The organism is Collinsella sp. LCP19S3_B7 (genome assembly GCF_052121795.1).
Taxonomy (GTDB): Bacteria; Actinomycetota; Coriobacteriia; order Coriobacteriales; family Coriobacteriaceae; genus Collinsella.
Window position 1 is genome coordinate 1 of record NZ_JBQKDO010000012.1, and the last position, 56,180, is coordinate 56,180.

Annotated in this window: 44 protein-coding genes; 8 read left to right on the plus strand and 36 right to left on the minus strand. The window is 60.2% G+C overall.

Going from position 1 to position 56,180, the window contains the following annotated elements; all coding sequences use genetic code 11:
• Positions 1–193: 193 nt before the first annotated feature.
• From xdh to ACTQW0_RS06250, 5 genes are all read right to left on the minus strand, one after another.
• Positions 194–2,971 (minus strand): selenium-dependent xanthine dehydrogenase, encoded by a 2,778-nt coding sequence (gene xdh / locus ACTQW0_RS06230; RefSeq protein WP_441033065.1) that lies wholly within the window; start codon positions 2,969–2,971, stop codon positions 194–196.
• 12 nt (positions 2,972–2,983) lie between these two features.
• The gene (locus tag ACTQW0_RS06235) at positions 2,984–3,463 is read right to left on the minus strand and encodes a 4Fe-4S binding protein (RefSeq protein ID WP_035137469.1); all 480 of its coding nucleotides are present in this window, start codon (positions 3,461–3,463) and stop codon (positions 2,984–2,986) included.
• Between the two features lie 11 nt (positions 3,464–3,474).
• Positions 3,475–6,474 carry a putative selenate reductase subunit YgfK gene (gene ygfK, locus ACTQW0_RS06240; protein WP_441033069.1) on the minus strand — a complete coding sequence of 1,000 codons (3,000 nt, stop codon included), beginning with the start codon at positions 6,472–6,474 and terminating at the stop codon, positions 3,475–3,477.
• A 148-nt stretch (positions 6,475–6,622) separates the two neighbouring features.
• A complete protein-coding gene (gene ssnA / locus ACTQW0_RS06245) occupies positions 6,623–7,978 on the minus strand; it encodes a putative aminohydrolase SsnA (RefSeq protein ID WP_441567382.1) in 1,356 nt (451 codons plus the stop codon).
• Between the two features lie 196 nt (positions 7,979–8,174).
• Positions 8,175–9,569 (minus strand): uracil-xanthine permease family protein, encoded by a 1,395-nt coding sequence (locus ACTQW0_RS06250; RefSeq protein WP_441567384.1) that lies wholly within the window; start codon positions 9,567–9,569, stop codon positions 8,175–8,177.
• Positions 9,570–9,920: 351 nt separating this feature from the next.
• Here ACTQW0_RS06250 and ACTQW0_RS06255 point away from each other — a divergent pair, with 351 nt between their 5' ends.
• Positions 9,921–10,577: a helix-turn-helix transcriptional regulator gene (locus tag ACTQW0_RS06255; RefSeq protein WP_441042043.1), complete on the plus strand. Its 657-nt coding sequence runs from the start codon at positions 9,921–9,923 to the stop codon at positions 10,575–10,577.
• A gap of 244 nt (positions 10,578–10,821) precedes the next feature.
• Here the strand turns inward: ACTQW0_RS06255 and ACTQW0_RS06260 are convergent, their stop codons facing one another.
• Positions 10,822–11,199 (minus strand): RidA family protein, encoded by a 378-nt coding sequence (locus ACTQW0_RS06260; RefSeq protein ID WP_441564439.1) that lies wholly within the window; start codon positions 11,197–11,199, stop codon positions 10,822–10,824.
• 299 nt (positions 11,200–11,498) lie between these two features.
• On the opposite strand from ACTQW0_RS06260, the gene ACTQW0_RS06265 reads away from it, so the two are divergent.
• The gene (locus ACTQW0_RS06265; RefSeq protein ID WP_441564440.1) at positions 11,499–13,994 is read left to right on the plus strand and encodes a DUF3656 domain-containing U32 family peptidase; all 2,496 of its coding nucleotides are present in this window, start codon (positions 11,499–11,501) and stop codon (positions 13,992–13,994) included.
• A gap of 15 nt (positions 13,995–14,009) precedes the next feature.
• Positions 14,010–14,669: an RluA family pseudouridine synthase gene (locus tag ACTQW0_RS06270; RefSeq protein ID WP_233508892.1), complete on the plus strand. Its 660-nt coding sequence runs from the start codon at positions 14,010–14,012 to the stop codon at positions 14,667–14,669.
• A gap of 444 nt (positions 14,670–15,113) precedes the next feature.
• On the opposite strand, the gene ACTQW0_RS06275 is transcribed toward ACTQW0_RS06270, so the two are convergent.
• The 26 genes from ACTQW0_RS06275 to ACTQW0_RS06400 all read right to left on the minus strand — a co-directional run bounded on the left by ACTQW0_RS06275 (position 15,114) and on the right by ACTQW0_RS06400 (position 41,784).
• Positions 15,114–15,860 (minus strand): DeoR/GlpR family DNA-binding transcription regulator, encoded by a 747-nt coding sequence (locus ACTQW0_RS06275; protein ID WP_427717633.1) that lies wholly within the window; start codon positions 15,858–15,860, stop codon positions 15,114–15,116.
• 3 nt (positions 15,861–15,863) lie between these two features.
• Positions 15,864–16,943 (minus strand): Gfo/Idh/MocA family protein, encoded by a 1,080-nt coding sequence (locus tag ACTQW0_RS06280; protein ID WP_441567387.1) that lies wholly within the window; start codon positions 16,941–16,943, stop codon positions 15,864–15,866.
• Between the two features lie 515 nt (positions 16,944–17,458).
• Entirely contained in the window at positions 17,459–17,764 is a 306-nt protein-coding gene (gene rplX, locus ACTQW0_RS06285; RefSeq protein ID WP_006235043.1) for a 50S ribosomal protein L24, read from the minus strand.
• 13 nt (positions 17,765–17,777) lie between these two features.
• The gene (gene rplN / locus ACTQW0_RS06290) at positions 17,778–18,146 is read right to left on the minus strand and encodes a 50S ribosomal protein L14 (protein ID WP_117734331.1); all 369 of its coding nucleotides are present in this window, start codon (positions 18,144–18,146) and stop codon (positions 17,778–17,780) included.
• Between the two features lie 118 nt (positions 18,147–18,264).
• Positions 18,265–18,525, minus strand: a complete 261-nt coding sequence (rpsQ, locus tag ACTQW0_RS06295; protein ID WP_006235040.1) for a 30S ribosomal protein S17 — start codon at positions 18,523–18,525, stop codon at positions 18,265–18,267.
• 16 nt (positions 18,526–18,541) lie between these two features.
• Positions 18,542–18,757 (minus strand): 50S ribosomal protein L29, encoded by a 216-nt coding sequence (rpmC, locus tag ACTQW0_RS06300; protein ID WP_006235039.1) that lies wholly within the window; start codon positions 18,755–18,757, stop codon positions 18,542–18,544.
• Positions 18,757–19,194, minus strand: a complete 438-nt coding sequence (rplP, locus tag ACTQW0_RS06305; RefSeq protein WP_427727118.1) for a 50S ribosomal protein L16 — start codon at positions 19,192–19,194, stop codon at positions 18,757–18,759. The genes rpmC and rplP overlap by 1 nt, the downstream gene beginning before the upstream one ends.
• Complete coding sequence (gene rpsC / locus ACTQW0_RS06310) at positions 19,194–19,904, minus strand: 30S ribosomal protein S3 (protein ID WP_154514689.1); 711 nt, start codon at positions 19,902–19,904, stop codon at positions 19,194–19,196. Before rpsC ends, rplP begins: the two co-directional genes overlap by 1 nt.
• Positions 19,905–19,910: 6 nt before the next feature.
• On the minus strand, positions 19,911–20,282 hold the full coding sequence (gene rplV / locus ACTQW0_RS06315; protein ID WP_006235036.1) for a 50S ribosomal protein L22: 372 nt from the start codon (positions 20,280–20,282) through the stop codon (positions 19,911–19,913).
• Between the two features lie 14 nt (positions 20,283–20,296).
• Entirely contained in the window at positions 20,297–20,557 is a 261-nt protein-coding gene (gene rpsS, locus ACTQW0_RS06320; RefSeq protein ID WP_006235035.1) for a 30S ribosomal protein S19, read from the minus strand.
• Positions 20,558–20,589: 32 nt separating this feature from the next.
• Positions 20,590–21,420: a 50S ribosomal protein L2 gene (gene rplB, locus ACTQW0_RS06325; protein WP_117583062.1), complete on the minus strand. Its 831-nt coding sequence runs from the start codon at positions 21,418–21,420 to the stop codon at positions 20,590–20,592.
• A 179-nt stretch (positions 21,421–21,599) separates the two neighbouring features.
• On the minus strand, positions 21,600–21,887 hold the full coding sequence (rplW, locus tag ACTQW0_RS06330; RefSeq protein WP_006235033.1) for a 50S ribosomal protein L23: 288 nt from the start codon (positions 21,885–21,887) through the stop codon (positions 21,600–21,602).
• The gene (gene rplD, locus ACTQW0_RS06335) at positions 21,888–22,514 is read right to left on the minus strand and encodes a 50S ribosomal protein L4 (protein WP_441567389.1); all 627 of its coding nucleotides are present in this window, start codon (positions 22,512–22,514) and stop codon (positions 21,888–21,890) included. It lies immediately after the preceding gene.
• Between the two features lie 46 nt (positions 22,515–22,560).
• Positions 22,561–23,181, minus strand: coding sequence for a 50S ribosomal protein L3 (gene rplC, locus ACTQW0_RS06340; protein ID WP_089572481.1), 621 nt, complete (start codon positions 23,179–23,181; stop codon positions 22,561–22,563).
• A 458-nt stretch (positions 23,182–23,639) separates the two neighbouring features.
• Positions 23,640–24,260 carry a histidine phosphatase family protein gene (locus ACTQW0_RS06345; protein ID WP_427727116.1) on the minus strand — a complete coding sequence of 207 codons (621 nt, stop codon included), beginning with the start codon at positions 24,258–24,260 and terminating at the stop codon, positions 23,640–23,642.
• A gap of 39 nt (positions 24,261–24,299) precedes the next feature.
• Positions 24,300–25,454, minus strand: a complete 1,155-nt coding sequence (locus ACTQW0_RS06350) for a cation diffusion facilitator family transporter (protein ID WP_427793410.1) — start codon at positions 25,452–25,454, stop codon at positions 24,300–24,302.
• 140 nt (positions 25,455–25,594) lie between these two features.
• Positions 25,595–25,903 carry a 30S ribosomal protein S10 gene (gene rpsJ, locus ACTQW0_RS06355; RefSeq protein WP_427717612.1) on the minus strand — a complete coding sequence of 103 codons (309 nt, stop codon included), beginning with the start codon at positions 25,901–25,903 and terminating at the stop codon, positions 25,595–25,597.
• 60 nt (positions 25,904–25,963) lie between these two features.
• Positions 25,964–28,063 (minus strand): elongation factor G, encoded by a 2,100-nt coding sequence (gene fusA, locus ACTQW0_RS06360; protein WP_154514697.1) that lies wholly within the window; start codon positions 28,061–28,063, stop codon positions 25,964–25,966.
• Positions 28,064–28,082: 19 nt separating this feature from the next.
• A complete protein-coding gene (gene rpsG, locus ACTQW0_RS06365; protein WP_006235013.1) occupies positions 28,083–28,556 on the minus strand; it encodes a 30S ribosomal protein S7 in 474 nt (157 codons plus the stop codon).
• 73 nt (positions 28,557–28,629) lie between these two features.
• The gene (gene rpsL / locus ACTQW0_RS06370; protein ID WP_154514699.1) at positions 28,630–29,007 is read right to left on the minus strand and encodes a 30S ribosomal protein S12; all 378 of its coding nucleotides are present in this window, start codon (positions 29,005–29,007) and stop codon (positions 28,630–28,632) included.
• Positions 29,008–29,445: 438 nt separating this feature from the next.
• On the minus strand, positions 29,446–33,921 hold the full coding sequence (locus tag ACTQW0_RS06375; RefSeq protein WP_427793414.1) for a DNA-directed RNA polymerase subunit beta': 4,476 nt from the start codon (positions 33,919–33,921) through the stop codon (positions 29,446–29,448).
• Between the two features lie 6 nt (positions 33,922–33,927).
• Positions 33,928–37,356, minus strand: coding sequence for a DNA-directed RNA polymerase subunit beta (gene rpoB / locus ACTQW0_RS06380; protein ID WP_229770619.1), 3,429 nt, complete (start codon positions 37,354–37,356; stop codon positions 33,928–33,930).
• 559 nt (positions 37,357–37,915) lie between these two features.
• Positions 37,916–38,824: a UTP--glucose-1-phosphate uridylyltransferase gene (locus ACTQW0_RS06385; RefSeq protein ID WP_368136490.1), complete on the minus strand. Its 909-nt coding sequence runs from the start codon at positions 38,822–38,824 to the stop codon at positions 37,916–37,918.
• Positions 38,825–39,137: 313 nt separating this feature from the next.
• Positions 39,138–39,515 (minus strand): 50S ribosomal protein L7/L12, encoded by a 378-nt coding sequence (gene rplL, locus ACTQW0_RS06390; protein WP_154514707.1) that lies wholly within the window; start codon positions 39,513–39,515, stop codon positions 39,138–39,140.
• 102 nt (positions 39,516–39,617) lie between these two features.
• Positions 39,618–40,139: a 50S ribosomal protein L10 gene (rplJ, locus tag ACTQW0_RS06395; RefSeq protein ID WP_117646079.1), complete on the minus strand. Its 522-nt coding sequence runs from the start codon at positions 40,137–40,139 to the stop codon at positions 39,618–39,620.
• Between the two features lie 508 nt (positions 40,140–40,647).
• Positions 40,648–41,784 carry a pyridoxal phosphate-dependent aminotransferase gene (locus ACTQW0_RS06400; RefSeq protein ID WP_441567392.1) on the minus strand — a complete coding sequence of 379 codons (1,137 nt, stop codon included), beginning with the start codon at positions 41,782–41,784 and terminating at the stop codon, positions 40,648–40,650.
• Between the two features lie 93 nt (positions 41,785–41,877).
• On the opposite strand from ACTQW0_RS06400, the gene ACTQW0_RS06405 reads away from it, so the two are divergent.
• Positions 41,878–42,537: a hypothetical protein gene (locus ACTQW0_RS06405; RefSeq protein WP_441567394.1), complete on the plus strand. Its 660-nt coding sequence runs from the start codon at positions 41,878–41,880 to the stop codon at positions 42,535–42,537.
• A gap of 1 nt (position 42,538) precedes the next feature.
• On the opposite strand, the gene ACTQW0_RS06410 is transcribed toward ACTQW0_RS06405, so the two are convergent.
• Entirely contained in the window at positions 42,539–43,102 is a 564-nt protein-coding gene (locus ACTQW0_RS06410) for a uracil-DNA glycosylase family protein (RefSeq protein ID WP_427795339.1), read from the minus strand.
• 3 nt (positions 43,103–43,105) lie between these two features.
• Positions 43,106–44,482, minus strand: coding sequence for an alpha-amylase family glycosyl hydrolase (locus ACTQW0_RS06415; RefSeq protein WP_441567396.1), 1,377 nt, complete (start codon positions 44,480–44,482; stop codon positions 43,106–43,108).
• A gap of 237 nt (positions 44,483–44,719) precedes the next feature.
• On the opposite strand from ACTQW0_RS06415, the gene ACTQW0_RS06420 reads away from it, so the two are divergent.
• The 4 genes from ACTQW0_RS06420 to ACTQW0_RS06435 are packed head-to-tail and all read left to right on the plus strand — an operon-like array spanning position 44,720 to position 51,844.
• Positions 44,720–47,302: a dynamin family protein gene (locus ACTQW0_RS06420; RefSeq protein WP_441567398.1), complete on the plus strand. Its 2,583-nt coding sequence runs from the start codon at positions 44,720–44,722 to the stop codon at positions 47,300–47,302.
• 9 nt (positions 47,303–47,311) lie between these two features.
• Positions 47,312–50,779: an ATP-binding protein gene (locus ACTQW0_RS06425; protein WP_441567400.1), complete on the plus strand. Its 3,468-nt coding sequence runs from the start codon at positions 47,312–47,314 to the stop codon at positions 50,777–50,779.
• A gap of 29 nt (positions 50,780–50,808) precedes the next feature.
• Entirely contained in the window at positions 50,809–51,483 is a 675-nt protein-coding gene (locus ACTQW0_RS06430; RefSeq protein WP_441567401.1) for an HNH endonuclease signature motif containing protein, read from the plus strand.
• On the plus strand, positions 51,476–51,844 hold the full coding sequence (locus ACTQW0_RS06435; RefSeq protein WP_441567403.1) for a DUF6985 domain-containing protein: 369 nt from the start codon (positions 51,476–51,478) through the stop codon (positions 51,842–51,844). Before ACTQW0_RS06430 ends, ACTQW0_RS06435 begins: the two co-directional genes overlap by 8 nt.
• Positions 51,845–52,064: 220 nt before the next feature.
• Here ACTQW0_RS06435 and ACTQW0_RS06440 read toward each other — a convergent pair whose 3' ends face one another.
• Together ACTQW0_RS06440 and feoB are read right to left on the minus strand one after the other, a co-directional pair.
• On the minus strand, positions 52,065–53,261 hold the full coding sequence (locus ACTQW0_RS06440) for an MFS transporter (RefSeq protein ID WP_441057208.1): 1,197 nt from the start codon (positions 53,259–53,261) through the stop codon (positions 52,065–52,067).
• Between the two features lie 123 nt (positions 53,262–53,384).
• Positions 53,385–55,796 carry a ferrous iron transport protein B gene (gene feoB / locus ACTQW0_RS06445; RefSeq protein ID WP_441567405.1) on the minus strand — a complete coding sequence of 804 codons (2,412 nt, stop codon included), beginning with the start codon at positions 55,794–55,796 and terminating at the stop codon, positions 53,385–53,387.
• Positions 55,797–56,180: the final 384 nt, after the last annotated feature.

Genomic DNA, 56,180 nt, shown 5'->3' on the forward strand with positions numbered 1-56,180 from the left:
GAAGAGCCCGATCGCCGCCTTCCTGGCCACGATGTCGTGCTTCACCCTCAAGTCGACACGCATAAAAAGCCTCCCATTTCTCATGTCCAAGAAATGGGAGGCAGTTCACGATGGAGCCGGGGCCAATGGCGCAGCATACGCAGTTGGCGTTGAGCGCGAACAGCTCGTCAGCAATAACTGTCCGCGCCCTACCCTAGCCGCGGTGACGGGCGCGGCTGTAGGGCGTATCCACCATGGGCAGATCGGGACGCAGCTTGCCGTCAAATGCGCGATAGGCGTTCTGCACGGCGGGCGCCGTGGGGATCGTTGCGATCTCGCCGATGCCCTTGCCGCCATATGCCACGGGCAACAGCTCGTCCTTCTCCACGTAGATGGCGTGGATATCCGGAATCTCGGGCGCACGGAACAGCCCGAGCGTACCGTACCTTGCCTGGGGTACGCAGTCCTTGAGCGGCCAATCCTCGGTAAGCGCATAGCCCATACCCATGAGCACGCCGCCTTCGATCTGACCCTGAATGGAGATGGGGTTGACCACCTTGCCGGAATCGTGCGCGGCATAGACCTCGCTCACGCGGCCGTCATCATCCAGAATGACCACATGTGTGGCGAAGCCGTAGCAGATGTGGCTCTTGGGGTTGGGCACGTCGGCGCCCAGCTTGTCGGTCGGCTCCAGGTACACGTAGCTAAACTCGCATCCCTCGAGCGCCTTGATGGCGGCCGCGGGATCCTGAGGATGCATACCCTGGCCGGCGACGAGTTCCTGTGTGCGCAGCTGATAGGCACGGCCGTCGTCGTACTCGATCTTGACGCCGTCGCCATGTGCGCTCACCGGAGCGGCGGGTGCAGGCTTGCCGGCCTCGATGCCAAGCATAGCATCGCGCAGCAGGAAGGCGGCACCGCGCACGGCCTCGCCGGTCACGACCGTCTGACGCGAGCCGGACGTGGTGCCGGAGTCCGGGGCGTTCTCGGTGGAGCACTCGCCGTTGGCAATGCAGCGAAGCGGCAGGCCGCATGCCTCGGCAACGTCCTGCAAAAAGACGGTGTTGCAGCCCTGGCCGATGTCGGACGTGGCGGCATAAACGACGGCGCGGCCATCCTCGACGCGAATCTTGCAGCGGCCGGCATCGGGCAGGCCCACGCCCACGCCGGCATTCTTCATGGCACAGGCGATACCGGCGTGTCCGGGATGCGCATAGTAGGCATCTTTGACCTCGAGCAGCGTCTCCTTAAGCGCCGTGGAGCAATCGGCGATCTGGCCGTTGGGCAAAACCTCGCCCGGCTCGATGGCATTACGGTAACGAATCTCCCACGGATCCAAGCCGACCTTCTCGGCAAGCAGGTCGATCAAGCTCTCGAGCGCAAACTCGGACTGGCAAACGCCAAAGCCGCGGTATGCGCCGGCGGGCGGGTTGTTGGTGTAGTAGCCAAAGCCGCGAATGTCGGTGTTCTGGTACTTGTAGGGGCCGACGGCGTGCGTGCAGGCACGCTCGAGCACCGGACCGCACAGCGACGCGTAGGCGCCGGTATCAAAGTTGATCTCGCAATCCAGGCCGGTAAAGTTGCCCTCGGCATCGCAGCCCAGCGTAAAGGTGCCGTCCATGGCGTGGCGCTTGGGATGGAACGCAAGCGACTCGGCGCGCGTGAGCTTGCACTTCACAGGACGCTGGAACTTATAGGCAGCAAGCGCGGCCAGGTGCTGGACCGAAACGTCCTCCTTGCCGCCAAAGCCGCCGCCCACGAGCATGGTCTCGACGACCACGCGCTCGGGCTCGCTATCCCAGCCAAACATGTGGGCGCACTCTTTGCGCGTATCGTAGGCGCCCTGGTCGGTCGACTGCACCTTGACGCCGTTCTTGTACGGAAAGGCGACGGCGCACTCGGGCTCCAAGAAGGCATGCTCGGTAAAGGGCGTGGTAAAGCGCTGCGTCACGGTAAACGCGCTCTCTGCCAGCGCCTTGGCGGCGTCGCCGCGCGTCACATGGCGGCTCTGGCACACGTTGTCCTTGAGCTCCACCGTGTTGCCAAAGGCAAAGAAACTGTCATGCAGGCGCGGAGCGTCGGCAGCCTTGGCCTCGGCGATGTTGCGCACGGGCTCCAGCGGCTCGTAATCGATCTTTACGAGCTTCTTGGCCTTCTCGAGCGTCGCCTCGTCCTCGGCGACCACCAGCACAATGGCGTCACCCACGCAGCGGGTGATATCGCCCGCCGCGATCATGACGTCCCAGTCCTGGATAAGGTGGCCGACCTGATTGACCGGCACGTCCTCGGCGCGCAGGATGCCCACCACGCCGGGCAGGACCTCGGCCTTGGAGGTATCGATGGAGAGCACACGGGCGCGCGGGTACTTGGAGCGCACGGCGCTGGCGTAGGTCAGACCCGGCTGATCGAGCTCGTCGATGTCGTCGGGATACTTGCCCTCGCCGAGCACCTTCTTGCGCACGTCGATACGAAAGGCGCGCTTGCCCACGCCGTAGTCGTCGCCGCGCTCCAAATCCTCGTCGATCTGCTTTTCACCGCGGAGCACCGCAGCGGCCAGCGAGATGCCCTCGATAATCTTTTTGTAGCCAGTGCAACGGCAGACGTTGCCGCGAATGGCGTACTTGATCTGCTCCTCGGTGGGCTCGGGGTCCTCGGCGATGAGCGCTGCGCCCGCCATGACCATGCCGGGGATGCAAAAGCCGCACTGTACGGCGCCCACGGCGCCAAAGGCGTACACAAAGGCCTCGCGCACGTCCTGGGGCAGGCCCTCGACGGTCACAATGTTACGGCCGGCGGCAAGGGCGGTGGTCAGCACGCAAGCCTTCACAGCCGCGCCGTCCACATGGATGGTGCAGGTGCCGCAGGCGCCCTCGGAGCAGCCGTCCTTGGCGGAGTGAATGTGCAGGTCGTCGCGCAGATAACGCAGCAGCGGCTTGTTCTGAGTCGTCGTGCGCTCCACGCCGTTAACGGTAAAAGTGAATTCCTGTGCCATGGTGATTCCCTTCTACACGCCGGCGGCGATGCCGGTGCGGTCGTGAATGGCGCCATGCGGGCACACAACCGCGCACATGCCGCACGACAGGCAGTCCGCGCCGTCGATATGGGCGCAGTTGTCCTCGATGCGGATTGCGCCGGCAGGGCACTTTTTGGCACACATGCCGCAACCGATGCAGCTGGTGTCGCAGATCTTGCGCGCAATGGCACCCTTATCGGTATTGTTGCACCGCACCAGGATGTTCTGGTAGCCGGGAACGAAGGCAATCACGCGCTGCGGGCACGCCATGCCGCACAGGCCACAGCCCGTGCACTTGGAGCGGTCCACGCGGGCGACGCCGTCGACCAGTGCGATGGCACCGTGGGGGCAGGCCGTAACGCAGGCGCCACAGCCAATGCAGCCTTCGCTGCAGCGGGCGTCGCCGCCTGCGGAGGCGCAACCGCTTCCGCAGGCAACGTAGGCCACGTTATGTTGAATGGATTTGGCCATAAGAGACTCGCCTATTTCTTAAGAAGGTACGAATAGTTGTCGCGCACGGCCCTAATGGTCAGGCGGACGGCCTCGGGCAGACCGGTGTTGACGGCATCGACCGAGACGGTGCGGACCGTGCCGGCGACGCGGACCTTAAAGTGATCCTCATCCACGGCCAGGAAGCCCTCGTTCTCGGAGTTCTCCATGTCCTCCTCGCTCCAGAACAGGGTGAGCTTGTCCTTGTAGGGACGACCCTCCTGGTAGGGGCAGAACACGGCGCAGTTGCCGCACTCGTTGCACATGCCGTCGACATGGACGACCTGATGCTTGGCCAGACCCGGCACCTTAATGGCAACGTTGGCGCGGTTGGGACACACGTCGCAGCAGACCTCGCACACCGAGCCGCAGCCCAGGCAGCGGGTCTTGGTGCAGTTGCGCTTGTCGCGGCACAGCGACCCCTTGCGCTCGTAGCAGGTATCCTCGCGGCCTGCCTGCTCGTTGCAGCCGGCGTACTTGTTAAAGTCCACGCCGGCGATGGCGCGGGCGACTTCGGCGGCGTCGGCGATGGCCTCGACCACGGTGGCAGGACCGCGACGGCAGTCGCCCGCAGCCCAGACGCCCTCGACGCCGGTGGAGGTGGCGGCAAGGCGGCCGCGACGGTCGTGCTCGACGCCCGCGGCATCGTACAGGCTGGCATCGATGCCCTCGCCCACGGCGCAAATCACCGTGGTGGCAGGAAGCTCGACGGTCTCACCCGTGGCGACGGGGCTACGACGGCCGCTTGCATCCGGCTCGCCAAGCTCCATAACATCGCAGGTCAGTACGGTGCCGTTGAGCGCCTTGGGAGCCAGCAGCTCGCAGAACTCAACGCCGTCGGCAAGAGCAAGATCGAGCTCTTCCTCGTCGGCGGGCATCTGCTTCTTGGTGCGGCGATACACCAGGCGCACGTTCTTCACACCAGCCAGGCGCTTGGCCACACGCGCCGCGTCCATGGCGGTGTTGCCGGCGCCAATGACCACGACGTCCTCGCCCAGCTCGAGTTTATCGCCCTTCTTGGCGGCCTCGAGGAACTCCAGCACGTCGAGCTCGGCATCCTCGCCCAAGCCCACAGAGCCGGGCATCCAGGCACCGGTGGCCACGACCACGTCGGTAAAGCCCTGGGCCTTGAGCTCGTCGATGGACTCCACGCGAGCGTTGAGCTGCACCTTGGCGCCAAAGGCCAGGCAGAGCTCGGCGTCGTGCGAGATATCGTCGCTCGCAATGCGGAACTCGGGAATCACGTGACGGACCACGCCGCCGAGAGAATCACGGGCCTCAAAGATGGTGACGGGCACGCCGGCACGCGTCAGGAAGAACGCCGTCGCCAGGCCGGCCGGGCCGCCACCGATAACGGCAACGTTGCGCTCGCCGTCGTTGGCGATAGCCTGGGCGCGCAGCTTGGGCAGCACGGCGGTCATGGCCTCGCGGGCGGCCTTGAGCTTGCTGGCGCGAATCTGGGCGCCCTCGGGCTCGTAGAACGCACGCTCGCAGGCGCGGCCGCAGGGATGCGGGCAGATGGTGCCGGTAATGAACGGCAGGGCGTTGCGCTCGATGATGATGTTGAGCGCGTCCTCGTAGCGGCCCTCATCCACTGCCGCCAGATAGGCGGGAATATCCTGCTGGATGGGGCAGCTCGTGCGGCACGGCGTGGTAAAGCAGTCGGAAAGCGGGCTCTTGCCGGCGACCTTGCGGTCAGGCAGCGGGCGCAGCGGCTTCTTGTAGAGCGGGTTGGTGAGCGAGTCGGTCTGGATCGCGGTCACGGCCTCGAGCGAGACGCCCGCGAACGGCTTGCCGTCCAGATCGGTAAACTCGCCAGCCATCTGGCTAAAGCGCTCGTAGCCACCGGGCTTGAGCACGTCGGTCGCCAGGGTGACGGGCCAAATACCGGCATCGTACAGGGCGCGGATGTTGTAGACCGTGGCACCGCCGGAGTAGCTGATACGCAACTTGCCATCGAACTGCTCGGTAATGCGACGGGCGGCCTCGATGGTCAGCGAGAACAGCGAACGGCCCGACATGTACATCTCGGTGGAGGGCAGCTCGTTCCTCGTCACGTCGACGGGGAAGGTATTGGTGAGCTTGACGCCAAACTCAAGACCGCGCTCGGCGCACAGGGCAATCAGGCGCTCAAACATGGGCACGGCGTCGGCCCACTGCAGGTCCTCGCGGAAGTGCGTATCGTCGAAAACGATGTAGTCAAAGCCCAGCTCGTTCAGACGCTGGCGGGCAAACTCATAGCCCAGCAGCGTGGGGTTGCACTTGATGTAGGTGTTGAGGCCCTTCTCGGTGATCAGATAGGTCGCGATGCGCTCGATCTCGGCGGGCGGGCAGCCATGCAGGGTGGACTCGGTGATGGAGTTTGAGACGCGCGCCGGGATGGACTCGACAAATGCGGCGTCGACATGCTCAAACTTGTCCAGGTTAGCGAGCGCCCACGTGCGACACTCGTTCCAAACCTCGGAGCCGCTGGCGTCCTTCATGCCCTCAATGTACGCATCGACCTTGGGGCTCTTGATGCCCTCCAAGTCATAACCCACGGACATGTTGAAGACGAAGCCGTCCGGGCTGCCCAGACCGTACTCGCGAGCGATCAGGTGGCAGGCAAACCATGCCTTCACGTACTCGGCAAATGCCTGCGGAACCTCGAGCTCGGTCGACCACTCGCAGTTGTAGCACTCGTCCTGTGCCACGATGCAGGGCTTGTTCACACACTTGGAGAGCTCCTCGCCGTCCATAACCTGAACGGTCTTGAGCTCAAAGAAGCGCGCACCGGCCACGTAGGATGCCACGATGTTCTGGGCAAGCTGCGTGTTGGGGCCGGCGGCCGGGCCAAACGGAGTCTCGATGCGCTCGTCAAAAATGGGAAGTGCGCTCTCCTGGTTGGTCGTGACCATCTTGCGCACGCCAAAGATGGCGTCCTGGGTCTTGTGCTCCTCGATGATCCAGTTCATCAGCTGCGAAAACGGGATCGGCCTCATGATGTCGCTCATAGTGAGCTCCTCTCTGTAACGCCCGGCGAGACCGCGCGACGGGCGCAAATACGGTGTAGCGCTAGCACAGCGCCGGCGACCCCGCGGAGGCCGCCTATGCGCGCGTCGGATGCGGCGAAACATCCGGCGCGCGTGAATCTACTTGTAATTAGTACACGCGATCGTTGAGCGTGCTCCAGAGCTTCTTGGACTCGGCCATGGTCCACGCGTTGATCTTGTCCTCATCAATGCCAACGAACTCGCGATCCTTGTACAGGACACGGCCGTTGATGATGGTGGTGCGGCAGTTTTTGCCCATCATGCCAAAGAGCATGTGGCCGTCGATGTTCTCCTCGCTCAGCGGCGTAAAAGGCTTGTAGTCCATAACGATGACATCGGCAGCGGCGCCGGCCTCGAGCACGCCGAGCTTGCGATCGAAGTACTTGCTCGCCATCTTGGCGTTGTTCTCGAACAGCATCGTCATGGCCTCGCACCAGCCCACGTTGGGCATGGCGGCGTTGTGGCGCTGAATGATCAGGAAGACCTTAAGGCTCTCGAGCATATCGTGGGTGTAGGCGTCGGTACCCATGCACACGGGGATGCCGCGGCGGAAGAACTCGAGCACGGGGGCACAGCCCACGGCGTTACCCATATTGGATTCGGGGTTGTTGACCAGCCAGGTGCCGGACTCCTTGACGATATCCATCTCGGCAGGCGTCACGTGGATGCAGTGGCCCAGCATGGTGTCGGGACCAAGCAGGTTGTGCTGCAGCAGGCGCTCGACGGGACTGATGCCGCCGCGGTTGAGGCGGGAATCCCACACGTCGTTCATGCCCTCACACACGTGGATGTGGAAGCCGGTCAGGCCGTTGTTGGCCTCGGCCATCTTGTCCATGGTCTCGTCCGACAGTGTAAAGGTGGCATGGCCGCCAAACATGGCGGCGATCATGTGGTTGTCGTTATCGCGACGCTCCTTGGCGGCCCACTGGGCAAATTCGGCGTTCTCGGCAATGGCCTGGTCGCATTTTTCCTGGCCGCGGCGATCGGAGACCTCGTAGCACAGGCACGAACGCATGCCCAGCTCCTGAGCTGCATCCTTAATGGTAAAGAGGCTGCCCGGGATCTCGCAGAAGCTCGCATGGTGATCGAAGATCGTGGTGACGCCATCGCGGATGGAGTCAAGAATCGTGGCATAGGCGCTGGCCTTGGTGCCGTCGAGCGTCAGGTTGTCGTCGATCTTCCACCACTGCTGCTCAAGATTCTCCAGGAAGTTGGTGGGGTTGCAGCCCTTAATGGCAAGGCCGCGGGCCAGACCCGAGTAGATGTGGGTGTGGCAGTTGATAAGTCCGGGCATGATGAGGTTGCCCTGGGCGTCGACGAACTCGGCATCCGGGTACTTGGCCTTGAGCTCGCGCTCGGGGCCCACTTCGACGATCGTATCTCCGTCAATGGCGACCGCACCGTTGGGAATGAACGGAGTCTGAGCGTTGCGGGTAAAGACGGAACCGTTAGCGACCAGAAGCATAAATGCTCCCTTCAACATCAGAGGCGGGGTTTGACACCTCTGACATGGCGGAAGTGCGAAGCGCCGGCCTACACCGGAAACGGGCCCTCTCCCGTCAACGCTTCACCAAAGGGACAAGCCCTTTGAAGTGCGGCTTGGCGCCGCATGACGTCGGCGGACGAGGCGATGTGTCCGCCGACGAATAGCACCGAATTGGTTACTTCTTGCTCTCGGGCAAGACCAGATCCACGACAGCGTCCTTGGCGGCATCGATGTGCTGAGCCACGACCGGCGTCTGCGGAAGGATCAGGTTGAGCACGATGGCCATGATGGCGGTGGGGGTTACGGCATTGGAGCCGATGACGGTGGACACCCAGGTGGGCATGCCCTCGCCGGCAAGGCAACCGCTGGCCATCCAGATACCCAGGCCAAAGACGACGGAGGTACCGACGATGGTGGTAGTGCGCTGCGTAAGGCCCTCGCGGGTGAACATGCGCACGCCGTTCATGGTGATGGTGCCAAAGACGCCGACGGTCGCGCCGCCGATGACAGGCTGCGGGATGGCGGAGAGCACGGCAGAAAGCTGCGGGAACAGGCCGGCGATGGCAAAGACGGACGCGATGATCACAAAGACCCACTTGTTGACGACCTTATTGGAGCAGATGATGCCCACGTTCTGGCCAAGGGCGCTGGTGGGAAGACCGCCCAGCAGGCCGCCGGCCATAGAAGTGAGGCCCTGAGACACGATGGCGCCGGAGAGCTCGCGCTCGGTGGGCATACGGTCGATGGAGCCCAGGCAGGCGGCGGAGACATCGCCGATAACCTGGATGGCAACCATGGGGAACACGACGGCGAGGGTAATGCAGACCTCGGGATCAAACTCGAGTGCGTAGGGCATGAGCTTGGGAAGGGCGAAGACCTGAGCGGTGGCGACGCTGGAGAAGTCGATCATGCCAAAGGGGATGGAGACGATCATGCCAACGATCATGCCAAAGAACACAGATCCCAGCTTGAACGTACCCTTGCCAAAGTTGGCGAGCGCGAAGACCACGGCGAAGGTGATAAGAGCGACGCACCAGGCCTGCGGGGTGCCCCACAGCGGCGTGCCCATACCGCCGGCCATATACTTGACGGCCGTGGGATACAGGGAGACGCCGATGGAGAAGATGACCGTACCGGTCACGACGGGCGGGAACAGCCACTTAATCTTGCTGTAGGCCAGACCAAAGAGGACCGCGACGGCACCGCCGACAATCTCGCCGCCCAGCAGCGCACCAAAGCTAAAGCCCGAGGCACCCATGGCCTGCAGGGCCGGCAGGAACGCGAACGAGACGCCCATGACGATGGGCAGGCCGCCGCCGATGCGGCGGAAGGGAGCGAAGGCCTGAAGGGCCGTGTCGATTGCCGAAAGAATGAGCGCCACCTGAATGATGTCGGTGCTCTGCTGGCTGTTAAAGCCGTAAACGCCGGCCATGATGACCGCCGGGGTAATGATGCCGGCAAACGATGCCAGCACGTGCTGAAGGGCACACGGAATCATTTCCTTAACGGGCGGCATGCCTTCGCGAGTGAACAGGGCTTCAGTGCCGTTCGTAACCGTCTCCTGGGCCATTTGACCACCAATCCTCGAAGTAGTTGTTTTCGCATCTAGCGCTCTATTGTGACGCAGTGCGGGGTTGAGGTTGTGCCTTCGGTGAATATCGTATTAAAGAATTTTCTCATTCTCAATAATAATTTTTTGTTATCAGACTATTTTTCAGCTGAGACAACGCATTTCCGCAGGTCAGGAAAGTGTCTGGTCAAAATAACATCTAACTTTTCTTTTGGTCGACCGCTTACCGCCAAAATCCTACCGTTCGTCTGTATTACGCAAGGTACCTGCGAATATACGAGTCAATAGACACCGTGTTACCATGAGAAAAAATTGTTATGAAACTTCCGATTTCATCCAAAGGAGTTGCCCGTGAACGAGACTGTACGTCGCTTTTTGCCGATGGTCGATTTCCTGGAGCAGATACTCGGCAAAAACAGCGAAATCGTGCTGCACGATTTCTCGGATCCCGACCACGCCATCGTCGATATCCGCAACGGCATCGTGAGCGGCCGCAAGGTCGGCGGTCCCGCCACCGATCTGGCACTCAAGATCATGCACGATCCCAAGTATCGCGACCTGCCGTTTATTACGGGCTACGAGGGGCGTGGTGCCGGTGGCAAGACGTTGGAATCCGCAACGTACTTTATTCGCGAGGATAACGAGATCGTCGGCATGCTCTGCGTCAACACCGATCTTTCCACGGTGCGCTCCATCAACGCCATGGCTCAGCAGCTCATGGCCTGCTTCGACGCTGCGCCAAGGCAGGCGGAGCCCGCGTCTATCGAGGTCGAAATTCTTTCGGAGTCTACACAGGAGCTCATCGACCACAGCATTTCCGAATTGCTCGAAAGCCGCGGCCAGGATGTCGCCTCGCTTGGGCAGGCCGATCGCGTGGACGTTATTCGCCACCTTAACGGCAACGGCGTATTTATGCTCAAGGGCGCTGTTGCCTGCGCTGCCACCTCGCTGGGCATCTCGGAGCCCAGCGTCTACCGCTACCTGCAAAAAGTTCGCAAGGAGGGCTAACGAGCAAAATGGAGCGCGGGCAGTCTTTTTGGGACGGGGCTATTTTAGCTACCCTCCCTCTGCCCACGATTTCGATGAGCCGCAAGTAAAATCAATCCTGCATATAGGGGTAGCTAAAATGGCCCCGTCCCAAAAAGACTGCCCTTGGTGGCTCCGCAAGCGATCCGTCACCTGACAAAAGACCCTGCAGCTCACACGCGCTGCAGGGTCTTTTTGCATGTCATGTTTAGTTGTTGCCAACGCCTTAGAGAGCGGCGACGACCTCGATCTCGACCAGACCGCCAGCCGGAAGAGCGGCAACCTGGAAAGCGCTGCGCGCGGGGAACGGGGCCTCAAACTTGGAGGCATAGATCTCGTTCACGGCGGCAAAGTCGGCGATGTTAGCCAGGTAGACCGTGGTCTTGACGACATCGGCAAACGTAGCGCCGGCAGCGGTCAGCAGGGCTTCGACGTTGGCGAGGGACTGCTTGGCCTGGGCCTCGATGCCCTCGGGCAGCTTACCGGTCTCGGGATCGATGCCCAGCTGGCCGGACAGGAACACCATGTTGCCGGTCTGGATACCGGGAGAATACGGGCCGATGGCTGCGGGCGCGTTATCGGAAGACACGACGGTCTTGCTCATGTTTTTCTCCTTACGATCAAATAGAGAGCGTGAGCGCGGCGTTCGCACCGGGAGGCACAGTTCGGTCTGAACACCGCGCTTGATTGGGATAGTAGGGGATGATTTTGCCAGATGCAAGATAATTATCAGATTGCGATAATATTTTATCGCCCAGCGGTTTCCCCGAACCGCTGAACGGTTCTCCACGGGGTCAGCCAGCCCAGGCTGCTGAAGACTTTGTCCTGCTTAGGCTGCGGGCATCGCCCATCGCGACGGCGCCACTATACTTTTGTGTATCTGAGCATTTTGAAAGGCAGGATATGACCGCAACCGCCAGCCGAACCACCAACCGCAGGCCCGAGCTTCTGGCCCCCGCCGGAGGCCCGGAGCCCTTTGCCGCCGCGCTCGCCGCCGGGGCAGACGCCATCTACTGCGGCATGGGCAGCTTCAACGCCCGCCGCAAGGCCACCAACTTTACCGATGAGGCTTTTGAGCAGGCCTGCCGTGCTGCGCACCTGGCCGGGTCGCGCGTCTACGTCACGGTCAACATCGTCATCAAGCAGTCCGAGATGAGCGATGCACTGCAGCTCATCCACCGCTGCTCCACGCTGGGCGCCGACGCCTTCATCATCCAGGACTGGGGCCTGTTCTTTGAGGTCAAGCGCACCATGCCCGGCATCGAGACCCATATCTCGACCCAGGCGAACATCCACGATGACCGTGGAACCATCTGGTGCCACGAGCAGGGCGCCGACCGCGTGACCCTCTCGCGCGAGCTTTCCATCGACGAGATCGCCGCCATCCACGACGCCGCGCCCGACGTTGACCTGGAGGTCTTTAGCCACGGCGCCATCTGCTTTTGCTACTCGGGCCTGTGCCTGCTCTCGAGCTTTGCCATGGCGGGCCGCTCGGCCAACCGCGGCATGTGCGCCCAGCCCTGTCGCCTGCCTTACGAGCTAATTGACGAGAACGGCCACTCGCTCTCCCCTGCCGGTCGCGAGCGCGCGCTATGCCCGCGCGATACCAACACTTCACAGCTTGTTCGCCGCCTGTATGACGCCGGCGCCGCATCGCTCAAGCTCGAGGGCCGTATGAAGGCGCCCGATTACGTGTACTCCATCGTCGATGTGTATCGTCATCAGATCGATGACATGCTGGCCGGGGCCGTCGTAGATAAGGACGAGGACGCCGCTCGCCAGCGCCAACTCAAGCGCTGCTTTAACCGCGACTTTACGCACGCCTATCAGGACGGCACCTCGGGCGACGAGATGATGAGCTACGAGCGCTCCAACAACCGCGGCCAGATTGTGGGCACGGTGCTGGGCAGCCGTATGGCCAACCGCGACGTGCGCGGGCTCAAACCCGACGACCGTCGTCGCCGCGCCGCCATCGCCCGCATTGAGCTGTTTGAGCCCGTGGGCAAGGGCGACTTGTTGGAACTTCGCCACGACGACGAGTTCGATCAGTTCCTGACTACCATCGCCGCCGATGATGCCGCCGCCGGCGACATCATCGAGTGCCACGTGCCCCGCAGCATGCCCGAGGGCTGCCGCGTTCGTGTGATTCGCAGCCAGCGCGCCATTGACGCTGCCGGCGCCGCGCTCAAGCGCGATGTGCTACGCCGCCGCGCCGTAGACGTGTCCGTCGCGGCGCGTCTGGGCGAGCCGTTTACCGTCACGCTCACCTGCTGCGACGACCCCACGCTCACCGCCACCGCCACCGGCTTTACCGTCGAGGCCGCCAAGACCCGCGCCGTCGAGGCATCCGATCTGGTGGAGCACGTGGGCCGCATGGGCTCCTCGCCCTTTGAGGCCGCGAGCTTTGACGTGGCGCTCGATGAGGGCTGTGGCATGGGCTTCTCCGCTGTGCACAAAGTGCGCGCCGCCGCTTGCAAGGCGCTCGAGGAGGCCATTCTGGCGCCTTACGAGGAGCGCGCCCACACGCTCGAGCTGCCGGCGATTGTCACCAGTGATTCCCGCCCCGCGCCCGAGCACTACCGCGATGAGCCGCAGATCTGCGCCACCGTCACCTCACTCGAGGCCGCCGAGGCAGCGCGCGCGGAGGGAGCCGCGCGCATCTACATGACCACCGACGCGCTCGATGCGGCCGAGCTCTCCCCCGCCGATGCGTTTGAGCAGGGTATTGTTCCCGTGCTCGATGAGGTCTGCCGCGCCGTCGACCACGCGCGCGTCGACCCGTGGGTCGTTGCCGGTGCCACGGTCGCTATTGGCAACATCTCTGAGCTTGCCCTGGCCGCCCAGGTTGGTGCCACGGCCGAGATTCGCTCTTGCCTGCCCGTGCACAACACGCCTTGCATGGAGGCACTCGCCGAGCGCGGAGCCGGGGCGTTTTGGCTCTCGCCCGAGATCACGCTCGACGAGATTATCTCGCTTGGTACCTCCGCGCCCGCGGCCCTGGGCATCACCGTTTTCGGCCGCCCGCGCGTTATGACGAGCGAGCACTGCATCCTGCAGGTGGCCAATGGCTGCATCCACGATTGTGCCCACTGCCGCCTGCGCGCCCGCAAGCTGTCGCTCAAGAATATCGACGGCAAGGTCATGCCGGTGCGTACCGACATCCACGGCCGCTCGCGCCTGTACGACGCCTACCCCATCGACCTCACACCGCAGGTTCCACAGCTGCTCGACGCCGGCGTGCGCCGTCTCATGGTCGACGGAACCCTGCTCGAGGCCGATGAGATTGGCCGCGCCGTCGCACGCGTCCGTCGCGCCGTCGAGGCCGCGCAGGCCGGCCGTAAGCCCGCCGCCCGCCTGCGCGGCGCCACTTCGGGCTGCATGTTTGTGGGAATTAGCTAACCGAAAGGCTTACACGTGAACGAAGAACCCCAAGTCCTCTACTGCGACGCCTGGCTCATGGCCATCGATAAGCCCGCCGGCATGATCGTCCACGGCGACGGCACCGGCGAGCGCACGCTTACCGACTATGCCAGCGACCTTTTGCTGGCGATGGGCGACGGCTTTGCCGCGACCGACATGCAGCCGCTCAACCGCTTGGACCGCAACACTACCGGCGTAGTGTTGTTCTCGCTCGACAAGCAGACGCAGCCCGCCTTTGACCAGATGGTCATCGACCACGCCTTCGAAAAGCACTATCTGGCGCTCGCCGAGGGCAAGATCGACTGGAACGAAAAACTCATCGACAAGCCCATCGCCCGCGACCGCCACGATAGCCGCAAGATGCGCGTCGGCGCCAGCGGCAAGCCGTCGCAGACGCGCGTCAAGGTGCTCAAGCGCCTTAAGAGCCGTCGAGGCCTGCCCACCCGTTCGTATATCGATGTTGAGCTGCTCACCGGCCGCAAACACCAGATCCGCGTGCACCTGGCAAGCGAGCATCATCCCCTGGTTGGCGACGACCTGTACGGAACGCCGCGCCCCTGTGGCCTCATGCTCCACGCCCACAGCGTATCCTTTACCCATCCCGTAACCGGCGAGCACATCCACATCGAAGCCCCCTGCCCCTGGGAGCCCTAAAACCTGCCAAAAAGGGACAGGTTTATTTTGGCAGGTTTTATCTGGGCAAACGTCAAGCCGCCACGATGGCTCAGCCGCGACCCCAAAACATCTCGATCTGTAACAGTTAGAACCCATTTTCCGGTCTATCTGTTACAGATCGAGACATTCAAATCCCCCTCAAGGGAAAATCTCGATCTGTAACAATAACTCGGCAAAATCGGTCCCAGATGTTACAGATTGAGACAAAGGAATGGTGCGGTTCGGAAGTATCTCAATCTGTAACATCTAACCCACTTTTAACGGTCCAGTTGTTACAGACTTAGACAAACCGGCGGACAACGAAAGCGGCAACGCCTGTGATGGACGTTGCCGCTTTTCTATTGAGAAAACTACTCGGTTTTCGTTACTAACTACCACAATGGGGACAGGCACCTTTGTGATGGTTTTGGCCTTGTCCCGTCGCTAGACCGTGATGACGTTGTCCATTGCCCGATACTTGGCGGGCACCTCGCCCGCGGTAATAATCGTTGCGTCGCGAAAGTCCGCGAACTTGACAGGCGCCACCATGCCAAATTTACTGGCGTCAGAGATTACAAAGCGTTTGGCCGTATGGCGCATCGAGATGCGCTTTACTTGCGCCTCCTCGATATCGGGCGCCGTGAAGCCCTGCTCGGCGGCAATGCCGTTAGAACCCCAAAAGCCACAGTTGAAGTTGTAGCGGTCTAAGGTTGCCAAGGCATCGGGGCCAACGAGTGCTTCGGTCTCGGGCTTGAGCTCGCCGCCTAGTACCACGGTACGCATGCCGCGCAAAGCGAGGTGCTGAGCATGGAGCACGGAATCGGTCACATAGGTGACATCTTCAAGGTGTGGAAGATGCTCGATGAGCTTGAGCGTCGTCGAGCCCGAGTCGATGTATACAAAGCTCTCGGGCTCCACCAGCGCCGCGGCGCGGGCGCAGATACGCTCCTTATCGTCGTTATGGAGGTCGCTGCGCTCATTGAGCGTTAGGTCGCGCGTCACGTGTGCGCGCTCAAGACTCGTCGCTCCGCCGTGGACCTTGGCGATGCGGTGCGCTCGATCGAGCGTCTGCAGGTCGCGCCGAATGGTAGACGCCGTTACGCCCAGGGTATCGGCAAGCTCTTGCACAGTAACCGAGCCAGCCTGCTGGACCATCGACACGATCGCGTTGAGCCTATCCTCCGCAAGCATCGCTTACTCCTCCTCGGGGTACACGACTCCCCAGTCGGCGCGGAGCTTGGTCATAAGCTCCATAACATCAGAAGCGTAATCCAGAAGCTCGCGCTTCGAATCATCGCCGGCAACGGCCTTCTCCAGGTCGGCCATCTCGTAGCACAGAGCGTATGCCTCGGTGCCGGTGTGGACCTCCTCACGGTGCCCGTCCGCAGTCCACACGATGGTCGCGTGATCGGCACGCGGATACTCGTTGACCTCGATATAGCACTTGTCAAAGCTGATGACCGAGCGCTTGGGCTGCTTGGAGTGAAGTGTAAGGCTCACCACGCCCAGCTGCTGCTCGGCATTACGGCAGACGATGCCGCCCGCAACGTCAACGCCGGTCTCACAGGTGTTGCCGAGCGAAACGACCTCAACAGGCTGGCTTGCCATAAAGAGGCGCATGACGGACAGGGCATACACGCCAATATCGAGCATGGCACCGCCAGCAAGGTTGCGATTGTAGAAACGGTTGGTCAGGTCGCCGTATTCCTTGTAGCTGCCAAAGTTGAGCTGAACGAGGTTCATGCGACCAAACTCGCCGGCATCCATGCGGCGGCACAGCTCCCGATACAAGGGCATGTGGAGCACCGTGGTGGCGTCCATAAGGACCACGTTATGCTCGTCGGCAATGGCACGTGCCTCGTCGAGCTCGGCGGAGTTGAGGGTGATGGCCTTCTCGCAGAGCACGTGCTTGCCAGCTGCCAGAGCGGCGCGCAGGTAGGTGATATGCGTGTTATGCGGCGTGGTGATATAAACGGCGTCGATGTCGGGATCGGCGTAGAGGTCCTCAACCGTCTCGTACACCTTCTCGACGCCATACTGCTCGGCAAAAGCCTGGGCCTTGGAAAGCGTACGGTTGGCGACGCCCGCAAGCTTGCGGCCGGCAAGGGCGAGAGACTGGGCCATCTGATTGGCGATAACGCCGCAGCCGATCACAGCCCAGCGAAGCTCGGGAGCCGTAAAGATGTCGTTAGGGAACGGCTGATGCTGGACCGAGGCAAACGCCGCCTTAGCGGCTGCTTCGGCGTCGAGCGGAGCCTGTTTGGAATCTGTCATCATGTGCCTCCTGAGTCACCGGAAGTTCTTCATTTCCAACAGCCTTATATTCGCACAAATTTGCGCGTATTTGCTTGTATTTGCGTGTTTATTTGTTTATCGGTTATTATTAAACCATTATTAGCAGATATTTGCGCGGCTATGCGCATTATCGCGCAAGACTCTGTGCGTAAATACGCATGCATCGATCGTTATGATGCAGAAAAAGGCGGAACAACAAAACCCCTAAAGGCAAAGCAGGCTGTCTTACTCTGCCCCCTAGGGGCATCAGACATCAAAAGATCATCCCTAACTGCCGGCACATAAGGACTGTCCCAGGCTGCCGAAACCTGGGGGCGTTCCCCGTACGACGCTTTCGTGGCAAGACTGTCCCCATCAACCAGCCGTTTAAGAACGTCCCCAACGACTAGTCATTTATGTCTGTCCCCAATGAGTACCCAATGAGTAGGGATAGAAAAAGGCCCGGGTGCCGTGGCATCCGGGCCTTTGCTAGCAACTTAGATGTTGCGGGCAGCTTAGAACTTGTGGCCGCACTTCTTGCAGACGCGCAGCTTGTTCTTGCCGTCCTTCTCGTGACCGACGCGGGTAACCTTACCGCACTCGGGGCAAACGAGATTGACGTTGGAGGCATCGATAGGAGCCTCCTGCGAAACGATGCCGCCCTGCTGGTTGGCAGCGTTGGGCTTGACGGCCTTCTTGACGACCGAAACGCCCTCGACAACGACCTTGTTCTCGGCGGGGAGAGCACGCAGGACAACGCCCTGCTTGCCGCGATCCTTACCAGAGAGAACCTGGACCTTATCGCCCTTCTTGATATACATATATCTCCCCTAACTACAGGGTCTCGGGAGCGAGCGAGACGATCTTCATGTACTTCTTGTCACGAAGCTCGCGAGCGACGGGCCCGAAGATACGGGTGCCGACGGGCGAACCATCGTTGTTGATGACAACGCAGGCGTTATCATCAAAGCGAATGTAGGAGCCATCCTTGCGGCGGATCTCCTTAACGGTGCGAACGACGACGCAACGGACAACGTCCTTCTTCTTGACGTTGGCGCCAGGGGTAGCCTCCTGGACAGCACCGATAAACACATCGCCGATGCCTGCATAACGACGCTTGGAACCGCCAAGCACCTTGATGCAGCGAATCTTGCGAGCGCCGGAGTTGTCGGCGACGTTCAGCATGGTTTGCATCTGAATCATGGTAGATGTTCCTCCGAACTAAGAACCGAAGAGAGGTGCGCAGCCTTTATACGGCCCGTGGTATGCAAGCCAGGCATACGCACATCTTCGGAAACGTACAAGTCGTAAGAGCGACTGCTTATTTAGCGCGCTCGACGACCTCGATGAGGCGCCAACGCTTCATCTTGGACATAGGACGGGTCTCCATAACGCGGACGGTATCGCCCACGCCAGCCGTGCACTCCTCGTCGTGAGCGTGCAGCTTCTTGGAGCTGGTCATCATCTTGCCGTACTTGGGGTGACGCTTGCGCTCGGTGATGGTGACAACGATGGTCTTGGCACCGGAGACGGAGGTAACGACACCCGTACGGACCTTACGCGAGTTACGCGAATCAGTCATGTTCTCTCCTTAGGTCCTACTCGGCGACAGCGGACTTCTCCGCTGCGATCTCGCGGGCGCGCTGCTCCGTGAGGACGCGAGCGATGTCCTTCTTCACGGTGTTGACGCGAGCGGTGTTGTCCAGCTGGCTGGTGGCCATCTGGAAACGAAGGTTAAAGAGCTCGGCGCGCATTTCCTTCAGCTTCTCAACGAGCTGAGCGTCCGAGAGCTCACGAATCTCTGCGGGCTTCATTAGTTCTCCTCCTCGGCCGTCTCTGTAGCGGCAGGCTTAGCGACGATCTTGGTCTTGATGGGGAGCTTGTGCTGCGCCAGACGCAGAGCCTCGCGAGCGACCTCCTCGGGCACGCCCTTGACCTCGAACATGATGCGGCCGGGCTTGACGACGGCCACCCACTCCTCGGGGTTACCCTTACCAGAACCCATGCGAGTCTCGGCAGGCTTCTTAGTGATGGGCTTATCGGGGAAGATCGTGATGTAGACACGACCGCCACGCTTCATGTAGCGGGTCATGGCAACACGAGCGGCCTCGATCTGACGGTTGGTGATCCAATGGGCCTCGAGAGCCTGGATACCAAACTCGCCGAAATGCAGCTCGGTATTACCCTTGGCCTGGCCCTTCATGGAGCCACGCTGCACCTTGCGGTGAAGAATACGCTTAGGGGCAAGCACTACTGACCCCTCCTCTCGGAGTTACGACGACGAGGACGGGAAGAGCCCTCGAGTGCAGGGTTGGGAACAGGCTGGCCCGGGAGCTTCTCGCCCAGGTAGATCCAGACCTTCACGCCGCAGGCACCCATGGTGGTGCTGGCGACAGCCGTGCCGTAGTCGATCTTGGCACGGAGGGTGTGCAGAGGCACGCGACCCTCACGGTACCACTCACGACGGCCCATCTCGGCACCGCCGAGACGACCGGAGCACTGGATACGGATGCCCTTGGCGCCGGCCTTGCGGGCGGACTGGACAGCCTTGCGCATAGCGCGACGGAAGGCAACGCGGCCCTCGAGCTGCTCAGCGATGGACTGAGCAACGAGGTTGGCGTCGAGCTCGGGGCGCTTGATCTCGACAACGTCGACGGAGAGCTGGCCCTTGGAGACGCCAGCGACCTTCTCGAGCTCGGTGCGGAGGGTATCGATCTCGGCACCCTTCTTACCGATGACAACGCCGGGGCGAGCGGTGAAGATGATGACCTTCACCTTGTCGCCAGCGCGCTCGATCTCGACGCGGGAGACAGCTGCGCGGGAGAGACGCTTCTCGAGGTACTTGCGGATCTCGAGATCGTTACCGAGGGTCTTAGCGTAATCCTTCTCTGCGAACCAGCGGGAGCGCCAGTTCTCGGTGATGCCAAGACGGAAGCCGGTGGGGTAGACTTTCTGACCCATACAGCTTTACGCCTCCTTTCGAGGAGCAACGACGACGGTGATGTGGGAAGTACGCTTCAGAATGCGAGAAGCGGAACCCTTGGCGCGGGGACGGATGCGCTTAAGCGTCGGACCCTCGTCAACATAGGCAGCAGCGACAACCAGGTTGTCGGCACGCAGACCGTTGTTGTTCTCGGCGTTCGCAACGGCGGAACGGAGAACCTTCTCGACATCCACGGCGACGGCGCGGTCGCAGAAGTGGAGGATGTCGAAGGCCTGAGCGACAGGCTTGCGGCGGATCAGATCGACCACCAGGCGGGCCTTGCTGGGGGAAACACGCACGTACTTAGCGACGGCGCGAACCTCGGTGGCCTCAGTTTCAATAGACTTAGTTGCCATTTACGGTTAACCCCCTATTTGGCCTTGTGGCCACGGAACGTACGAGTCGGCGCAAACTCGCCGAGCTTGTGACCAACCATGGACTCGGTAACATACACGGGCACATGCTTGCGGCCGTCGTGGACGGCGATGGTGTGACCAACCATCTCGGGGAAGATGGTGGACGCGCGGGACCAGGTCTTCACGACGTCCTTCTTGCCAGCCTCGTTCATCGCGGTGATACGCGAGAGAAGGCGAGTCTCCACGAACGGGCCCTTTTTGAGACTTCTGCTCATAAGTGCTTTCTCCTAAAACTCGGTATCCGAAATTACTTCTTACGGCGACGAATGATGTGCTGGTTCGAGACCTTCTTCTTCTTGCGCGTACGAAGGCCCTTCGTCGGCTTACCCCAGGGGGTAACAGAGGGACGACCAGAGGTGTGGTTCTTGCCCTCGCCACCGCCGTGCGGGTGGTCGACAGGGTTCATAACGGTACCGCGGACGGTCGGGCGCACATTCATGTGACGCTTACGGCCGGCCTTGCCGATGACGATGTTGGCGTGATCGGCGTTGCCGACCTCACCGACGGTGGCGCGGCAGGTAACGAGGATGCGGCGCATCTCGGAGGAAGGCATACGGACGATGGCGTACTTGCCCTCCTTACCCATCAGCTGGCAGGAGTTACCGGCGGAACGGGCGATAGCGGCGCCCTTGCCCGGCTGGAACTCGACGGCGTGGATGAGCGTACCGACGGGGATGTCGGCGAGGGGCAGAGCGTTGCCCGGCTTGATGTCGGCGTCAGAACCGGACATGACGGTCTGACCGACCTCGAGGCCCTTGGGGGCCAGGATGTAGCGCTTCTCACCGTCAGCATAGTGCAGCAGAGCGATGCGAGCGGAACGGTTCGGATCGTACTCGATCGTGGCAACCTTGGCGGGCACGCCGTCCTTGTTGCGCTTGAAGTCGATCACGCGGTAACGACGCTTCACGCCGCCGCCCTGGTGGCGGGTGGTGATGCGGCCGTTGTTGTTACGACCGGCCTTCTTGGGCAGGGGCTCGAGAAGAGACTTCTCGGGCTTGGTGCAGGTGATCTCGGAGAAGTCGGAGATCGTCTGCCAACGCCTACCAGCGGAGGTCGGCTTAAGGTGCTTTACAGCCATTACAATCCCTTTCAATAGGTATCCGTTAGCCATCGCAGACAGGGATTCGAGGTTCTGCCTCGGGTGCGATGACACCGGACGTATACACGGTTCCGGGCGTGTCCATTTTATACGCCCAAAACCTTGAGCTCTCGCCTCCCCTATTTGGGAGGCATGAGCTCACTCAACAGCAGCGAGTCTTAGGCCTGGTTGCCAAAGACCTCGATGGTGTCGCCCTCGGCCAGCGTAACGATGGCCTTCTTCCAAGAACGGGTCTTGCCGGCGACATAGCGCACGCGCTTGGTCTTGGGCTTGACCGTCAGGGTGTTCACGCGAACGACCTTGACGCCGAAGATCTCCTCGACAGCGTCCTTGATCTGATACTTGTTAGCATCCTTGGCGACCTCGAACGTGTACTTGTTCTGCTCCATGCCGGAGAAAGAACGCTCGGACACGATCGGACGGATGATGATCTCGTGGGCGGTCATTTATGCAAGCACCTCCCCGAAGTGAGCGGCGATGTCGGCGGGCATCAGCACAGCGTTGTTGTTGACGAGATCATAGGTGTTGGCCTCGTCGGCAGTGATGATAAACGTCTTGGGAATGTTGCGGAACGACAGGTAGGCGTTGACGTCCTCATCGCGAACGATGATGGTCAGACGCTTGCCCTCAAGGCCAAGAGCCTTGAGCATGGCAACGGCAGCCTTGGTGGAAGGCTTCTCGAAGCCGTAGTCGTCGACGAGCACGAGCTCGCCATCGGCCAGCTTGGCGGACAGCGCAGAGCGCATAGCCAGCTTGACCTCCTTGTTGTTCATACGCTTAGCGTAGGAACGGGGCTTGGGGGCGAAGACAACGCCACCGTGACGCCACTGGGCAGCACGGATGGAACCCTGGCGGGCACGACCGGTGCCCTTCTGACGCCAAGGCTTCTTGCCGCCACCGGAAACCTCAGAGCGGCCCTTAGCGGACTGGGTGCCCTGACGCCAAGAGGCAGTCTGGCACTTGACGATGTGGTGCATAACGTGGATGTTCGGCTCGATGCCGTACACCTCAGCGGCGAGCTCGGCCTCGGCGACCTTCTTGCCCTCGCTGTTCTTTACTTCAAACTTTGCCATTTAAGTGTTCTCCTTGGTATGACGCTGGGCTAAATGGGCTGGGCCCTTAGGCCATACGGATGGCGACGAGACCATTCTTGGCACCCGGGACAGCGCCCTTGACCAAGATGAGGTTCTGCTCGGCATCGATGCGGACAACGGAAAGGTTCTTGACGGTAACGCGCTCGTTACCCATGTGGCCGGCCATCTTGACGCCCTTGAGGACGCGCGCAGGATAGGCGCACTGACCGATAGAACCGGGGTGACGCTGGAAGTGAGAACCATGCGTCATAGGACCGCGGCGCTGACCCCAGCGCTTGATGCGACCCTGGAAGCCCTTACCCTTGGAGGTACCGATGACGTCGACCTTCTCGACATCAGCGAAATCAGCGACGGTGACGACCTCGCCGACCTTGTGCTCCTCGCCGTTCTCGACGCGGACCTCACGAAGGAAGCGGACAGGCTCGACGCCGGCCTTGGCGAAGTGACCAGCCATGGGCTTGTTCACGTTCTTGGCCTTGATGTCGCCGAAACCGATCTGGACGGCGTCATAGCCGTCGGTTGCCTGAGTTTTAACCTGCGAGACAGCGCAGGGGCCAGCCTGGATGACCGTGACGGGAACGACGTTGTCGTTCTCGTCCCAAACCTGGGTCATGCCAATCTTGCGGCCGAGAATCATGCTGATCAAGATATGATCCCAACTCTCGCGTGGTCTTGGGACAATGCGTACACCACCGAGCGTACGCCCCTAGAGGACCACTACTTACACAACGTGCTCCCCAGCCTTGTATTGCGTCCGAACTACCTGACAACCCTATTAAGCAGGCATTTTGTCCAGCCAGAATACTCCCCTGGTTTCACACAGCTGTTTAGTATACACGGCTGCGGGCGTATCCATCGAGATTCATATTTCACTCACATTGTTTACGCAGGTAAAGTGCGTGGCACGTTCCCAGTGTGCGGCGGAGGGGGCGGGCCTGAGACATATTAAGGTTGCTGCTCTACAGTCCTGCTCACGACGGAGAGCACATTAAGTGCTCTCCTGTTCGTGCGGAACTCGCGACAACCTTAATATGTCTCAGGCCCGCCCCCTCCGCCGCACACTGGGAACGACACGTTGATGTCTGCTTAACTCTGCTCGCTCAGCTAATGACTTTGTTGGGGATCCACAATTTGCTGCAAGGTGAACTTGCATTGGGGCGTATCGTCCTCTTCTCGCGCATCGTCGAAATCGAAGATCATAATGGCGCAGTTGGGGAGTTTTGCTGGGAGCTCGAAGCCCTCTGGAGCTGCAGCCTTGATGAATTGGCGGCTGGCGCTGCCGTGGCTTACTGCTAGAAGGGTTTCGATGCCCTCGGCGCCCATGAGATTGGTGAGGGTGTCTACCATGCGTTCTTGCAGCGCGCGGCTTCCTTCTCCTCCGAAGGGGACCAAATCCTCGCCTGGATCCCAAACGTCGGTAGGCAATGCGTCGTGCGGGCCTTCCTCGAAGGTTCCATAGCCGCGCTCGATGATGCCTTCGCAGGGCTCGACAGTGGCATCCGGACCGAGGATCTCGCATGCGACGAGACTTGCCGTGTCCATGGCTCGGCCTAAAGGCGATGAGACCACTTTGTCGGGGACGACGCCGTGGGCTTTGAGCCATTCGGCTGCCGCTTGGGCCTGTTGACGGCCCAAATCGGTAAGCGGTGAATCACAGCGACCCTGGACGAGCTTTTTGACGTTGAATTCCGTCTGGCCGTGGCGGAGCAGATACAGCCTCTTCATATTCTCCCCTTCTGTATAACGTGCTTTGCCGGCGCAGACCTACTCGTGGGTATGCCCTACGTAGTCATCGTCGATCGTAATCTTGGCAATCGACTTGGGAAATTCCGATTCGACCCTCTGGGCCAACGCGTGCTTGAGCTCATCGGCCCCCATGCCCAAATCCGAGGGACGCACGCAGTCAAAGATCACGTTAGTGTGCGTAGGACCCGGCACACAGCGCAGGTCATGAATCGAAAGGCGGCTATCGATCTGTTGGGCCATGGCGTGAATGCGCAAGCGCATGCTCGCCACCTTGGGGTCATCGGTCACGATGGGATCGTAGTGAAGCGTGACAATCATGTCGTCTTCGTCCCTAAATGCCTGTTCAATGTTATCGAGCGTGTCATGACTTTCCAGCGGGCTGGCCTCGGCCGCCATCTCGGCGTGAGCGCTTGCGAACTTCCTGCCCGGGCCGTAGTCGTGAACCATTAGGTCATGAACGCCCAAAACGCCAGGGTAGCTCATGATCTTGCCGCGAATATGTTCGACCAGCTTGGGATCGGGCGCCTGACCCAAAAGCGGGCTCACCGTATCCTGGATGAGCTCAAAACCGCTCCAGCCAATATAGGCGCCAACGGCAAGGCCGACCCAAGCATCAAGATTGATATGCGTCACCTGCGAAACAATTGCGCACGCTAACACGGCGCCTGTGGCAAGGACATCGTTCTTGGAATCCTGCGCGGTCGCATGCAGCGTCTCAGACTCAATACGGTCACCGAGCTTTTGGTTGAGGGCCGCCATCCACAGTTTAACAACCATCGAAAGCGCCAAGACTGCCACCAGGGCAAGCGAGAACTCGACGGGTTCGGGGTGGACGATGCGCTCAAACGAGGACTTCACCAGTTCGAGGCCGATGAGCAGCACGAGCGCCGCCACGACCAGACCCGAGAGATACTCGTAGCGGCCATGGCCGTAAGGATGCTCGGGGTCTGCCGGCTTGCCCGCCAGCTTAAAGCCAAGCACGCTCACGATGTTTGAGCTGGCATCGGACAGGTTGTTCATGGCGTCCGCCACAATCGAAACCGATCCCGACAGCACGCCAATTGCACCCTTCGCAGCGCATAGTGCCACATTGGCGAGAATACACACCACGCCCGTCAACGTGCCCACGCGCGCACGGTCGCCCTGCGCACGACGAACGATCCACTCGACCATCTATATCTGCCCCCAACAGTTTTACTCATACACTCGTTTGTCGAATAGCTCAGTAGTGTAGACCCTTTACCCCATCGATACAAAAAAGGCCGCAACCCTTAGGGCTGCGGCCTTACAAATCGCACTATCGAGCAAAAAGCTTAGAGCTTGATGTCGATGTCGACGCCAGCGGGGAGGTCGAGACGCATAAGCGAATCAACGGTGCCCGAGGTGGGGTCGAGGATGTCGATGAGGCGCTTGTGGGTGCGCATCTCGAACTGCTCACGGGAGTCCTTGTCCTTGTGCGGCGAGCGGATGACCGTGTAGAGGTTGCGCTCGGTGGGCAGGGGGACAGGACCGGAAACGCGAGCGCCGGTCTTCTGAGCGGTCTCGACGATGAGCTTCGCGGACTGATCGACGACCTCGTGATCATAGCCCTTGAGGCGAATGCGGATCTTCTGGGTAGCCAACTTAAACCTCCAAAGAGTGCGAGAGATGTTCTCGCGGATTACGTAACAGGGAGCTCGAACTTAGGCGTTCTTGCTCATGACCTCGTCCACGATGGACTTGGGCGCAGGCTCATAAGAGTCGAACTGCATCGTGTAGGATGCACGGCCCTGGGTCTGGGAGCGAAGGTCGGTAGCGTAACCGAACATCTCGCCCAGCGGCACCTTGGCACGGATGAGCTTGGTGTTCTTGCGATCCTCCATGCCCTCGATCTTGCCGCGGCGACCGGAGAGGTTGCCCATAACGTCGCCCATGTACTGCTCGGGGGTCTCGACCTCGACAGCCATGATCGGCTCGAGCAGCTGCGGATCGGACTTCTTGAGGGCGTCCTTGATAGCCATGGAACCGGCGATCTTGAAGGCGGCCTCGGAGGAGTCGACCTCGTGGTAAGAACCGTCGAACAGGGTGACCTTAACGTCGAGGACCGGGAAGCCGGCGATAACACCGGTGTTCAGGGCCTCCTGGATGCCCTTGTCGATGGACGGGATGTACTCCTTGGGCACGACGCCGCCGACGATAGCGTTGACGAACTCGTAGCCGAAGCCCTCCTCCATCTTCTCGAGCTTGATGACGGCGTGGCCGTACTGACCGCGACCGCCGGACTGACGGACGAACTTGCCCTCAGCCCTCTCGACGTCGTGACCAGCGGTCTCGCGGTAGGCAACCTGGGGCTTACCGACGTTAGCGTCAACCTTGAACTCACGGAGCAGACGGTCAACGATGATCTCGAGGTGCAGCTCGCCCATGCCGGCGATGATGGTCTGGCCGGTCTCGTGGTTGGTGGACACCGTGAAGGTCGGATCCTCCTCGGCGAGCTTGGTCAGAGCCAGGGACATCTTGTCCTGCTCGGCCTTGGTCTTGGGCTCGATGGCAACGTCGATAACGGGCTTAGCGAACTCGATCTTCTCGAGGACGATCTCCTTGCCCTCGGCGCACAGGGTGTCACCGGTGGTGGAGTTCTTGAAGCCGACGCAGGCGACGATGTCACCGGCGCAAGCGTCGTCACGGTCGATACGCTCGGCGGCGTTCATCTCGAGGATGCGGCCGAGGCGCTCGCGCTGACCGTTGGAGGCGTTGACCACGTAGGAGCCGGACTCGGCGCGACCGGAATAAACGCGGACGTAGGTGAGCTTACCGACGAACGGGTCGGTCATGATCTTGAAGACCAGGCCGGAGAAGGGCTCGTCGAAGGAGGGATGACGCACGATCTCCTCGCCGGTTTCCGGATCGGTACCGGTGACGGCCTCAACGTCGAGGGGGCTGGGCAGGTAGTCGACGACAGCGTCGAGCAGCTCCTGAACGCCCTTGTTCTTGTAGGCGGAGCCCACAAAGACGAGGTTGAGCTCGTTGGCCAGAACGCCCTTGCGCAGAGCAGCCTTGAGCTCCTCGACGGTGAAGTCCTCCTCCATGAGGATCTTCTCCATGAGCTCGTCGTCAAAGCTGGCAGCGGCGTCGAGGAGCTCCTCGCGCTTGGTGGCAGCGATGTCGGCGAACTCAGCCGGGATCTCATCCATCGGCTCGGGGTAGGTCATGCCCTTCTCGTCGGCCTTGAAGTCCCATGCAGTCATGGTGACCAGGTCGATGACGCCCCAGAAGTTGTCCTCGGCGCCCATCGGGACCTGAGCGGCCACGGCGTTAGCGTCGAGACGATCCTTCATGGTCTCGATAGCGTTGAAGAAGTCAGCGCCCACGCGGTCATACTTGTTGATGAAGGCGATGCGGGGAACGTTGAAGGTAGAAGCCTGACGCCAAACGGTCTCAGACTGGGGCTGGACGCCGGCAACGGCGTCGAAGACGGCGACAGCGCCATCGAGGACGCGCAGGCAGCGCTCGACCTCGGCGGTGAAGTCAACGTGGCCCGGGGTGTCGATGATCTGGATGCGGTAGTCCTTACCGTCCTTGTTCCAGAAGCACGTGGTAGCAGCGGAGGTAATGGTTACGCCGCGCTCCTGCTCCTGAACCATCCAGTCCATGGTGGCAGCGCCCTCATGGACCTCACCGATCTTGTGGGTCTTACCGGTGTAGTAAAGAATACGCTCGGTCGTGGTGGTCTTACCGGCATCGATGTGGGCCATGATGCCGATGTTACGGGTATCGGAAAGCTTGTGCTTAGCCTTAGCCATGTTAGTTCCTTACCTTAACTTACCAACGATAGTGAGAGAACGCGCGGTTGGCCTCGGCCATCTTGAAGACGTCCTCACGCTTCTTGACGGAAGCGCCCAGGCCGTTGGAAGCGTCCAGAATCTCGTTTGCGAGACGCTCAGCCATGGTCTTCTCCTTGCGAGCGCGGGAGAAGTTGACGATCCAGCGGATGCCCAGAGCAGTGGAACGACGGGAGTTGACCTCCATCGGGACCTGATAGGTAGCGCCACCGACACGCTTGGGCTTAACCTCGAGCGTGGGCTTGACGTTGTCCATAGCCTTCTTGAAGGTAGCGAGAGCGTCGCCACCCTCGGACTTCTCGGCAACGATCTCGAAAGCGGTGTAAACGATGCGCTCAGCGGTGGCCTTCTTGCCGTCAAGAAGGACCTTGTTGATGAGCTGAGTCACCAGGCGGTTGTTGTAAACGGCGTCAGGCTGAACCTCACGACGATTAGCTGCTGCACGACGCGGCATGTGAAATCTCCTTAAGTGTCTACCGTGCGGCGCTTAGGCGGCACACGGCGAAAGTATCAAAACGTTATCTGGCTTATTTGGCCTTGGGGCGCTTAGCACCGTACTTGGAACGGGCCTGCATACGGTTCTGGACCGGAGCAGCATCGTAGGCGCCACGGATGACGTGATAACGGACACCAGGGAGGTCACGAACACGACCGCCGCGGACGAGCACGATGGAGTGCTCCTGCAGGTTGTGGCCCTCACCCGGAATGTAAGCAGTAACTTCGATGCCGTTGACGAGGCGAACACGGGCAACCTTACGAAGAGCCGAGTTCGGCTTCTTGGGGCTCGTGGTGAAGACGCGGGTGCACACGCCGCGCTTCTGGGAGTTGTGCTGCAGAGCAGCGTTCTTGGACTTCTTGGGCGCGGAACGACGGCCCTGGCGAACCAGCTGGTTAATAGTAGGCAAAGCGTACTCCTTCTCGAATGATTCCAGCTTTCTGTAAAGTGCAACGGCTTGAATCGAGGGGTCAGCATCCCCCTACGAAACACGCAGTTCGATAGGATACGTGCCGTTAGCTGTGTCGTCAACAGACCACGCCGCCGGGCGTATCCTAAAATAGCCACATTTCCGCAAAGCCTACACAAAAGGAATCCCCTCCTGTGCGCGAGGGCGGATTTCCGGGACGGGCGGCCCTGGGGTTAAGTTTGCTGCTCTACAGTCCTGGCTCGCACGGAGGCCACATTAAGTGGCCTCCGGCTCGTGCGGAACTCGTGACAAACTTAACCCTTATGCCGCCCGTCCCGGAAATCTTACGTACTCGTCGGGGCAACGTTCCTCGACAAAAAAGACCCGCTCCCCTGTTGGGAAACGGGTCTTTGGAAGGGCGGTTAACGTACTAGGAAATTACTCCCCGTCGTTGTCCTTGGCCTCTTCGGCGTCGTCGGTGTCCACGAGCTGGTTGAGCAGCTCGTCGAGGGAAGCCATGTCCTCGTTGATGGCACCGTTGGCGGAAGCCTTCTTGTCGTCGATCGGGGCGCCCAGGAGCTCCTCGTCGGCATCAGCGTGATGCGTCGGAGCGGAGGTGCCCAGCAGGATGTCATCCGGACCGTCGGGGCTAAAGACCATCTGCAGCAGCTGCGAAAGGTCTTCCTCGTCGGCAACGTCGTCGTTGTTCTCGAGGATGTAGAGCAGGTCGTGGGCCTCGAGGCCGTCACGGAGCTCCTCGATCGCCTTAGCACCGATGCCATCGATGCGCAGCAGATCCTCCTCGGACTTGCCAACCAGGTCGCCGACCGTCTCGATGCCGACCTCACTGAACTTGTTGGTCCAGCGCTGCGACACGCCCAGGTCGTCGAACAGGTACAGGCGAGCCTTCTCGGCGGAGATGGTGTGGCCGTTGCGGGTGAACGAACCGTCGGCACCGCCAAACTCGTCGTAGCCGGCCCAGTCGAGCTGCTGTGGGAGCCGCTCGTCCAGGTCCTTGAGCTCCACGGGAGCCCACTCGGGCAGTGACTTGGCGTTGGGCGAAGCCGGACCATCGATGTCCACGTAGCCGTCGGCCGTGCGATACGTCAGCTTGGCGTTAGCGTACGGCTTGAGGCCGGTACCAGCCGGGATCTTCTTACCGACGATGACGTTGGACTTAAGGTCGAGCAGGTGGTCGACCTTGCCCTCAATAGCAGCCTCGGTAAGGACGCCGGCGGTACGGATGAACGAAGCGCTCGACAGCCAGGAGTCGATGTTGGACGCAACCTTGAGCGTACCCAAGATGACGGGCTCAGCCACGGGAGCCTGACCGCCCAGACGGGCAACGCGCTCGACCTCGTCGGCGAACTCGTAGCGGTCGACGTACTGACCAAGCAGGTACTTGGAGTCGCCGGGGTTGGTGATCTGAACGCGACGCAGCATCTGACGTGCGAGCACCTCGATGTGCTTGTCGTTCAGGTCGACGCCCTGGCTGGTGTAGACGTCCTTGACGCTCTCGACGAAGGTGTGCATCGTCGACTCGATGTCGGTCAGCTTGCGCAGGTTGCGGAAGTTGACGAAGCCCTTGGTGATCTGGTCGCCGGCGCGAACCTCGCAGCCGTCCTCGATCTCGGGCATAAAGCGCACCGAAGCGGGGACGCGACGCTCGTCGAGGACACGGGTGTGATCCTCGGAGTCGGTGAGCGTCAGCACGTACTCGGACTTCTCGGGCTTAATCGAGAGGTGGCCGGAGTACGGAGCCAGCTCGGCCTCGCGACCCAGGATCTTCTCGTTGACGTTGCCGACGATATCGAACATACGGCTGACCGTAGGCAGACCCTGCGTAATATCGTCGACGCCAGCGACGCCGCCGGAGTGAATGGTACGCATCGTAAGCTGCGTACCGGGCTCGCCGATGGACTGGGCGGCAATAATGCCGACTGCGGTACCGATGGCGACCGGACGACGGGTGGAAAGATCCCAGCCGTAGCACTTCTGGCACACGCCGTACTTGGAGCGGCAGGTGAGCAGCGCGCGAAGCTTGACCTTCTTAAGGCCCGCATCGACCATCTTCTGGATGTCGGCGACCTTCTCGATATAGCCGTCCTGCTCAAAGAGCACGGTGCCATCGGGAGCCACGACGTCCTCAATAAAGCAACGGCCGACAAGATCGGTGTTGAGGTCGGTGGTGCCGGGAATGATGAGGTTGTAGGTGACGCCCTCGTGCGTACCGCAGTCCTCCTCGCGGACGATGACGTCCTGGGCCACGTCGACCAGACGACGGGTCAGGTAGCCAGAGTCCGAGGTGTGGGATGCGGTATCGACCAGGCCCTTACGGGCGCCGTAGGTCGAAATGAAGTACTCGAGCGGCAGCAGGCCCTCGCGGAAGTTCGCCTTAATGGGAAGGTCGATCGTCTCGCCGGACATATCTGCCATCAGGCCACGCATGCCGCCGAGCTGACGCAGCTGGGTCTTAGAACCACGGGCGCCGGAGTCGGCCATCATGTACAGCGGGTTCTCCTCGTCGAACATGTCGAGCATGAGCGCTGCGACCTTATCGGTACAAGCGGTCCACTCGTTAACGACTTCGATGTGGCGCTCCGTCTCGTTGATGAAGCCCTCCTCGAAGTACTCGTTGATCTGGTCGACGTTGGCCTGGGCGCGGTCGAGCAGCTCCTGCTTCTCGGCAGGGATGAGAGCGTCCCATACCGAGATGGTGAGGCCGGCGCGGGTAGCGTAGTGGAAGCCGGAGTACTTGATAGAGTCGAGGATCGGGCCTACCTTGGCCTCGGGGTAACGATCGCAGCAGTCGGCAACCAGCTTGGCCACATCGCCCTTGACCATCTTGTAGTTCATGAACTCGTAGTCTTCGGGCAGGCACTGGCGGTTGAAGATGATACGGCCGATAGAAGTCTCGAAGCGTGCGGTCTTGTTACCGGTGACATCGTAGTCGACGAACTCGTTCTTGCCGTTCTTGACGCGGAAGATACGGGTGCCGTCCTCGTTGATGACGTTGGCGTTCTCGGCGGACACGCGGACCTGAATCTTGGCCTGCATATCGACCTCGGAGCGGCAGTCATAGGCGTGCAACGCGTCGTCGAAGCTCGAGAACACGTGGTTCTCGCCCGGCAGACCGTCGCGGACCTGGGTCAGGTAGTACACACCAATGATCATGTCCTGCGAGGGGATGTTGACCGGCTTGCCGGACGCCGGCGAGCGCAGGTTGTTCGCAGAGAGCATGAGCACGCGGGCCTCGGCCTGAGCCTGGCTGGACAGCGGCACGTGGACAGACATCTGGTCGCCGTCGAAGTCGGCGTTGAAGGGCGCGCAGACCAGCGGGTGCAGGTGGATAGCCTTGCCCTCGACCAGCACCGGCTCAAAGGCCTGGATGGACAGACGGTGCAGGGTCGGTGCACGGTTGAGCAGCACGACACGACCGTCGATGACCTCTTCGAGGATGTCCCACACAAAGGTGGCACCGCGGTCGATAGCGCGCTTGGCGCCCTTGATGTTCTCGACCTTGCCAAGCTCGACCAGGCGCTTCATGACGAAGGGCTTGAAGAGCTCCAGCGCCATGGTCTTGGGCAGACCGCACTGGTGCAGCAGCAGCTTGGGGTCGGTAACGATTACCGAACGGCCAGAGTAGTCGACACGCTTGCCCAGCAGGTTCTGGCGGAAACGACCCTGCTTGCCCTTGAGGGCCTCGGCGAGCGACTTGAGCGGGCGACCACCACGGCCAGAGACCGGGCGCCCACGGCGGCCGTTGTCGAACAGGGCGTCCACGGACTCCTGGAGCATGCGCTTCTCGTTGTTCACGATGATCGCAGGGGCGTCCAGGTCGAGCAGGCGCTTGAGTCGGTTGTTACGGTTGATCACGCGACGATACAGGTCGTTGAGGTCGGACGCGGCAAAGCGGCCGCCGTCGAGCTGGACCATCGGGCGCAGATCGGGCGGAATGACCGGGATGACATCCAGAATCATGTTCGCGGGGCTGTTGCCGCCCTTCAGGAAGGCGTCAACGACCTCGAGGCGCTTGACGGCCTTCTCGCGCTTCTGCTTCTGGGAGTCCTCGTCGGCGATGATGGCCTTGAGCTTCTCGGCCTCGGAGGGGAGGTCGATGGCAGCGAGCAGGTCGCGGACGGCCTCGGCACCCATGCCACCCTTGAAGTACATGGAGTAGTAACGGGTCATCTCGCGGAACAGCGGCTCATCGGAGATGAGGTCGCGCTCGGTGAGCTTCATGAAGGCGTTGAAGGCGTCCGTGCGGAGCTGCTTCTCGTCCTTGCACTCTTCCTCGATGTCGACGATGCCGGAGGCGATCTCCTCGGGGGTCAGCGGCTCCTCGTCGGAGAACTCGTCAAAGTTCTCGGGGTTGCCCTGCTCCTTGAGGGACTCGATCTGGCGGGCGCACTCGGCGTCGATCTCTTCCAGATCGGCAGCGAGCTCCTCGCGCAGGTCGTCGGCGTCGGCCTCGCGAGCCTCGTAGTCGACCTCGGTGATGATGTAGCTGGCAAAGTACAGAACCTTCTCGAGGTCCTTGGACTTGATGTCGAGCATACGGCTCATCGGGAAGCTCGTGGGGCTCTTGAAGTACCAGATGTGGGACACGGGAGCGGCGAGCTCGATATGGCCCATGCGGTCGCGACGCACCTTGGCCGAGGTGACCTCGACGCCGCAGCGCTCGCAGACGATGCCCTTAAAGCGGATGCCCTTGTACTTGCCGCAGGAGCACTCCCAGTCCTTGGCGGGACCGAAGATCTTCTCGCAGAACAGGCCGTCCTTCTCGGGCTTGAGGGTGCGGTAATTGATGGTCTCCGGCTTCTTGACCTCACCGTGCGACCAGGAACGGATCCGGTCGGCGGAGGCAAGGGAGATCTTTACCGAGTCAAATTCAGTAGCTTCGAAATCTGCCACAGTCAACTACTCCTTATCAGTGGTCGTGGCGGCGACAGCCTCGGGTGCCTCGGCGGTCTCGGCATCCTGGGCCTCGACGTCGGCGTCAACGCCGGCGAGCGCAGCCAGGTCATCGAGGGCAGAGGTCTCCTCGGCGGTCACAGGGGCGGAGGCGTCCTCGTCGGCATCGCGCATGGGCTCGATGTCCAGTGCGAGGGAGCGGATCTCCTTGACGAGAACCTTGAAGGACTCGGGGATACCCGGAACCGGGACGTTCTCGCCCTTGACGATGGACTCGTAGGTCTTGACGCGGCCCACGGTATCGTCGGACTTGACGGTCAGGATCTCCTGCAGGACGTTGGAAGCACCGTATGCGTACAGTGCCCAAACTTCCATCTCGCCGAAGCGCTGGCCGCCGAACTGGGCCTTGCCGCCCAGCGGCTGCTGGGTAACCAGGCTGTAAGGGCCAGTCGAACGGGCGTGGATCTTGTCGTCGACCATGTGACCGAGCTTGAGGATGTAGGACGTGCCCACGGTAATGGGCTCGCGGAACTCCTCGCCGGTGCGGCCGTCAAACAGGCGGGTCTTTCCGCGCTCGTCAAGCTGGGTGACAAACTCGGGGCGCATGTGATCGCCAAAGGCAGCGGTGGCCTTGTTGAGCATGTTCTTGTTGGCACGACGGATGACCTCGGCGATCTCGTCCTCCTTGGCGCCGTCGAAGACGGGCGTCGCGGTAAAGAACGGACCGGGGACGTACTTGTCGGAATCGGCATCCTCGGTATCCCAACCGCAGGCAGCAGCCCAGCCAAGGTGGCACTCGAGCAGCTGGCCGACGTTCATACGCGAAGGAACGCCCAGCGGGTTGAGGATAACGTCGATCGGGGTACCGTCAGCCATGTAGGGCATGTCCTCGACCGGCAGAACGTTACAGATAACACCCTTGTTGCCGTGGCGGCCGGCAATCTTATCGCCCTGCTGGATCTTACGACGCTGGGCGACGTAGACGCGCACCTGCTCGTTGACGCCGGGGGCCAGGTCGTCGCCGTTCTCGCGGCTAAAGCGGACGACGTCGATGACGCGGCCGTAAGCGCCGTGAGGCATCTTAAGGGAAGTGTCGCGAACGTCGTGAGCCTTGGCACCGAAGATGGCGCGCAGCAGGCGCTCCTCGGCAGTCAGAGCGCTCTCGCCCTTAGGGGTAACCTTGCCGACCAGGATGTCGCCAGGGCCGACCTCAGCGCCGATGCGGATGATGCCGTCCTCATCGAGGTTGGCAAGCATGTCCTCGGAGAGGTTCGGGATCTCGCGAGTGATCTCCTCGGGGCCGAGCTTGGTATCGCGGGCGTCGATCTCGTGACGGGTGATGTTGATGGTCGTCAGCAGGTCCTCGGCCACCAGGCGCTCGGACACGACGATACCGTCCTCGTAGTTGAAGCCTTCCCACGGCATGTAGGCCACGGTGAGGTTCTGGCCCAGTGCGAGCTCGCCGTGATCGGTCGAAGGACCGTCGGCCAGAGGCTCACCCTGCTCAACGGTGTCGCCGACGCGCACGAGCGGGCGGTGGTTGATGCAGGTGGACTGGTTGGAGCGCTGGTACTTGGCCAGGTGATACTCGTCCATGCCGCCGGCATGCTTGACGATAATCTTGGAGGCGTCGGCAAAGATGACCTCGCCGGCGTTCTTGGCCAGGGTGACCTCGCCAGAGTCCAGGGCGGCGCGACGCTCCATGCCGGTACCGACATAGGGAGCGGCGGGGTGAACCAGCGGCACGGCCTGACGCTGCATGTTGGCGCCCATGAGCGTACGCTTAGCGTCGTCGTGCTCGAGGAACGGGATCAGCGTGGCTGCGACGGAGAGCATCTGGCGCGGCGAGACGTCCATGTAGTCGACATCCTCGACGGGCACGTCGGCGGGAGCGCCGAAGGAGCCGTCGAAGTCGCGGGTACGGGCGATCACGGAATGCGGACGGACGATCTTGCCCTCGGCATCGGTCGTGATGAACTCGTTGGTCTTGGGATCGAGCGGCGTGTTGGCCGGCGCGATAACGTGCTTCTCTTCCTCGTCAGCGGTCATCCAGTCGATCTGGTCGGTGGCAACGCCGTTCTCGACGCGGCGGAACGGGGCCTCGATGAAGCCATACTCGTTGACGCGGGCGTAGAGGGCAAGCGAGCCGATCAGGCCGATGTTGGGGCCTTCGGGGGTCTCGATCGGGCACATGCGGCTGTAGTGCGAGTTGTGAACGTCGCGGACGGCCGTCGGCACGTTGGTGCGGCGGCTGGAGCCCGACTTGTGGCCGGCAAGACCGCCAGGGCCGAGTGCGGACAGACGGCGCTTGTGGGTCAGACCGGTCAGAGGGTTCGCCTGGTCCATGAACTGCGAGAGCTGCGAGGAACCGAAGAACTCCTTGATGGAGGCCACGATCGGGCGGATGTTGATGAGCGACTGCGGGGTAATCTCGTCGATGTCCTGGGAGCTCATGCGCTCACGGACGACGCGCTCCATACGGCTCATGCCGATACGGAACTGGTTGGCGACGAGCTCGCCGACGGTGCGGATACGGCGGTTGCCAAAGTGGTCGATGTCGTCAACCTTGAAGCCCTGCTCGCCGGCAGCGAGGGACAGGAGGTAGCGCAGCGTAGCGACGATATCCTCGTCGGTGAGCACCGTGACCTCTTCCTCGGTAGTGAGGTTGAGCTTCTTGTTGACCTTGTAGCGACCGACGCGGGCCAGGTCGTAGCGCTGCGGGTTGAAGAGCAGGCCCTCGAGCAGGCTGCGGGAAGCATCCACGGTGGGAGGCTCGCCCGGGCGCAGGCGACGGTAGATCTCGATAAGAGCATCCTCGCGGGTAAGGGCGGTATCGCGCTCGAGGGTGCGCTTGATCACATCGGAGTTGCCGAGCAGCTCGATAATGTCGTCGTTGGTGACGGCGATGCCAAGGGCGCGCAGGAACATCGTGGCGCTCTGCTTGCGCTTACGGTCGATGGAGACCATGAGCTGGTCGCGCTTGTCAACCTCAAACTCAAGCCAGGCACCGCGGGACGGGATGATCTGAGCCTTGTAGATCTGCTTGCCCGAATCCATCTCGGAGCTGAAGTACACGCCCGGGGAACGGACGAGCTGCGAGACGACGATACGCTCGGTACCGTTGATGATGAAGGTGCCCTGATCGGTCATCATGGGGAAGTCGCCCATAAAGACGAGCTGCTCCTTGATCTCGCCGGTCTCCTTGTTGGTGAGACGGACGTCGGTCAGAAGCGGAGCCTGATAGGTCATATCCTTCTCGCGGCACTCCTCGACGGTATGCGCGGGGTCGCCAAACTGATGCTCGCCGAAGGTAACCTCGAGAACATGGTTCTGGCTCTGGATGGGGCTGGATTCCTTAAACGCCTCACGAAGGCCCTCGTCCTTAAAACGCTCAAAGGATTCCCTTTGAACAGAGATAAGGTTGGGGAGCTCCATGGCCTCCGGGATTTTCCCGAAGCTGACGCGCTTGCGCTCAGTGGCAGTGTATGCGTAGGTCACCAGGTTTTTCCTCCTTCACGGAAATGCTCGGTGGGTTGGCGAGGCATAGCTTCGCCAGTTATCGCAACCTAATAGTTTATCAGGTACCGACCGTTGGGCAAGAAAAGCCTTGACGCGATTGTGTTTTTGGAGTAGCAAAGTTTTTCGACAGAAAATGCGCAGGTAGATATGTGTATATCGAACATATGTTCATATATTTTCTGTGAACAGAGTTGCTGATGCGCGTCGTTGAATGGCGGAATGGCGACGAAGGCTGATCGGGCGGAAACTGCGTCCCGTTTTGAGGCCTCAAACTGGGTCGTAGTTTCCGATTGAGCCCCGTTTGGGAAACTGTATCCCGTCCTGAGCCGATATTCTGGGATGCGCTTTCCGCTAGGGTCCTCAGCCGGAAAGCGCATCCCAGAATTCGATCAAATTGTGGGTCGCACTTTCCGGAGCTAAGCGGCACTTCGCAAAAAAACGGGTGCAGACCGAAGTCCGCACCCGTAAGCGCTGTTTACTTGCGCATCAAGCCGCCGCGCTCGTCGATGGCATCCCAGAAGGCATCGGCAAAGCGAGGATCGCTTGCAGCCATGAGGGCGTTGGTGGCCATCCAGCCAGACGGGGTACCGGTGTCGTAGCCCGAGAGCGGGTCGATGACGACAGCGTACATAGCCTCGCGGTCGAGCGAGCGGGCCATGGCGTCAGTGAGCTGAATCTCGCCGCCCTTGCCGGCCTGCTGGTCGGCAAGCAGCTCCATGACCAGCGGGCTCAGCAGATAGCGTCCGACGATGTAAAGGTTAGAAGGCGCAGCCTCGGGAGCAGGCTTCTCCACCAAGCCGCCGATACGCCACACGGCGCCAGGCTCGGCATCGCCAACGCCCTCAGCGCCCTCGAGGGAGCCCACGCGCTCGCCGGCGATAACGCCATAGCGGCTGACCTCCTCGGGAGCACACGCGGCAACAGCGATAACCGAAGCGCCGCCATGCTCCTTGGAGACGGCAAGCATCTTGTCGCAAATGTCATGGTTGGGCACAACGTAGTCGCCCAGAAGAACCAGGAAGTTCTCCCCCGCCACAGCATCGGCCGCCGAGCGAATGGCATGGCCGAGACCCTTGGGCTCGTACTGATAGCGGAAGTCGACCGGCATACCGCCAGCGTGGGCGACGGCATCGGCATAGGCGTTCTTGCCGCGCTCGCGCAGCAGGTTCTCGAGCGAACGGTCGGGCTGGAAGTAGCTCAGCAGCTCGGGCTTACCGGGAGAGGTAACGATGATGGCGTCGTCGACCTCCTCGGGGTCGAGTGCCTCCTCAACGACATACTGAATGACCGGCTTGTCGAGAACCGGCAGCATCTCTTTGGGCGTGCACTTAGTGCCAGGCAGAAAACGCGTGCCAAGGCCGGCGGCGGGGATGATTGCCTTCATGTTATTCAAGGATCCTTTCGCAGGCGCAGAATGCGCCCTATGCGTGCGGCACGGCGGCCGCAGACCAAATTGCGATACCGAAGTATCTTACCGCCGGAGACATACGTCGCCGTAAGGCAAACGCAATTCTTCAGCAGGTCAACGCAAATTATTGCTCGAATGGTGCAATTTTATGCCCCAGCGGTAACGGGATTGGCACGGCGAAGACAGCGGTGTTCTGCGTGCCGAGCAATGGGAATGAGGGGCCAAAACAAAAAAGACGGGGCTCGCAATGCGAACCCCGTCTGGAAAGAAATCTGGCGAGAAAGCCTGATTACTTGAGGGTGACAGCAGCGCCAGCAGCCTCGAGCTTCTCCTTGGCAGCCTCGGCGTCCTCCTTCTTGGCGCCCTCGAGAACAGCCTTGGGAGCGCTCTCGACGACCTCCTTGGCCTCCTTCAGGCCAAGGTTGGTGAGCTCACGGACGGCCTTGATGACCTGGATCTTGTTGTCGCCGAAGCCCTCGAGCACGACGTCAAACTCGGTCTTCTCCTCGGCCTCAGCAGCGCCAGCAGCGGGAGCGGCGACAACAGCGGCAGGAGCAGCGGCGGAAACGCCGAAGGTGTCCTCGATAGCCTTAACGAGCTCGGAAGCCTCGAGAAGGGTCATTTCCTTAAGAGCATCGATGATCTCATCGGTGGTAAGCTTAGCCATTTCTAAGTCCTTTCGGTTTCCGTGTCTGTGCACGGAGATCAGTTAAAACACGGCGCGAATGCGCCAGGGGTGCGGCGTTGCCGCCGCGGGTGAAAACAGCGACTAGGCTGCCTTCTGCTCGGAGACCTGCTGGATCGAACGAGCGAGACCAGAGGAAACGCCGTTGACGCAGACAGCGATGTCGCGAGCGAAACCGGAGATGAGACCGGCGATCTGGCCGAGAAGCTGGTCCTTGGTGGGCAGCTCGGCGATAGCCTTAACATCATCAGCGGAAACGGCCTTGCCGTCGGAGATACCGCCCTTAATCTCAAGGACGCCCTTGGACTTAGCGGAGAAGTCCTTAAGGGTCTTAGCGGCCTCGACCGGCTCGGTCTCGTAGAACACATAAGCGACGGGGCCGGCGAGGATCTCGTCGAGCTCGGGCTGCTCCTGGTTCTTGAGAGCGATCTTGACCAGGTTGTTCTTGTAGACCTTCATCTCGGCGCCGCACTCGCGAAGCTGATGACGCAGCTCCTGAGCCTGCTTAACCGTCAGACCGTTGTAGTTGACGACGAACAGACCGGCATTCTCGGCGATACGGGACTCGATCTCTGCAACCTTGTCGATTTTGTACTGCTGGGGCATGAATTACACCTCCTCGAATTCTTTCCGGGCACGGTCCGCCACAAGGACGTGACGGGGGCATGTCCAAAAAGAAAGCCCCCGCGCTGCATGAGCGACGGGGGCGAGAAGACATATCTACTCGACCACCTCGGCTGGCGGGATATCCCATTGAGCTCGCGGGCAATGCCCGTTTGCACCGGCTGTCTCTGGCAGCGGATTCGTGCGTGAACCGAAAGTATTATGGCGGGGACCCCGGCGTCGGTCAACGGAAAACCGGGCTGCACACAATTCCACCATCCGGCACGCTCCGCCGAAGGCCAGGCGCAAGGTTTTCGCTCGGTCAAGTCCTGGGCTCGCACGAAGGCCACATTAAGTGGCCTTCGGCTCGTGCGGAATCTACGAAAACCTTGCGCCTGGCCTTCGGCGGCGCGGCCTGCGTCAACTATGGGGCAGCCCGGTTTTCCGTTGGCCGGCGCGCCCCACTCATAATGCTTGGGTCGGTGGGCTGATGGTTTTGGGTCCCGGTGGGCTATAGGGTTGACACGAAGTTGGACAGGCGGCGGAGGCCTTCGTCCAGATCTTGGTCGGAGACGCAGTAGCTTAAGCGGACGTGGCCTTCGGTGCCGAAGCAGTCTCCGGGGACTAGGGCTACGTTGGCTTCTTTGATGGCTTTGATGCAGAAGTCTTCGCTTGTTAGGCCGAATTGTTTGATGCTGGGGAAAGCGTAGAAGGCGCCGGCTGGTTCCACTACGTCGAGGCCCATGGTGTCTAAGGCTGCGAGCACGCGTTCGCGGCGAGCTCGGTAGACTTTGAGCATGGGGGTTGGGTCGACGGTCAGGGCTCGAGCTGCGGCGTCCATCTCAAAGGAGACGGCGCTCGATACTAAGTATTGGTGGGCCTTTGCGATCTCGGCGATGACGGGGGCTGCAGCTGCGAGCCAACCCAGGCGCCAGCCGGTCATAGCCCATGGCTTGGAGAAGCTCTCGATGACCACCGTCTGCTCGCGTAGCTCCGGGTGGCGCTGGGCAAAGCGCTCATAGCCATCCACATAGACCAGGCGGTTATATACGTCGTCGCAGATTACGTAGATGCCCGCCTGCTCTGCCACGTGTGCCACGGCGTCGAGCGATGCCGCGTCGAGGATACAGCCCGTAGGATTGTTGGGCGTGCAGATGACGATGGCCTTAGTCGCCGGCGTCACGCAGGCGCGAAGCGCTTCCTCGTCAATCTGAAATTGCGCGGGCTCCGTATCCAAAAAGACCGCTTTGGCGTGGTTGGCCACGACGATGCTCTCGTACAGGCCAAAGGCCGGCGTGGGGATAATAACCTCGTCGCCGGGGTTGAGCATGGCCATAAATGTTGCCGACAGGGCCTCGGTCGCGCCGTCGGTCAGGATGACCTCGTCGGCCGAAAACGTAAGGCCCGCGTCTCCCATGTAGGTAGACAGCGCCTCGCGCAGGGCGGGACGGCCGTTGTTGGGCGGATAGTGCGTGTCGCCGCGGCCCAGCGCGGCGGTCACCTCGGCGCTAATCACATCGGGCGTGGGAAAATCGGGCTCGCCAAGCGCAAGCGCGATGCACCCCGGGTGCTGGGCGGCGAGCGCGTTAATCCGGCGGATACCGGAGGGCTTGAGCGTGGCAAGCGAGGTATTCATGGGCAGTCGCATGGCATTCCTTTCGTAAGGGTTGCACTAGGATAGCGCGCCCGCGCGCCACCAGACGGTGTAACCTAAACGGAAACCAACCGGAAAGGAGGCGGCATGGAGACGACCGCGCGCGGCGATGTACCAAAAACGCTGCAAACCATTGCGTATATCAGTATTCCCGAGAGCGCCGATCTTGAGTTTTTACTCTGGGACCTGCAGGATGCCATCGCCGCCTATGCTCAGCTTTCCGGCACCGCGCTCCCCCGTTCGGTCGATTTGGAGGCGGATGATGCCGGTGTAGTCGATGGCATGGTGTTCGCTGTTGATGATGCATTTGATGATGAGGCGATAATCGCTGTCGAGCAGGTGCTCGATCGCCTTGGAATCGCGGAAACACGCGTCTACGCCGTCGTTCTTGCTGGGTCCGAGGACACCGAACGGGCACACGAAACCGCCTTGCGGCTGCGCCGGGCCTGTCGTCTTCGCGACCTGCCATGGTGCGGTGGCGTTGTCATCTGTGCCGGCAGCGGTATTGCGGCGCTTCGCCACTCCCCGCGTATGGGCCTCTTACGCCGGCCATTTTCCGAAGCGATGGATAAGCTTGTAGGCGCTGTGCGCATGGGCTGTTCCATTGAACATGCGCAGCTGCTTGGCGGCGGCGATGCCGACAGTGTCGATGCCGACGGCATGGTGCGCGCCAAGCCCGCCGTGCCCGCACCAATCTGGCATGCCATCATCAAACGCCTCGGTGCCCATGCTCAATCAAGGATCTAGATTACCGTGCGGTCCAGTCAACTGCCTCGCGCCAGCGCTCGACAAGCCGCTCCAGGCGCCAGGCCGCGTTAGCGGGACTAGTTGACGGCAACACGACAGCGGACAGACCCGTCCGCTCCTGTAGATAGCGCTTATAGAGGCGCCCCGCCGTACCTCCGTTGCATACCACCCGCTCGATGGGCGCAGCTCCAGTGATGCGTTCGATATATGCCGGCACAACGTTTTTGATGCTCGCGTCGCTCGACCCCTTAATGTCGCAGCTCTCGATCACATCCCACAGGGCCACACCACCGTTCAGCAGCATGGATCGCTTGGCGGCAATAGAGGCGTCGAGCGTCGCGGGCTCGCCGCCCACCAAAGGGTCGCCCTCGTTGGGTGGTACAGGCACACCAAGGCACGCGGCCATCACGCGCCAAAAGCGATTCTGAGGGTTGCCGTAATAAAAGGCATTGGCGCGCGAAAGCACCGAGGGAAACGACCCGAGCACCAAAACGCGCGAGTGCTGGTCAAACACGGGCTCAAACCCATGCTCAATATGTTGATAGCCCTCGTCTGACGCCGCCATGACCTAGGCCCTCAACAGATAGCGCACCTCGTAGGGCGCAAGTTCAAGCGCACCCGTCAGCTCGACCGTGGGTGCATCGTCGGCAAGTAGGTCGACGAAGGAACCGTTGAGTTCGCCGGCTCCAAAGGTATAAGGCTCGTTCACGGCATTGACCGCCACGAGCACCGTCGCGTCGTCGCAGGCGCGCTCGAACAGCAGCTGTTTGTTCTGAATCATCACGTTGCGGTACGCACCGTAGCTGAGAGCGCGTGCCGCCGCGTCGTCGGCCGAGCGCAGGTGCGCAAGCTGTGTGATGAAGGCCGTCAGCTCGTTGGGCGCAGGCTCATCGAGCGCAGGGCGCAGCGCCCAGTCGCCATCGGGGCCGCCCTTTTCGCCAGCAATTCCCCACTCGCTGCCATAGTAGATGCACGGGATGCCCGGCATGCCAAAGAGCATGCCATAGGCGGGACGCAGGCACGACTTGTCGGTAAGGATGCTCGCCAGGCGCGGCACATCGTGGTTGTCGACAAACGACAGCAGGTGCTTACCGCGGTAGATGCACCACGGGTCGCCGCCAAACTGACGGTGCAGCGAGTGGGCGATCTCGAACATGTTGATCGAGTTAAAGCTGGAGTACAGTCCCTTGTAACACTCGTAGTTGGTGCAGGAGTCGAGCATCTCGTCGTTGACGATCTGGTTGTAGTCGCCATGGAGCGTCTCGCCGATCAGCACAAAGTCGGGCTTGAGCTCACGGGCAAAGGCGTGCAGGCGGCGCATAAAGTCACGGTCGAGCATATAGGCGACGTCCAGGCGCAGACCGTCGACGCCAAAGACCTCGGCCCAACGGCGCACGGACTCGAGCAGGTAATCGACCACGGCGGGGTTTTGCAGGTTAAGCTTCACGAGCTCAAAATGGCCTTCCCAGCCCTCGTACCAAAAGCCGTCGCCGTAGCACGAGTCGCCGTCAAAGCTGATGTGGAACCAGTCCTTGTAGGGCGAGTCCCACTTGCGCTCCTGCACATCGCGGAAGGCCCAAAAGCCGCGACCGACGTGGTTGAAGACGGCGTCGAGCACCACGCGGATGCCGTGGGCATGCAGCGTCTCGCACACGGCGGCAAAGTCGGCATCCCCACCCAGGCGACGGTCGATGTGGCGCAGGCTGCGCGTGTCGTAGCCATGGCTATCGGACTCGAGCGGTGGGTTGATGAGCACAGCACCAATACCGAGTTTTTGCAGGTAGTCGGCCCATTGGGCGATTTTCATGATGGGGGCATCGGGGTTGGGCGCGTCGTTGGCAGCCTGGGCAAGCTCATCCTCGGCAACGGGCGCGGCGTTTTCGCGCGGAGCTCCACAAAAGCCCAGCGGATAGATTTGATAGAACGTCGTCTCGTATGCCCACATAGCAACCTCCCGGTAAGCTCAACACAACGACATCCATTGTATGCCCAGCAGGGTAGTTAATTTGGGACGGGCTTGGCGCAGCGTATGGCCGGGAACAGCACGGTGATGGCGAGATTCTTGCCAAATAAATGGTACTGCCGAGATGCCGCTGAGCGAATAAAGAGGTGTCCGCACGGGTGGCTATCCTATGATGAAGGCGGCATATTCCCACACCTGACCTACAAAGGTAGTTGAACGATGGCAGACATTAAAATCAAGATCGTCAGCAATCCATATCAAGAAACTGTTCGGTTCTTCCGATGGGATAACGGCTGGCAAGAAATAACGACCTCCACAAATCCCAATAGCGCGCTCCATAGCACGAAGATCGTTAATGGTTTCTTCCCCTTTAAGGCCGAAGAGATCATCGACATCCTCGCCAAAGAGTTCGGCGGCGGCGACAAAATCGAATTGCATTTTGAAGGCGCGGATGACGAATGGCAGGAGTTGCTCGCCATCTGCACCGAAGGGCCACGCGCCAACACATACGAGGCCATACGAGACGAGCGTTATCTATCAAACGCCCGAGACGTCTTGCCAGAAATTGTCGAAGTCTTCAGGGAAATCCAGGGGCTTGTAGACGAATCAGTCTCCGAGCGAACAAAAGTCTCTGAGCAAATTAGAAAGTTCACCGATGTCTCGAGCGACATCATCCCGCTGTGTGTACTAGGCAGCTATAGTGCAGGCAAATCGACGCTCATCAACGCCCTCATTGGCATGGAGATCCTTCCCAGCGGCGACGAGCCTGTAACGGCCCGCATATTCCAAATCAAACGTTCAAAAGACCGAGATCGCGCGATGGTTCAATTCTCCTGTGGCAACAGGCGATTCTTGCTGCGCTTTGATCTTGATGGCCTCATGGAAAACAAAGAGCTTGTGGGGGAGCCCCTATACGACATGATCGCAGCCAAAGTCGCCGATTCCATGCCCGGCATGGCCTCCCATATGAACAGCGCTCTCAAGGTTCTTAACTCATATCATGCCGATGAAGACGACCGGACTATCTCCGATCTGATCAGAATCGAAGTCCCCTTTAGCGATACCGACCCGTGGCCCCATGACAGGGAGTTTGTCATCTTTGACACCCCGGGCTCAAACTCTGCCTCCAACGCCGATCACGCTCGAGTGCTCAAACAGGCAATGGAGGGCCTCTCAAATGGCCTTCCCATTTTCGTTGCGGAGTACAACTCGCTCGATACGAAGGACAACAAGAACCTCTCCAACGAAATAGAGCAAATCCCCGCAATCGATGAACGCTTTGCCATGATCGTAGTCAACAAAGCAGATTCCGCCGACCTTCCCAAAGGCGGATTCGACGATGAAGCCGTCTCGCAAATCATGCGTTGGTCCATTCCGGCCAGCCTTTACGGGCAAGGTATCTACTTTGTTTCTTCCATCCTCGGCCTAGGCTCAAAGAACTCCAGCGAGTTTATAAGCGACAACTATGCCGAAAAATTCGAAGACCAGCAGCGTAAATACACCGATCCGACAAGCCGCTTCTACAAAACGCTCTACCGCTACGACATCCTTCCAGGACAGATCTCGCGCAGAACCAACCGCGAATCCGAGGCTTGCAAGGACCTCCTTCTTGCCAACAGCGGACTCTTTTGTATCGAAAACGAGATACGCCTGTTTGCCGAGCGGTACTCCGCATATAACAAATGCAGCAGGTCGGAATCGCTCCTACAAGAAATTGTCAGCATAACCGAAGAAGAGATTGCCAATAAGAAAACCGACCTCGAACAAAAGAAAGCACAGCGAGAAGCCGAGCTCGAAGAGGATAAGCGCAATCTCATCAACCAGCTCGAAGACTGCAGAGAGCATGCAAGGCTGGACTCCTCGGCCAGCTATGCCGACGCCATCGACAGGAACGTTTCCGCCGAGCAGTGGAAAACCAACCTTGACACGCTTCAAGCACGTCAAGGCGCCATTACCGAAGACAAGCGAGAGCGCCTCGAATACTCAAAACGATCGAACGCAGCCGCGCAAGCGTTTGACTCAATCGCCCCTAACTTTTTCAATAGGCTCGGCGATTCTATAAAAGGAAGCCCGGCAAACACACAAAAGGACGTCGGCTCTCACCCAACATTTGGGTTAGCGGAGGTTGGCAAAGGCCTTTGTGATGACATCACCGATGCGCTCCAAAAAAGATCCGACGCAAAGGCTGCCGAAAGAACAGCCGACAAAGATGCCGCCGACCAGCTCTTTAACGAGGTCATCAATCACTATGACGAATGTGCCGAGCAAATAGCTCGGACCATCGATGAGCTGTCACAAAGCTATTGGAAGGATTGTGCGGAGCATAGCCGCGATGCCCTCTATCGCATCGCTACCAGCAGCGACAATCCTCTTTCCGAAGAGAAGCGCCAAGAGGTCGGCGATATCATTCTTAAATATCGTGGCCTCGCGCTCGATAAGACAAAGGGTCCCATTTTCAGCAAGGCAGACTTTACCGAACTGAAGCTCATGGACCGTGTCATCTTTAAATCTGACAAGCTTTTGCTTAGGAAAGTCGAAGACAAATTCAACCGCGAAATCTCACGGTGTTTCTGCGAAGCACGCGCCGAAACAGAGCGCGAGCATACCTACGGCTTTACCGAATGGCTCAACGAGCTGCTCGGCCAAATTACGAGCAATATCACCGACTACAACCCGGTGCTCCATGGCCATGTCGAAGACATCAACAGGCAAACCGCGGAGATCAACGCTCTCGAGGCAAAACTCGAGACGCTCAATAATCGAAAAGAGTACATTACGCGCGTCATTAATTGGAAGGAATAGGCTGATCGCATGGGCATCAAAAACGCGATTATGCGCGCTGCCGATAAAGCCGGCAACGCGGTCGCAACCGTCTCGGTACTCAGCAGCTCCCAACTCGATGAGGTCGACAAAAAGCGAACAGCATACTTGTCAGAAAAGCCGAATCCGGCAGACGAGCAAGCTATCGAGCTCACCAATCGGCTCTTGGCAACTGCCGCCGTTGAGCTTCACAACGCCTATCTGCCGCAGCTACGAAATGTATACGCGCCGATTGACCCCTCTACCGAATACCCCACGGGCTTTAACGCCGACAACAACATCCGCTTCATGAATATCACGAAGTGGGTCGTCGACCCCAACGAGGACAGTCTCGAGAAGCTCGTAAATGTGTACGACGTTCTCTCTGACGAAGATTGCAACATTGCGCTGGTTTTTAATCGAACCAGCGCAAGCACCGAGGTATTCCTTGCAGTCGTCAACAGCGACAATGCCCGCGACAACATCGACGCCGATAATTTTTCCCGGCGCATGTCGGATGCCTTGAGGGGTAACTTCCCCGGTTCCGAAGTGGGACCCGCCAACCGCGGCCCCATTCCGTGTCTAGACAATCGACGCTCGTCTTCGGTTGCCGCCGTTTCGAATATTCCGGCCGAAAAGAACGAGAAGTTCGTCACGCAAACCATTGAAAAAGTTCTTGACGGCATTGTGCCTGGCAGGCCGAGCGAAGACTACACTATCGTGCTGCTCGCAACCCCGATCCATGATATCGAATCGCGCAAACTCCGTCTCGCCGAACTCCACTCACTGCTGACGCCCTATGCCTCATGGACGACCAACTATACCTACCACCAAAACGACTCCATCGGATCGTCCGCGACGGTTGGCATCAATGCAGGCGTGAGTGCCGGCAGGCAGGTGGGGAGCAATCAGGCTGTTGCACAAAACTACAACGAAACGGACTCGACAAACGAGTCGACCTCGGAATCGAGCAACGAGAGCGTAACCGACTCGTCCACATCGACCGAAAGCATCACGGATGCGGTCACCGACGGCAGAAATGAATCCTCGAGCGGGAGCGTAAGCCTAGGTGTAGGCGCAGGCGTATACGGCGGCGGCAATCTCGGCGTATCCGCAAGCCATACCGAGGGCTCGTCACACTCCACATCTACGTCAAAAGCCACAAGTTCATCTACCGGCAAAGCCATATCAAACTCACTCGGCAAAGCCGTTACCAGCGGCGTTGGCAAGGCTGTCTCTAAGGGAGCGTCCGTAACTTCCGGCGTTTCGCAGGCCGTAAATCTTGGTGCCAACTTTGGCGGATCATTCGCGCGCTCAAGCACGGTCACCGCTACCATCGGCGCCGACGAAGGCATCACACAGACGTTCAAGAATTACTCCATCCAACACGCGCTCGAAATCCTCGAGTTGCAAATGAAACGCTACGACCTTGCCTCGGCACTCGGCATGTGGGACTTTTGCGCCTACGTGCTGTCAGAAGACCACAACGTCGCGAATAACGTTGCCCACACCTACCTCGCCCTCACCCAGGGCAAAGAGTCCTATATGTCTCAGGCTGCGGTAAACCTCTGGCGCGGAGACCTCGGAGAGCAAAGCGCCGACGCTGTGGCAGTCTGTTCCTACCTTCGCGATTTGCGCCACCCTGCTTTTGCCCTCTCCCCCGCCCTGCTCGATCAACATCCAAGTTTTTCGGTTTACCCAGCAACAGTCGATGCAACGACCGCCCTTTCGGGCAAGGAGCTGGCCTACTCGCTCAACTTTCCCAAAAAGTCCGTCCCAGGGCTGCCCGTTATCGAGTGTGCCTCTTTTGGACGCAATGTCTCAACGTTCGATGGCACGCAGCCCCAACAAGGCCTTTGCATAGGCAAGGTTTTCCATATGCATCGCGAGGAGCGCATTAGGACGTTCCTGTCAAAAGACTCACTTGCCTCGCACACCTTTGTTACGGGCAGCACCGGCGCAGGAAAGACCAATACCGTCTGCCGCATCCTCGATCAGGCGCTCGATCAGCAGGTCAACTTTCTTGTCATTGAACCTGCCAAGGGCGAATACAAGGACGTGTACGGGGGCCGCGAAGACGTAAACGTCTTTGGAACCAATCCAGAATTCACACCGCTCCTGCGCATCAATCCTTTTAGCTTCCCGTCCGGCATCCATGTGCTGGAGCACCTCGACCGACTCGTTGAGATCTTTAATGTTTGCTGGCCCATGTACGCCGCCATGCCCGCCGTCCTTAAAGACGCTGTCGCCAGGTCATACGAAGACTGCGGATGGGATCTTGCCGCTTCTGATAACCCGTATGGAGCCGATCTCTTTCCCTGCTTTGCAGATGTTGCCCGCAACGTCCGTGAGATTCTCGACTCCAGCGAGTACGATGCCGAAAATAAAGGCGCCTACAAGGGGTCGCTGCTCACGCGTCTCAACTCGCTCACCAACGGGCTCAACGGCATGATGCTTTCGTCGAACGAAGTCGATGCTAGTGTGCTTTTTGACGCCAACACAGTCATCGATCTATCGCGCATTGGCTCCGCCGAAACAAAATCCCTACTCATGGGTCTTCTTGTACTCAAACTTCAAGAACATCGCATGGCCGAGAAAAAGGACATGAACCAGCCGCTTCGCCATCTGACCGTGCTTGAAGAGGCGCACAACCTGCTTAAGCGATCGTCGAGCAGCCAAGACTCGGAGAGCGGCGACCTGACAGGCAAGAGCGTCGAGATGATCTCAAATGCCATCGCCGAGATGCGCACATACGGCGAAGGCTTCATCATCGCCGACCAGGCGCCCGGCCTTCTCGATATGGCAGCCATTCGCAACACAAATACCAAGATCATCCATCGCCTGCCCGATCTTTCGGACCGCGAGCTCGCCGGTCGCGCTGCCAACCTCAACGATCAACAGATCGTCGAGCTGGCACGCCTACCCAAGGGCGTTGCGGCCATTTACCAAAACGATTGGGTTGAGCCGGTGCTCTGCAAGATCGCCAAAGCAGAGGATGGCGAGCACTTTACATACAGCCGCCCCATCGACGATGTCGCAAGCAACCAGAGCGATGATGCCCTTGCCGTAGCGCGCATGCTGGCCTACGGAATCAGCATTGGAACCAAGGCGGAGCTGCATAGCATTCGCGAACGGCTCGATCGCCTCCATATCGACGCGTCTACAAAGGTCAAGATCCTGCGCACCGCTCAAAACCCGCCCAACGAACCACGTATGACCAAGCTGGCGCCCATTATGAGCGCGCTGTTCCCCGATGTCGTCAAAACGGTCGAACGTAAGCTCAAGAGCAGCAATGAAGCCGAGCAATTGACAAGAGCGGCAGAAGCGGCGCTCGGGGCTTCCATCAACCGCGATATCGACAGCCGCACCAGGCAGGTCATCATTCAGGGCATCATGACCGATGTCTTGTGTCTGCAAATGCAAGATACCCAAGCATATTCCGATTGGCACAACTGGAACGAGAATAGCGAGGTGAGCTAATGACATTTAAGCTAATGGAGTTCACGCAAATGAAAATCGACGAACCCAAACCAGGCGATAAACTTGGGTTCAATCCCGATAAACTCATTGGCCCCGAATCAAAGGAAACCAAAACAGAAGTTAGCGATATCGACCGAGCGGACTACATCAATCCTGACAAATTGATTGAATCCTCAGTGGAATCGTGTGACTACCCTTCTACTTATGAGGAACGGCTGGACCGTACACCGACCATGGAGAATCCCAATGGCAAATGGTCGGGCGATCGAGGGGAGTCGATGTTTGTTCCCACAGTCGATAGGGTTTGCGAGATTCTTCGAAACAAAGGTCTTGAGGGCATCAATTACAGGGATGGAATTCCTGACTTCAACCCTATCTCTGAGGCGAAAGTAACCATACAAGGCATGAGCCAGCATAGGCTTTCGCAGATTGGCGAGAACGGCGAGCGCATTGTCGGCAACTATGAAAAGGCAGACATTGAATGCGCAAAAGCTTGGAACCTTGAGCAACGCGATGGCAAAGAAGACTGGACCAATAAAGACGTCAAAAAATGGCGCGTGGCAAACGGGTACACCTGGCACGAGCACAATGACATGAAAACGTGCCACCTTGTTCCGACCGAAGTTCACGACGTATGCAGGCATCTCGGCGGCGTAAGCGAAATCAAAAATATACTGAATCAGATTGGCGGCTTCGATGACTAACAGCATAAATCTGTGGGGCAGGGATTTCTCGCTCCCCGTCTATTACGAGTGCGACTCGGACCAAGGCGTCCTCGACATTCAAAAGGAAGCAAAGGACGCCCTGCTTGCAAGCTGGGATATCGTTGAGGACAGCAAGGAAGCGATCGAAGATTATTGTCTCGAAAGAGACGGCGATCAGATTGAGGGCCCCATTACAAACATCTTTAGATACGTTATTCCGACCAGCATCGTGGTACTTCGAAGCGATGATGCTCGCAAAACAGCGCTCATGTGCAACTATCGCTTTGACCCCGAACACGGACTTGCTGCGGTATTTGAAAACGAAAAACTTACAGCCGTCGTCCCCCAAGACGAGCTCTAGGTCGATCATACGCAGACAGAAAAACGAAAACCGAGGCCACTCCAGCACATACCGGAGCGGCCTCGGCCTCTTTTACGTATGCTCAGCGAGGTAGCTAAAATAGCCCCGTCCCAAATTAGCTACCCCAGACCCTTTCTAAGCCGCGGTGAAATACGGACTGTTTGCCGGGTTTATTGGGCCCAGCAGTCCGTATTCCACCGCAACTGATGAGGAAACGTTATTAGGCGACGGGCTTTGCGCGGCGTATGGCCGGGAACATCACCGTGATGGCGAGGATGACGCCCACGACGGCAATCGCCCCGCCCACAAAGCCGATCCAGGCGATACCGGGGCCCGAAACCACGGCGCCGCCGATCGCGGTGCCCGTGCCGATACCCAGATTAAACAGGCCCGAGAAGATCGACATGGCGACAGCCGACGAATCCGCGGGCGTGTACTTGATAAGCTCGGCCTGGAACGCCACGTTAAAGGCCGTGGCGCAGCAGCCCCACAGCACGCAGACGGCAAGCACTGCTGCGAGCGACGATGCGGCCGAACCCATGAGCAGCAGGGCCGCTGGCACGCCGGAGAGCGTGATAGCCAAAAACGGGAAGCGGTGCCCATCGAACAGGCGGCCAAACAGCCAGCTGCCCACCAGACCGGAGCAGCCAAACGCCGTCAGCGTCATGGTAATGGCGCCCGCGTCGACGTGCGCGACCTGCGCCAGGAAGGGCTCGATATAGCTGTAGCCTGTGTAATAGCCGGTCGCCATAAAAACCGTGACCGCGTAGAGCGCGATGAGGAACGGGTTCTTGAGCAGCTCGGGCAGCTGTTTGACGGCAAAGCGCTCTCCCGCCGGCATGGCCGGGAACACCGCTGCCTGGTACACCACCGCGGCGGCAGAAAAGGCCCCGACCACGGCAAACGTCATGCGCCAGCCCACGGCCAGGCCGATGGCGCGGCCGATCGGCAGGCCAAAGATCTGTGCGATGGACGAGCCCGTGGCGATCATGCTGATGGCGAGCGCCCCGTGACGGGTGTCGACCAGGCGCGACGCCATAATCGAGGCGACCGACCAGAACACGGCATGTGCGCAAGCGACCACCAGGCGTGCGCAGACCAAAATAGGATAGGTGGGCGCCACGGCGGACAGGAACTGACCCAGAGAGAACACGGCGAGCACGCCGAGCAGCATACGCTTGAACTCAAAGCGCGAGGCAAACACCATAAGCGGCAGCGACAGCAGCATGACGCCCCAGGCGTAGACCGAAATCATGATGCCTGCCTGGGCCTCGGTGAGCGAGAACGATACGGCAATATCAGTCAGAAGGCCGATGGGCATGAACTCCGATGTGTTGAACACGAACGCGCAGCAGGCGAGCCCGATAAGCGGGAGCCACTGCTTGAGCGAGATGCCATCTTGTCTTGCCTGAGTCATGTAGGAAACCTCTCCGATTGTCTTGGGCGGTGGGCGATTATATAGCAACGGCCCCGCATCCGTCAGTACAGATGCGGGGCCGCAATCAACTCAATACACAGAGGTTGCGCCGTCAATAAATAGCTAAGCCAACCCCAGCAATATGCCCGCCGCATGCACGATAAACGCCACAATCCAGGCGACCATCACCTGAAACGCGAACACGGCAACGGCATAGCGCGCGCCCAACTCGCTCTTGACGGCACCGATTGCCGCCACGCAGGGCGGGTACAGCAGCGTAAAGACCAAGAACACGTAGGCGGTAAACGGCGAAAACATGGTCGACAGCGCCGCGGGTGACGTTGCATCCAAAAGCACGGTGAGGGTCGAGATGACGCTCTCCTTGGCGATAAGTCCGGTGACGAGCGCCGTGGATGCACGCCAGTCGCCAAAGCCAAGCGGCGCCAACGCCGGCGCGATGATGCTACCCAGACCGGCAAGTAGACTCTGCGACTGATCGGCGACCACATTAAAGCGGATGTCAAACGTCTGGAGGAACCAGATGACCACGGTGGCGGCAAAGATGATGGTAAAGGCCTTGGTAATAAAGTCCTTGGCCTTATCCCACGCCAGCATCACCGTCGTCTTGATGCTCGGCAGGCGGTAATTGGGTAGCTCCATGATAAACGGCACCGGGTCGCCCTTAAATGCCGTGCGGTTGAGCACCAATGCCGCGATGCAACCGACCGCAATGCCAATCAAATAGAGCGAGACCATGGCGGGGACCGTCGCCTGCGGGAAGAATGCTCCGCACAGCAAGCCGTAAACCGGCAACTTGGCCGAGCAGCTCATGAACGGCGTGAGCATGACCGTCATCTTGCGATCATGCTCGGATGGGAGTGTACGGGTCGACATGATAGCCGGCACGGTGCAGCCAAAACCGACGAGCATGGGCACAAAGCTGCGGCCCGACAGGCCAAAGCGACGCAGCACCTTATCCATGACAAAGGCCACGCGCGCCATGTAGCCGGAGTCTTCCAGAATGGAGAGGAACAAGAAGAGCACGACGATAATCGGCAGGAAGGTCAGCACGCTGCCCACGCCCGTAAGCACGCCGTCGACAGCCAGCGAGCGCACCACGTCGTTGGTTCCGAACGCCTTGAGACCCGCATCGGCCGAGGCGATGATGACAGCGATGCCGTCCTCCATAAGTCCCTGCAACGCCGCGCCGATCACGCCAAACGTCAGCCAAAAGACGAGGCCCATGATCACCAGAAACGCCGGGATGGCCGTGTAGCGACCCGTCAGGATGCGGTCGATCTTAACGGAGCGCACGTGCTCGCGGCTCTCGTGCGGCTTCACCACGCAGCGCCCGCACACGTCGCCGATAAAGCTAAAGCGCATATCGGCCAGCGCGGACAGGCGGTCTGTGCCAGCCTCGCCCTCCATCTGGGTAATGATGTGCTCGATAGCGTCAAGTTCGTTGCGATCCAGGTGAAGTGCCTCGGTCACCAGCTCGTCGCCCTCAACCAGCTTGGTCGCCGCAAAACGCACCGGAATGCGGGCCGCCACGGCATGGTCCTCGATCAGGTTGGCAATGCCGTGGATGCAGCGATGCAGCGCACCGCCGTCCGGGCCATCGGGCGCGCAGAAGTCCAGGCGACCCGGGCGCTCGCGGAACCGCGCCACATGCAAAGCGTGATCCACCAGCTCGTCGATACCCTCGTTGCGGGCAGCGCTAATGGGGACAACAGGCACGCCCAACAGGCTCTCGAGCAGGTTGACGTCCACGGCGCCGCCGTTGGCCGTCACCTCGTCCATCATGTTGAGCGCGATGACCATGGGGCAGTCGAGCTCCATAAGCTGCAGCGTCAGGTAGAGGTTGCGCTCGATATTGGTGGCATCGATGATGTCGATGATGGCGTCGGGATGCTCGTCAAGGATGAATTGACGGCTGACAATCTCCTCGCCCGTGTACGGCGACAACGAATAAATACCGGGCAGGTCGGTAACGCTCGCCTCGGGGTGGTTACGGACAGTACCGTCCTTGCGGTCGACCGTCACGCCGGGAAAGTTACCAACATGTTGGTTGGAACCCGTCAGCTGGTTGAACAGCGTGGTCTTGCCGCAATTTTGGTTGCCGGCGAGGGCAAAGTGCAGCGGCGCGCCCTCGGGCACGGCCGTTTTTGCCGCGCGGGGCGAATACGTCCCCTCACCGAGCGCCGGGTGCTCCGTCGTGCCGATTGCGGCGTTAACGCGCGGGCTCGTATCGGTGTCGTGAATACCCACGAGCTCAATGCGAGCAGCATCGTCTTTGCGCAGCGTCAACTCGTAGCCACGCAGGCGAATCTCGAGCGGGTCGCCCATGGGGGCGTACTTCATCATGGTGACTTCGGTGCCCGGCGTTAAGCCCATGTCCAAAATATGCTGTCGGAGTGCCTGGTCGTCCGATGCCACCGATGCGACAACGGCGTCCTTTCCAATCTCGAGTGTATCGAGCTTCACGTCCGTGTTCCTCCCCCGACGCCCACAGGGCGTTGCATTTATGTTCACCATTGCTAACCGTTTGCCATGGCTAACCAATTTTAACCATGCATGATAGCGCGAACATACAGCGACGTTCAATCAACAGATTGTTGCAATGGGGATTCCGGACCCCGGTTTTCCAGACGAGCCTGCTGCGGAAACTGCATCCCACTACTCAGGCGAATTCCGGTCCCCGATTTCCCGATGGGGCCTCTCGGGGAAACTGCGTCCCACTCTGAAGCTTCAAAACGGGATGCGTTTTCCGGTTGAGGCATCTTGCGGAAAATGCATCCCGGAATCGTCGCGGGACTGCGGACGATTTCTTGGACCGTTACGCGGCCCTTCCCAGCGCGGCGCGGAACTCGGCCGGCGTGCGGCCGCCGAGCGCATCGCTGCGCCTCTCCGTATTGTATC

Coding starts and splice junctions, on each gene's coding strand:
- rpoB (WP_229770619.1), bottom strand. CDS start 37,356: ATGGAGCTCCCCAACCTTATCTCTGTTCAAAGGGAATCCTTTGAGCGT.
- rplB (WP_117583062.1), bottom strand. CDS start 21,420: ATGGCTGTAAAGCACCTTAAGCCGACCTCCGCTGGTAGGCGTTGGCAG.
- ACTQW0_RS06410 (WP_427795339.1), bottom strand. CDS start 43,102: ATGGCGGCGTCAGACGAGGGCTATCAACATATTGAGCATGGGTTTGAG.
- fusA (WP_154514697.1), bottom strand. CDS start 28,063: ATGGCTAAGGCTAAGCACAAGCTTTCCGATACCCGTAACATCGGCATC.
- rpsC (WP_154514689.1), bottom strand. CDS start 19,904: ATGGGTCAGAAAGTCTACCCCACCGGCTTCCGTCTTGGCATCACCGAG.
- ACTQW0_RS06260 (WP_441564439.1), bottom strand. CDS start 11,199: ATGAGCAAGACCGTCGTGTCTTCCGATAACGCGCCCGCAGCCATCGGC.
- ACTQW0_RS06345 (WP_427727116.1), bottom strand. CDS start 24,260: ATGAAGAGGCTGTATCTGCTCCGCCACGGCCAGACGGAATTCAACGTC.
- ACTQW0_RS06415 (WP_441567396.1), bottom strand. CDS start 44,482: ATGTGGGCATACGAGACGACGTTCTATCAAATCTATCCGCTGGGCTTT.
- ACTQW0_RS06235 (WP_035137469.1), bottom strand. CDS start 3,463: ATGGCCAAATCCATTCAACATAACGTGGCCTACGTTGCCTGCGGAAGC.
- ACTQW0_RS06275 (WP_427717633.1), bottom strand. CDS start 15,860: ATGCTTGCGGAGGATAGGCTCAACGCGATCGTGTCGATGGTCCAGCAG.
- rplJ (WP_117646079.1), bottom strand. CDS start 40,139: ATGCCCCAGCAGTACAAAATCGACAAGGTTGCAGAGATCGAGTCCCGT.
- ACTQW0_RS06405 (WP_441567394.1), top strand. CDS start 41,878: ATGGAGACGACCGCGCGCGGCGATGTACCAAAAACGCTGCAAACCATT.
- ACTQW0_RS06385 (WP_368136490.1), bottom strand. CDS start 38,824: ATGAAGGCAATCATCCCCGCCGCCGGCCTTGGCACGCGTTTTCTGCCT.
- ACTQW0_RS06430 (WP_441567401.1), top strand. CDS start 50,809: ATGAAAATCGACGAACCCAAACCAGGCGATAAACTTGGGTTCAATCCC.
- rpmC (WP_006235039.1), bottom strand. CDS start 18,757: ATGAAGCCCGCAGAGATTCGTGAGCTCTCGGACGCTCAGCTCGTTGAG.
- feoB (WP_441567405.1), bottom strand. CDS start 55,796: ATGGTGAACATAAATGCAACGCCCTGTGGGCGTCGGGGGAGGAACACG.
- rplV (WP_006235036.1), bottom strand. CDS start 20,282: ATGGCAACTAAGTCTATTGAAACTGAGGCCACCGAGGTTCGCGCCGTC.
- rplW (WP_006235033.1), bottom strand. CDS start 21,887: ATGACCGCCCACGAGATCATCATCCGTCCGATCGTGTCCGAGCGTTCT.
- ACTQW0_RS06435 (WP_441567403.1), top strand. CDS start 51,476: ATGACTAACAGCATAAATCTGTGGGGCAGGGATTTCTCGCTCCCCGTC.
- ACTQW0_RS06425 (WP_441567400.1), top strand. CDS start 47,312: ATGGGCATCAAAAACGCGATTATGCGCGCTGCCGATAAAGCCGGCAAC.
- ACTQW0_RS06250 (WP_441567384.1), bottom strand. CDS start 9,569: ATGGCCCAGGAGACGGTTACGAACGGCACTGAAGCCCTGTTCACTCGC.
- xdh (WP_441033065.1), bottom strand. CDS start 2,971: ATGGCACAGGAATTCACTTTTACCGTTAACGGCGTGGAGCGCACGACG.
- ACTQW0_RS06265 (WP_441564440.1), top strand. CDS start 11,499: ATGACCGCAACCGCCAGCCGAACCACCAACCGCAGGCCCGAGCTTCTG.
- ACTQW0_RS06350 (WP_427793410.1), bottom strand. CDS start 25,454: ATGGTCGAGTGGATCGTTCGTCGTGCGCAGGGCGACCGTGCGCGCGTG.
- rplN (WP_117734331.1), bottom strand. CDS start 18,146: ATGATTCAGATGCAAACCATGCTGAACGTCGCCGACAACTCCGGCGCT.
- rpsS (WP_006235035.1), bottom strand. CDS start 20,557: ATGAGCAGAAGTCTCAAAAAGGGCCCGTTCGTGGAGACTCGCCTTCTC.
- rpsQ (WP_006235040.1), bottom strand. CDS start 18,525: ATGACTGATTCGCGTAACTCGCGTAAGGTCCGTACGGGTGTCGTTACC.
- rplX (WP_006235043.1), bottom strand. CDS start 17,764: ATGTATATCAAGAAGGGCGATAAGGTCCAGGTTCTCTCTGGTAAGGAT.
- rpsG (WP_006235013.1), bottom strand. CDS start 28,556: ATGCCGCGTCGTGCAGCAGCTAATCGTCGTGAGGTTCAGCCTGACGCC.
- rplD (WP_441567389.1), bottom strand. CDS start 22,514: ATGGCAAAGTTTGAAGTAAAGAACAGCGAGGGCAAGAAGGTCGCCGAG.
- ACTQW0_RS06280 (WP_441567387.1), bottom strand. CDS start 16,943: ATGACAGATTCCAAACAGGCTCCGCTCGACGCCGAAGCAGCCGCTAAG.
- ACTQW0_RS06440 (WP_441057208.1), bottom strand. CDS start 53,261: ATGACTCAGGCAAGACAAGATGGCATCTCGCTCAAGCAGTGGCTCCCG.
- ACTQW0_RS06400 (WP_441567392.1), bottom strand. CDS start 41,784: ATGCGACTGCCCATGAATACCTCGCTTGCCACGCTCAAGCCCTCCGGT.
- ACTQW0_RS06420 (WP_441567398.1), top strand. CDS start 44,720: ATGGCAGACATTAAAATCAAGATCGTCAGCAATCCATATCAAGAAACT.
- rplL (WP_154514707.1), bottom strand. CDS start 39,515: ATGGCTAAGCTTACCACCGATGAGATCATCGATGCTCTTAAGGAAATG.
- ygfK (WP_441033069.1), bottom strand. CDS start 6,474: ATGAGCGACATCATGAGGCCGATCCCGTTTTCGCAGCTGATGAACTGG.
- ssnA (WP_441567382.1), bottom strand. CDS start 7,978: ATGCTTCTGGTCGCTAACGGTTCCGTCTTTACCCGCAACGCTCAGACT.